The organism is Bacillus sp. LR_5 (genome assembly GCF_042709275.1).
On sequence record NZ_JAVAXX010000028.1, the window covers coordinates 1 to 42,503 of the forward strand.

Here is a 42,503-nt window from a genome sequence, read left to right on the forward strand (position 1 = left end):
TACATGAGGATGTAACGCGTAAAAAAGCTCTCCGGCCTCCCGGAGAGCTTTTTCTATTGCGCCTCTGTCTGCTCTTTTTCAATCGGTTCATGATTTATACGCTTTTTGATGCTTAGATGATAGTATGCATAACAGAAAATAATGATCGGCACACCGCAGTATAAGCCAATTCTTTGATCCGGAATGAAAATAAGGCTGATCAACACGCAGCCATATAAACAAAATCCGAGAATCGGGACTAGCGGATAAAGCGGCGTTCTGAACTCCAGATCATTCACATTTCCGCCTTCAGCAAGGAAACGTCTGCGAAAGAAAAATTGCGACGCACAAATGGACATCCACGCGACAACTGTCACCATGCCCGAGATTGAGATACACCATAAATACACTGTTTCTGCGGCCATGACACTTGTCAGCAGCGAACAGCCTGAAATGCCTAGCGTAATCAGCAGGGCATTCATCGGCACACCTTTTTTTGTCAGTCTGGTGAGAAAGGATGGACCCATTTGATTTGATGAAAGTGACCACATCATACGCGACGCCGCATACAATCCCGAATTAGCAACAGATAAAATGGCCGTTAAGATGACAAAGTTCATGATATCTGCCGAAAATGGGATGCCGATTTGATCGAGTACCGCTACAAACGGGCTTTCAATCACCCCCGCCGTTTTGTACGGAAGGATGGCAACCAAGACGAACATAGCGAGCACAAAGAAAAACAGCGTGCGCCAAATGACATTTCGAATGGATTTTGGCAGTGTTTTTTCCGGGCTTTCACTTTCCCCTGCCGCAATGCCGACAAGCTCCGTTCCCTGAAAGGAGAAGTTCACCATGACCAGCGTAAACATAACGGCCAGCACCCCATTAGGGAAAAGTCCCCTATCAGTCATAAAGTTAGACAAAAAGGGTGTCTCCTGTCCGCCTTTAAAGTCAATTAAGCCAAACACAGCGGCTCCGCCAATCACAATAAATAATATGATCGCCGCCACTTTGATGCTTGAAAACCAAAATTCCATTTCCGCAAAGCTTCTGACAGAGAGCGCATTAATCAAAAAGATGACGATGCCGAACACAAGGCACCATATCCAGATCGGAACGGAGGGCAGCCACCTTTGCATCAAAATGCCTGCTGACGTCAGCTCTAACCCCACTGTATTCGCCCAGCTGAACCAATACAGCCAGCCAATCATAAAGCCTGTCGACGGTCCCAGAAATTTAGTGGCGTAGGCCTGAAACGATCCGGCCACCGGCATGGCAACAGCCAATTCTCCTAAACAAAGCATGACGAGATACATTAAAAATCCGCCGATGATATACGCGGCAATGGCGCCGAGCGGTCCTGCCTGGCTAATGGTAAAGCCAGAGCCTAGAAACAGCCCAGTGCCAATCACCCCTCCCAAAGCAATCATAAACAAATGCCTGCTTTTCATGCTGCGCTGCAATTCATTTTTATGATTCTGCATCATCCTTCCCCCTTTGGTTCTTTTGCCGTGATGGTCATCCGGTAGCTTTGCAAAAGATGAACGGTGGTTTGCTGTATGAGGAGAGGCAATACATGAAATGTGTACGGTTTATAGACTCGTTCTGTCCATTTATGGCCGTCTTTTCCATACACACCCATATTAATGGATGGAATATTCAGCTTGCGTATGTCTTTGAACGGAATGGTTCCAATCATATTCCACCCAGGGAAGTTCCTGATAAAAGAATCAATTTCGCCATCGGTTTCGTGCAGTGATAAAAAACTGCCGTCTGCCAAGTAGGGGAAAAACTTTTTGAAGACAAATGTTTCGCCTGTCGATTCAGCGTTTTTGTCAGCCGCTTCTTTAATCACATGCTGCAAAAGCTGATCTCTTGCGCTATCTTCTTTCAAATAGTTATGCGGCAGGTAAGGAGGTGCGTAAAATAGAATGACTTTTGCGCCTTGATCGGGGTCAAGCTTTTGAAGCTCTTCGATTGCCTGAAAGCATCTCATGCGAAGTTCAAGGTGCTCGTTGGCTTTGAATGTCTGCTCGATACACTGCTCGGGATCTATCCCCCGGTTTCTCAGCTTTTCTAAGTATTGCTCCAGGCTATACACTTGAATGCCCCATGATAAATGTTTCTTTGGCAGGTTGGCTCTCTTTGCATACTCTTCATAATAATCTGATAATTTTTGTTCTGTCTCCCGGCATGCTTCCTCAGTGACTTCAATAAGCAAATCCATCATTTCTTTTGCTGTTCTTTCATAAATAAAACAATTGAAGTACAAGCTGGTGCTGACAGCCGTTTGCACATTATAGGATTCCTTGTTATCACGCTGATACAAACAGGATGGGGGCAGAACCAACTCCCCTTCAACCTTTTCTGCCAGATGGATGTTATTGTGGAGACGGCTTGTGATTTCAGATGAAATGAAATTTGGGTCAATTCCTGCCAGTGTATCGCCAACATGGACTTCACGCCCGTAAATGTAAAAGCAAGGCAGCAGTTTTCCCGCGGCTCCGGTATAGATATATCTTGTCTGATCACCATCGTAAAGCGGGGTAATAAAATCCGTATTAATAGCAGCCAAATAGTGAAGCTGTTTTTCTTTTTTTAGCCGGTTCAGCTCTGAAATGCTGGCGAGAATGCCCGAATGCTGGCTCTCCTCATCGGGATTGGCCATAAACAATACATTTCCCGGCAACGTCTCAAGGTTCTCCGAAAAATGCAGGAGATTGGCTAAATGCACGGCGATGCCGCTTTGCATATCGACAGATCCTCTTCCGAACATCCACTCGCCTGATTTGGCATCCCGCTGAACATCCTGATCGAACTCATAGCGGCTGAAATACTCGGCCAATTTCTCACAATCAAAAGCGATATCCTTTAAAGGGCCGAAATCTTCGATTCCAACTGTATCCAGATGGGCATGGTAAATGACTGTATTACGGCTTTCTCCATGTCCTTTAATAAACGCAAAAATATTTTTGCGATTGTATGGGTCATTGGGAATGGCCTGTTCCCACACATGACTGGGGTTTTCCTGAAAATAAGGATAGCTCGTGATCACTTCTTTGATGAAATCTGCTTTTGTCCCTTCTCCAACGGTGCCGTTCACGCTGCTGAGGCTGACCAGAGATGCTGTCAGCGCCTCCACTCTTTCAGCCGGATTCATGTGACTGATTTTTGTATACTGCATAAATTGTCCTCCTGATCAAAAAGTTGAAATCGTGCGATCCGCTAAAGAATCGCACGATTTTATTTCTCTCAAATCAAAAAGCTTCGGACGTTGTTTTGGCTTGCATATGAAGAATTAAGTAATCGGGACCGCCTGCTTTTGAGTCTGTTCCTGACATATTAAAACCGCCGAACGGCTGATAGCCGACAATTGCTCCGGTACATCCTCTGTTAAAATATAGGTTTCCGACATGGAAATCCTCGCGCGCCCGTTCAATGTGCGCACGATTTTTCGTCAGAAGCGCGCCTGTTAATCCGTATTCCGTGTTATTGGCAATCTCCAGCATATGATCGAAATCACGCGCTTTGCAAATCGCAACAACCGGTCCGAAAATTTCTTCCTGCATCAAGCGGGCGTTTTCATCAACATCTGCAAAGATCGTCGGCTGAATAAAGTAGCCTTTTGAATCATCGCCTTCTCCGCCGGCCAATAGCTTGCCTTCAGATTTGCCGATTTCAATGTATTTCATCACTTTGTTGTAGGATGCTTCATGAATCACGGGACCCATATACGTATCAGGATCTTCTGGATTGCCGACAGTCAGCGTTTTGGTCAGCGCCACAGCTTTTTCCACCACTTCATCATACACATCCTGATGAATGACCGCGCGGGAGCCCGCAGAACACTTCTGTCCTGAATATCCAAATGCTGAATACACGATAGAGGATGCAGCAAGGTCAAGATCGGCGTCCTTGTCAACAAGCACTGTGTCTTTTCCGCCCATCTCAGCAATTACCCGTTTGAGCCATTTTTGGCCCGGCTGCACTTTGGCGGCTCGCTCATAAATCCGGCAGCCGACTGCACGGGAACCTGTAAATGAGACAAACCGTGTCTTCGGATGCTCAACTAAGAAATCACCGATCTCCGCTCCATCTCCCGGAATGTAATTCAGAACGCCGTTTGGCAGACCCGCTTCCTCCATGACCTCGACAAATTTTGCTGCCACTACCGGGGCTGCGTCAGCCGGTTTTAAGAGAATCGTATTTCCTGTCACAATCGCTGCCGCCGCTGTTCCCGCCATAATCGCAAGCGGGAAGTTAAATGGAGAAATGACGATGCCGACGCCAAGCGCTTCGTAATGATATTGATTGAACTCGCCAGCACGGCTCTTCACCGGAGCCCCTTCCTTGAGCTTTAACATTTGGCGCGCGTAGAACTCTAAAAAGTCTATCGCTTCAGCCGTGTCCGCATCTGCTTCCTTCCATGGTTTTCCCGCTTCCTTCACAAGATAGCTTGAAAATTCATGCTTTCTTCTGCGCAAAATAGCCGCTGCCTTAAAGAGAATATTCGCGCGGTGCTCCGGTCTTTGTTTTTTCCAGGAATCAAATGCCTGCAATGCGGCTTGCATCGCTTTTTCAGCAAGCTCTTGATCCGCTGTAGACGCGTACCCAATGATCTCTTCTTTATTTGCCGGGTTAATAGAAATGATTTTGCGGTCCGTTTCAATTTTTTCTCCATTTATGACAAGCGGATAATGCTTGCCGAGCTGAGTGTTTACAAAGGCCAATGACTCCCCAAATGCAGTTTTATTCTTTGCTTCCGTAAAATCGGTAAATGGTTCGTGCGCGTATGTGACTGTCATATGTAGTCCCCCTCGTGTTATGAAATATATCTTCGCATATGAATAAAAATGCAAGAATCATGCCATTTTCTTGTCTTTTGCTGAAAAAACTTGTTGAAGCGAACAGAAATTTGTCTAACAGGTGATCATCTTTCACTATTTCCGATCTTGAACGCAAATTTATTTTGCGATTTTTGTTCTTTAGGCAAAAAACAAATGCAAAATTATTTTGCGGAGGCTTCTCAAATTAGACCCATCCGCGGAATCGCGATGCTTCTGCCGATTTTCTGATGCCCGTCATGTAAGCCGCCAAACGCATATCCACTTTATGTGTTGCCGCTGTCTGATAAATTGTTTCGAACGAGCTGACCATGACGCTTCTCAATTTTTCTGCAACCTCTTCTTCCGACCAATAATATCCTTGGTTGTTTTGCACCCATTCAAAATAAGAAACCGTGACGCCGCCGGCACTCGCCAGGATATCCGGCACAAGCAGCACGCCTCTTTCATTCAGGATCTTAGTGGCATCAATGGTTGTTGGGCCGTTCGCCGCTTCGACAACGATTGACGCCTGAATGTTATGTGCGTTTTTGGCTGTGATTTGATTGGAGATCGCGGCAGGCACTAAAATATCGCAATCCTTTTCAAGCAGCTCCTCATTTGTGATGACGTCAGTAAATAAATTGGTGACCATACCGAAGCTGTCCCGTTTATCGAGCAAATAAGGGATATCAAGGCCGTCCGGGTTGTAGAGCCCGCCATTGGCATCAGAAATCCCGATCACCTTCGCGCCCGCATCGTGCATGAATTTGGCCAGGAAGCTACCCGCGTTTCCAAAGCCCTGTATGATGATGCGCGCGTTTTGCAGCTTGATCCCTTTTTTCTTCACCGCCTCTTCAATACAAATCGTGACGCCCTGTGCCGTCGCTGTTTCCCGTCCTTGCGATCCTCCCAAAACAAGCGGTTTACCTGTAATAAAGCCCGGAGAATCGAATTCCCGCAGCCGGCTGTACTCATCCATCATCCACGCCATAATCTGCGAATTTGTGTATACATCTGGAGCTGGAATATCCTTTGTCGGACCGACGATCTGGCTGATGGCACGGACATACCCCCTGCTCAGCCTTTCCAGTTCTCCAAATGACATTGTCCGCGGATCACAAATAATACCGCCCTTCCCGCCGCCGTAAGGAAGATTGGCAATCCCGCATTTGAGCGTCATCCAAATGGATAATGCCTTTACTTCCTCTTCATTAACTTCTGGATGGAAGCGAACGCCCCCCTTTGTCGGACCGACAGCATCATTGTGCTGTGACCGGTAGCCTGTGAACACTTTGACGCTCCCATTGTCCATTTTGACCGGAATGCGGACAGTGAGCATTCTCTGCGGCTCTTTCATGAGTTCATACATATCTCCCGGATAACCCAGCTTCCGAAGGGCTTCCTTAATGATTGTTTGGGTAGACAGAAATAAGTTAAGAGCTTCTTTTTCTTCATCTTTCGAGACTTGCTTTGCTGACATCTTTTTCACCTCATTGTTTTTTTGGCCGGCTGTAATGTAAGCGCTTTAAAAAATCAGCCCGCCAATTCCTTTCTGCATTGGATTCACCCTTATCATCATGCAAGATCCGTACCAGCTTTTGAATCCACAAAAAAAGAGACTGAAAACATCTCAGTCTCTGACTACAAATCTATCGATTAACGGGGATCAATCACCAGCTGCGTTTCAGCATAAAAACTGCCGATTCCCAAACCGTTTACTACATCGCCTTTAATCGTGTAAGTGCCTGCGCGAGGAAGAGTTTTACGCACCATGACAAGGTCAAATTCGGATGCGCCTAACAAATCAAGCGTAAGCGGGAGTCTGACTGTTTTTCCATCGTTTAAAATCTGTGTTTCTTTCAGTGTTCTTCCATTCACTGAATCTCTTGTCGTAGCATGAAACCCGTCAGGAAATTGAAATTCTACCGCTCCGAGAGAAAGCACCGCATTTGGTTTATATGTCACTTCAATATCAGAAGTGGTCCACTCTTTCGTGCTGTTAACTGTTTTTGCCTCGATTGATGCAGACTGTGCATGAGCTTGGCCCGAAGGAAGTAAGATTGATAGTAAAACAGCTGAACTGATGAATAATGAAGATACGAATGAAGTTCTTTTTAGCATTACATTTCCCCCTAATTGATTGTTGAAATTTGGCCAGAGCGTCCTCTGCAGAAAAAGCGCTTTTTCATAATTCGCGAATTACCAGTTCTTTTTCTTAAAAATTAATCTATCATCATTTTCCATGGAAGTAAATGTTTTTTAAGGAATATTAACACTTGGAATTCAATGAGAATTCCTTCCTGTTTATACAAGGTTCAAATGGACGATTTCTCTCTCTTTTTCTAGTAACATCCGCCTGACATTTTCTATCTTTTATCCTATTTTAAAAAAGGGCAAAAAAAAGTCGAAGATGCCTCTGCTCTTCGATTGATCACGTTCCTATTTTTATCTGAATTCAGTGTTCCAGTTAAAACCGATCGTCTCATCATTCCACGGAATTCTTTTTTCATCAGGCTGATCCGGGTTATACGACATGGTGGTAAAATAGATAATTGTCAGCGGCGTCTCTCCCAGCACTCTATATCCGTGAGCCACCCCTTTTGGGATTAATAACAGCATCGGGTTGTCTTCGCCCATATAATAGACGTCCGTTTCTCCTTTTGTCTTTGAATCCTCTCGAAGATCGTATAGGACAACCTGAGCGTGGCCGGTTGGGAAGAACCAGAGATCATCCTGCTTCTCATGATAATGAAATGCCTTAATCACACCCGGATAGCTTTTCGACCAAGAGGCCTGCCCAAAATGCTCAAGGAGATTCTCATCGTCCCGGACCAGCTCAGCAAAAAAGCCTCTGTCATCGCTATGCTTCATCAATTTTTTCACCTTGACTCCATCAATCACACGCACTGCTCCTTTCCTGCAAATACTCTCGTAACGCTTCCCGCCAGTGGCGGGGGCGGATGCCGGCTTCTTCAATAGCCCGATGGCTCAGCACAGAGTATGCCGGGCGGGGCGTTTTGTTCCCGTATTCCTCTGTCGTTACAGGCAAAATGGCTGTTTCCAGCCCGCTTTCTTCCATAATTGCCGTCGCAAACTCATACCAGCTGCATATGCCTGAATTGCTGACATGATAGATGCCCGGCGGATGGCTGAACAGCTTGATGACCGCTTCTGCTAAATCCTTCGTATAAGTCGGCGAACCAATTTGATCGCTGACAACCCGAAGCTCTTGTTTCGTTTCAGCAAGCTTCAGCATGGTTTCAACGAAATTACTGCCGCCATGTCCGTACACCCACGATGTTCTGATGATCGTGCTGTCTTTTGTCGTTAATCGTATCAGTTCTTCTCCGAGCCTTTTGCTTTTGCCATAAATGGTTTTCGGATCGAGGGGATCGTCTTCCCTATATGGCTGGGTTCCTTTCCCATTGAATACATAGTCCGTGCTGATATGAACATATTGAGCTCCGATGCGGGTTGACTCAAGCGCTGTATAATAAGCGCCGATTCCGTTAATCAAGTACGCTTTATCAAGCTCTTTCTCGCATTGATCAACCGACGTAAACGCGGCGCTATTGACCACGATATCCGGCTGATAATGGCCAAACGAATGCCGTACTGAGCGCTGGTCAGCAATGTTCATCATCTTCTTTGTTAACGCAATGACCTCATATCCGGCTTGCTTCAGCTGGCGGCATAGTTCCAAGCCAAGCTGTCCTCCGGCCCCAGTTACCAATACCTTTGTCAATCAGATCACCTTCTCATCGGTCATTGTCTGTATACCACTGAATCGTACGCGCAATGCCTTCTTCAAACGTCACTTCCTGCCGCCAGCCCAGTTCGTTTTTCAGCTTTGATGCATTGATCGCATAGCGCCGGTCATGCCCTTTTCGGTCTTCCACGTGGGCGAACAATTCCTCACAGCCCAGATGCTTCAAAATGACACTCGCCAGCTCTTTATTCGTGCGTTCATTTCCGCCGCCGATGTTATACACCTCGCCGTCGGTCCCTTTTTCTAAAATCAGCTTGATCGCGCGGCAATGATCCTCCGCAAACAGCCAGTCTCGGATCTGGAGTCCATCGCCATACAGCGGAACAGGCAGGCCCTGCTTCGCATGACGGATAATCGTCGGAATCATTTTTTCGCTGTGCTGATAAGGTCCGTAATTGTTGCTGCATCGTGTAATGATGGCCGGAAGCTTGTGGGTTTTCACATAAGACAACACGAGCAAATCAGAGCTTGCTTTGCTGGCTGAGTATGGGTTATTAGGAGAAAGCGGCGTCGTTTCTGTAAACGCGGGATCATCCGCTTTTAAATCCCCGTATACCTCATCTGTTGAAATATGAATCAGCTTCTTGGCTTTTCCTTTCAAGACCGCTTCCGCCAATCGGTAAGTCCCCATGACATTTGTGGTGATAAACGGCTCCGCTTGGGAAATGCTTCTGTCCACATGCGATTCTGCTGCGAAGTGAATGACGCCGTCGTAGGTCTCGTCAAACGCCCGGTCGATATCCTCCTGAACGCTGATGTCCCCTTTTACAAAGCGAAAACGGCTGTTTTGCTGTAATTTTTCCATTTCCTCCGGGTGGCTGGCGTACGTCAGTTTATCTAAAACGGTAATGCGCGCTTCCGTTTCCCTCAGCATGAGCTTTGTAAACGTGAGCCCGATGAAGCCGGCCCCGCCTGTAATTAAATATGATTTTGCCATCACTTTTCGTCCTGTCCTTTCCGTAAAGCCTGGTGTACAAGCTGGGAAGCGAGATAAAGCGATTCGTGAGTTCCGGCATCTACCCACCAGCCTGATAACACATCATACGTAAGCTGGCTGTTTTCGATGTATAGATTATTCACATCGGTGATTTCCAGCTCGCCGCGCTTTGATGGTGATATTTGTTCAATATACGAAAACACCTCTGCATCATACATATAAATGCCGGTAACACAAAGGTTGGTCGGTGGCTGTTCGGGCTTTTCGATGATGGAACGAATCCGCTTGTTTTTCTCATCAATCTCAGCAATCCCGAAACGTTCCGGGTCATCAACTTCTTTCAGAAGCACTTTTGCTCCTTTCCCCTGCTGTTCAAAGCGTTCTGTATAAGGCTTTAATGAATCTTCAAAAATATTATCACCTAATAATAAAATGAAAGACTCTTTTTTCGTAAAGCGCTTTGCATAAGACAGCCCATCCGAAATGCCCGATGCTGCCGGCTGTACTTGATAAGTGATAGTAACGCCAAGCTCTTCCCCGTTCCCAAGCAGTTTGTAAAATTGCGGCATATGCTCTTTTTGACTGATGAGTAAAATGTCTTTTATTCCGGCTTCCTCCAGCTTCATAATCGACCAGTATATCATCGGATACGGGCCTACAGGAAGCAAATGCTTGTTGACGGCTTTCGTTAAGGGCATAAGGCGTGAGCCGTTTCCTCCGGCTAAAATAACACCTTTCACATTAACACTTCCTTACATGCATTTTTATATCTCTTGTTCATATAATTCTTGAAGAATAGCTGTTACCCGCATAATGCCTTTGCCATCCACGAGCGGCCTTCCTCCCTTGTGCAAAGAAAGGCGAAGAGGATAGCTGCTCATAATGCGCGACATCTGATAGATGAGTGTTTCATCCGGTACAAGCTCACCTAAGCCAAGATCAAGAGCGGCGCCTTGGTCAGCAAATGTTTTGGCTGTAGCCGTTTGATGCTCAACCTGAGAAAGAACAAGGCACGGCACGCCGATGCAAATGGCTTCATATAGAGAGATGCCGCCGGCGACAATGGCTGCGTCCGCTTGTTTCATCAAACCTGCCATATCATTTGTCTGTTCGATCATCTTGTACTGCGGCTTCTTTTCGATCCGCTTTCGGACTGCCTCTTGATGCGGTGAAGCGCTCCCCATTACAAACATTATGTTTTTGTCTTTTATGTCGGGGACTTGATCAGCGGCAGCCAGCACTTTAAAAATAAGCTGCTTCGGATCACTTCCTCCTAATGCAACAAGGATATTGCGGCAGTCTTTCTTAAGTGTGTAATCCTCTCTTGCGGCCTGAAAGGCGGGGTGAAGAATAAGATAGTCCGGACCTTCATAGATGCGTGTGTTTCCCTGAACGTACACCCTGCTTCTGATGTCACCGTAAATTCCGTTAATGACTGCGTCACTATATTGAATCGATTTACCGTTTTTCTCTTCAAAAAGAACAATTTTCGCATCTGTCTCCGTCTTTATTTTCTTTAACAGCTCTGCAGGCGCGCCTAGAATATCAAACAAAAGCAAATCAAGCTTCTTGCTTTTTATTTCCCGGAGAATAAATTCGTGCTGCTGCAGATCCGGCTTTACGATGACACGCCAATGCTCTTCATGAAGAAACGCTTCAGACTCCTGATTCGTATAAAACGTAATCAAGCATCGCTGTTTGAGCCCCTCCGCAAGCCTCTTCATGCGGACAACATGGCCCATTCCCTTTTCATAGCCGCCGTCTGCGAAGATCCCAACATGCATGGCTAGTCAGCCTCTCGTTCGGTTGCCGCATCGGGGTTCCGGTTCAGAAGGGTGATAAGCTCTGAGGCGGATACATCGGGGCGCTCGCCTGCTTTTTGATAGAGGGCCTTTATCGATTCATAGTCTTCCTTTGTATCAATGGTCAGCCGATATTGAGGGGCGCGGAATCGTTCCGGCGCCTCTAAAAACTGAACACGATAAAGAGCTGGATGATTCCTTATATATAACGTGACATGCTCCTGATATTGATCCTCCATATTCTGAATACGGCTGATGTCAATTAACAGGTTGGCGTTGACCACTTCGCCGCAAATCCCTAATGGGGCATTCAGGATATACGTATAATCCGAGCCTTGATCAAAATGCGCCTGAATCATTACATCGAGCAGCTCAGGATCGACAAACGGATTATCACCTGTTAACCGGATGATGACTGACGGTTTAACAGCTTCTATGACCTTCACAAACCTATCGAGGACACGTTCTTCGCTCCCGCGGAAAACACGAAAGCCTTGTTTGATACAGTGCGCCTCTAATATGTCGTCAGTTTCTTTGTCAGACGTGGCGATGACAAGATTATCCCGATCCTTTTGGTAAAACGCGCTTTGCCGGACACGGTGAACGAGAATATCAAGTAAACGATTCGATCCGAGCGGCCGAAGCACTTTTCCCGGAAGCCTTGTTGAACCCATTCTTGCTTGAATGATAAAGAGAATATCATTCATGAAACGGGCTGTCCTTCAGTAAAATGTCATCCCAGACAATGCCTGTGTCGGCCGGAATGTCTCTTACAGCCCGAACACCGCTGGTCAGCAGTTCAAAAAATCTCGGGTGCAGCCCCTGCGGCTTTTGTCCGGGCCGAAGCACTGCGATATTGTCTTCACTAAAGGCTTCACCTTTTTGAATCGGAGCTGTTGTAAAAATGCCTCTGTATGCAAAATTTCTGATTTCTCCTTCGATGGAGGTTGTTGTTTTGTATGAACTGCCAAGCAGTTTTTCAGAGACCGGCTTTGTGATCCCCTGTTTCAGCTCAGCTTCCGTTTTCCTGATGCCATCGACCATTTCTTTCAATTCATCCGGATTTAATGCAAACGAGTGGTCGGCACCCGGCAGATCTTTATCGATCGTAAAATGCTTTTCTATCAGTTTTGCTCCGAGCCGAACCGCGGCACACGGCGCTTCTGTCGGATGCTCGCTATGATCGGAGAAGCCGATGACCGCCTCAGGAAAAGCGGCGGCAAGCATCGGAATGACGCTGAGGTTGCTGTACTCCGGCGGTGCTGGGTATTTCGCCACACAATGCATTATGGCAATTTGATTGTTTCCCTCTGCCCTGATGGTGCGCCAAGCTTCGTGAACATCAGAGATTTCAGCTCCGGCTGTCGAGAAAATCATCGGCCTGTTCAGCCGGGCGACATATTTGAGCAGCGGGAGATGGTTAATTTCATAGGATGCGATTTTAAAAGCGCTCGGCGAGGTAGACTGAAGCAGATCAGCTGACCCCTCGTCACATACCGTACTTAAAAAGATCACCTGCTTTTCTCGGCAGTAATCCAATAGCGGTAAAATCCACTCAGCAGGCATTTCCATAGATTGAACCAAAGAAAAAATAGAGACGTCCTTGCCCGCTGCCGTCTTGTACAAACCAGGATCTTTCTGGTACATCCTATCAGCTTGGAACATTTGAAATTTCACGGCATCCGCTCCCGCTTCCGCCGCGGCGTCTATCAGCGCAAAAGCCTGATCAAGCTTCCCGTCATGATTAATCCCCGCCTCAGCAATAATAAAAACAGGAGCGTCTTTGCCTACAGTTTTATTCGCGATCTGAAACGCTGCCATTATTTCGCCTCCTTGCCCGGCCAAATATGATAATAGTAATACGATTGTTCAGCGGTGAAGCCCATTCGTTCATAAAGGCGGATCGCCCTTACATTGTGGAGCTGCGTCCCCGCTGTTACCGTTCTATGCTTCTGGGTCTCCGGTTGTTCTATGAGATTCGCCAATAAATGAAACGCAATACGTTTTCCTTCAAATCCCGGCTTTACAGCCATCAAATCGAGAATGCATTCATCATCTCTTGATAAGCCCTGAAGATAGCCGATGACCTCGCCATTGTGTTTAGCGACAATATTGACCGCCGCCCTTCCATTCAGATTGTTTCGTGTCCACTCCTGAAATATTTTGTTTGCTGCATCGCGGCTGAGATGAGGATCCTGAAAATATCTGCTTTTTGTAAACGAGTCTCGGGCCAGCTCACATATCGCTTCTGTGTCTCCGGGCTCAGGCGGGCCCAGTTCAAAAAATGGCGGTGTTTTGTCATAAAAAGACGGAGGCATCGCCAGCTTCAGCAAACTCCCGACAAAGTAAGAGGATGGCTGCTGCTGTATCACATGCGCGGCTCCGATATCTTCAGCCGGAACACGGACAAAGATAAAATCCGTTTCATCCATTTGGCGTACAGTATAAAAAGCTTCAAACAGCCTCTTTAGCTGCCCGGTACTATTTGCCGCAAGAAGTTTGACGTTGATGACTTTCTTCTGAAGCACCTTGCTTTCCCACAAAGAATCTTCGTAAAGCAATACGCCTTGGAGCCTGCTGTTTTCAAAAAGGCCGAGGGAAAATTGATACGGAACATCCAGTGTAAGCTTTCTGCTTTGGAGAAATTCCTCAATCGCCTCTTTGGAGACATTTTCTTTTACCGTATACACTTAATCAGCCCCTTTTACGATATCCCGCACAGCTTCAATGACATCATCTACATCGTCGTCAGACATTGATGGATAGAGCGGGAGAGAAAGGGTTCGTTTATAGTAATTCATGGCATTCGGAAAGTCCGCTTCCTTATATCCAAATTGCTTTTGATAATACGGATGAATGTGTACTGGAATAAAATGAACGCTAGTGCCGATATTGTATTTATCCTTTAAAGCCGTAATCATTTCGCTGCGCGTAACCCCGGCCTTTTTTTCATCAACTTGCAGAACATATAGATGCCAGGCGTGCCTGCCGTCATCATGGACAAACGGCGTGATCAGTCCCGGAATCTGCTGTAAAGCGGTTTGATAGCGGCCGGCAATCTCTTCTCTCCGTTTCTGCATATCATCCAGCCGTTTCAGCTGATGAAGTCCGAGGGCCGCCTGCAAATCAAACATATTCATCTTATAGCCGGGCGATTCGACTTCATAGTACCAGCTGCCATTTGAAGAATAACGGTTCCATGCGGCTTTACTCATGCCGTGAAGGCTTAGCACCCGGATCTTATCGGCAAGCTCCTCATCATCAGTCGTCAGCATGCCGCCTTCCCCTGTCGCGAGGTTTTTGGTGGCGTAAAAGCTGAATGCCGTTGCATCCCCGATAGAACCGATCATTCTTTGCTTATAAGTCGTATATATCGCATGTGCCGCATCCTCCAGCACGAATAAACCATGATTTTGGGCAATAGCCAATATTGCATCCATATCGCAGGACTGCCCGCCAAAGTGGACGGGCACAACTGCTTTCGTTCGCGGTGTGACGGCCGCCTCAAGCTTTACCGGGTCAATATTGAGCGTGTTTTCGTCAATATCCGCAAACACAGGCGTCGCTCCCGTATGAATAATCGTATTGGCAGTCGAGCTGAACGTAAGCGGAGAGGTAATGACCTCGTCCCCGGGCCCGATCCCTTTTGCTTTCAAAGCCAAAAATAAAGCTGCGGTACATGAATTCACCGCCACGGCGTGCTTCGCCCCGACAAACGCGGCAAACTCTTTTTCAAACTGCTGAACCTTCGGGCCTTTAGAAAGCCATCCCGATTCAAGCGTTTCTGTAACCTCCTGAATTTCTTCCTTACCGATTAACGGCAATGAGTAAGGGAGAAAATGATTTCTCTTTTGCACCATTTCTTTGCGCTCCTATCATTTTATTCAGTATCTTCCCGCCTGTAATCAACCCCTGTTTTGGCTTTCAGTTCCGCAAATAAAGCATTTGTTGATTCTGCCACCGGATAATTAGCCGCTATGAATGCCAGGCGCGCCTCTTCTGCTTTTTGATGCACGTCGGGACTTCGAAGAACTTCAACCAAGGTGTGCACCAGTTCATCCGGCTGGTCAAACATAAAATCGCCAAGAGACTCATAATACGGATACGAGCGATTTCCGGACGATTTTCCGATCAGCACAGGCTTTTGAAACAGCATGGCTTCAAGACCGACTGTCGAGGTCTGCGTCACTGCGGCATCAGCATACGGCAGCAAATCATAAAGCTCCAGCTCCTTTTTGATGACTCTGCATGCTTTATGTTTTTTCGCCGCCTCGTGATACAGATCAAGCTTGTTTTTTCCGATTTCCCACGGGTGGGGTTTGATAATGATCTGCAGCTGCTTCTGATCAGAAAGCCCCTGCAGCACACCGGAATAAAAGTCTTCTGAAAAGGGCTGAGTGGCAATGAGCACAATTTTTTTAGTCGGCTGAAAAGCAAGTTTTCGATAGAATATGGACATATCCATAGGCGTTCTGTTAAAAATCTGATCGAAGCGGGGATGTCCCGTTACGAGAATCTGCTCGGGTTTACAGCCTTTTCGTATGAACCACTCTGCTTCATACGCACCAAAAACAGCTTGATAGGTTGTAAAAACAGGAATGAAGGCTTCATCTCCCATCAATGCGCCATGCTGAAGACAAATGCTGACGGCCCCTTTTCTTTGACACATGAGAGCGAGCACCCTGCTGTAAATGTCTTCTGCCGTTCCGACAATAACAGCTGAAATCTTTTCCTGTTCAAACAGCGCATCAACTGTATCAATGGCCTCTATAAATAAAGGAATATCTTTGAAAAGCCGGTCGCGAAACGCTTGATCACCAAATGCCGGGTGATCATCATAAGGGGCGAGAAGCGAACAGGCTGTTTCGAGATACTGCTTCGAATCGCCTTTTTGGCATGAATCCGCAATCTCCCGCTTGCTAATTACAGGCAGATCACAATAATGCGGCAAACTCCATCTGGCCAAAACAGCCGTTTTTTCAGGATCAAATTGATAGTAATTTCCGTTTGAAAAACGCAGGTAATCAAAGTGCAAAATGACTTTCCCTTTAACAGGTTTGTCATTTGTTTTAACGATTTTTTGGATTCTTTCTTCAAAAAACGGCTGAATCTGTCCCTCATCGATATGCTGATCCACCGATCCGAATAATTCCGGTTCTTCTTCAATCATCACCCTCAGCTCAGGGCTGATGTATTGATAAAAATTACTGATAAGCCCAAGCGGAATCCCTTTGTAGCGAAGTTTGTCAAAAAGCTCCACGTACTTCCGGTACAGCACCCAATAATTGCTTAAATAGGCCGACAAGCTCTCACCCCATTCCAAGCTTTTTTAATGATTCACGCAGCTCTCGGCAATTTCGCTGCGGAGGAAGGTTCCTGACAAATTCATTTTTTTCTGATTCAAACAGCTGAAAGTGAATCGATTGGTCGGTAATATAATTCAGGTCCAGCTCCTCATCCAGTGGGTAAAACGGATAAAAATGATTGACTCTCCAAAAGAACCGGGCATCTCCTATACGGTAAAACGCCGGGCTTTCATCCCAATAGGAGCCAAACTTCTCCTTTACCTTCTCAAGCACCGAATACCTGTGCATCACCGAGCAATGATCAATTGCGCACGGTGCGTTCCATGTCACTTGAGCGGCAGGCCTGACAGTTTCTTTTACAATGTCGCGATTCTCGTTTAAATGATAGGTTTTGGAGGCTGAGTAAATCACAGCCTTTTCAGGATGGGTATCGAGCTCCCGCACCATTTTCAGGAGGCGGTCCGGCATATAGATGTTGTCATCCGTCGCATAGGTGATATATTCACCCTCCGCCATCTCAATCGCCTGATTGATCAGTGCCGCGTATCTCGTTTTTTCTGTTCTTTCCTTCACTCCAGATACATCGCTTTGATAAAAACGCACTCGGTTATCATTCAAAAAAGGACGGATTACATTCAGCGTCTCTTCATTGGAGTTGTCATCCATAATAAACAATTCAAAATCTGAAAATGTTTGTGAGAGTATGCTAGAAATAGACTTTGCCACATAATCGCTTTTGTTATAGCTCGTCATAATGACTGATACTTTCGGCAAATCCTACACCTCCTTCTTGGAACTTCACACCTGAAACTATCGTTATCTTATGTTGCTTATGCTCAAGTTGCGCTAGGGATACAAACCAATATGCAAAAAGTTTGTGTATGTCTATGAAAAACAGCGGCTGCCCAGAGCGAAATCTGATCGGTCCGCTGTTCTTTTTCAGCATAATCCAAGCATCAGCCTCATAAGGTGAAAGAGATAAAAATCGCACCAGCGACTAAGATCGTTTTCCATCGGAGGTGAGTCATCGCGGAGCGTTCACCTATACATCCAGAACACGTTTTGAATGGTTTTCATAAAAAGGAGGAACGATATGAAACCGAAAAAAAATCAATATCAGCAAATGCAGGCATTTGATAATATGCAGGGGTATCAGCCTCAGTTTGGCGCCAACCCGTACCCGCAGCAAGGCCAAGGCTCACAAATGCAGCCAATGGGGATGCAGCCAATGATGCCAATGCAGCAGGGACAGCAAGGACAACAAGGACAGCAGGGATTTGGATTCCCGGGCCAGCAGCAGGGCGGCGGTTTTCAAATTCCATCGGGGCCTACACCGTCAGGACCGGGCCAAAGCGTTCCCGGCATGCTGCCTGTTGAGGAATCTTACATCGAGAATATTTTGCGCCTGAATCGGGGAAAAACGGCCACCATTTATATGACATTTGAAAACAGCAAGGAATGGGGCTCGAAGATTTTTCGCGGCGTCATCGAAGCTGCGGGCCGGGATCACATTATTATCAGCGACCCGAAATCAGGAACACGCTACCTGCTCCTGACAATCTACCTCGATTACATTACATTTGATGAAGAAATTGCTTATACGTATCCATATTCCATGGCGTCCTATTCGCCAAGATAAGAAAAAAGCCAATCACTCATATGATGAGGATTGGCTTTTTTGTTTATAGATATTTGACGGCTGCGACAACGATCATAATCCAAGAAATAATAAACGCCACACCGCCGAGCGGGGTGATCGCTCCAAGAATGGAGATTTGCGTCACACTTAGAATATATAAGCTTCCGGAAAACAGCACAATTCCCGCAAACATCAGCCAGCCGGCTGTCGTGACACTGCCTATGCCGGATAATTTATCAGCCAGAAACGCGACAACGAATAACCCAAGGGCGTGATACATATGATACTGCACGCCTGTGTGCCAAACCTGAAGATATTTATCAGGTATTTTCCCTTCTAATCCGTGAGCGCCGAATGCTCCGAGTCCCACGGCAAGCAGGGCGTTAATGGCCCCTAATATGATAAAAACTTTCATCTATCTCTCCCGCCTTTTCGTTAAACTCATATCATTTATCTTATCGCACCTGCACCAAAATTCAATGTTTGTTCTCCGTTGACACGAGATTGTCGGATTTTCTCCTGCGCCAAAGCTGGAACTGGTCAGCAGCTATTGCAGCAAGCGTCCCTAATACGAGCCCGTTGCTTAATAGAGAAATAAATACCGGATGCAATCCCTTTAACGCAGTTTCAGGAACAAACATGATACCGACCCCTGTCAGCAGTGAGATACCGATGATAGACCTCACCCTTTTTGATTCTTCTTTCTCATATGAATCAAATTCGGCAAAGGCCAGACCGCCCATTGCGGAGAACACAACAAAATTCACCGCAAATCCAACGGGTGACGGCAGGCTCGCAAACGTATTCATAAAAAACGGGATTACGCTGATCACGATAACCAGAATACTGCCGAGCATAAACGGTTTTTTAGAAGGCATTTTGGTCGTTTCAATAAAACCTGCGGCTCCCGAAATCGGAACAGGCGCAATAGCTCCCGTCAAACCGCTAAGCAGATGGCTGAATGAAGCGGCAAAACCGGCATGGCGTTCATGATGCTTTCCATCAGGCTGTTTGCTGAATTTTTTCACGGCGATGTCCACAACCTTCATGCTCGCCAGCATATTCACAATCAGCAAGATGGTAATAAAAATAGAAGTGATGATCAGGCCGCTGTTAAATAACGGTGTCCCAAAAGGAAACAGGGAAGGCAGCTGAAACAGCCGGTCCGGCATTTCAATCGGCTTTGCCGCTCCGGCAGCCGCAAACAGCACCCACCCGCCGAACAAGGCTAATAAAATAGAATATTGCTTAAAAAACATGATGTTCGAATTTGTCATTATAAAAGCGGCAGCGATCACAACAAGCGCCAGGCCAAATACAAGACCGTCCACCCCGTCCTGTCGATAACCGATTCCGAGAATTCCTTTTATAATGGGCTGACTCAGCTGCATGACAAGAAGCAATAAATAGACGCCCGTTACAACCGGAGTAAACAATTTTGCAAGTCTGTCAATGACCTTGAAAACACTTAACAAAAAGAAACATACAGCGCTTACAAGAAGAGCTCCCTGCAACCCCCGCAGTGTGTCTCCATATGTCGCAAACACAGTTCCCGTCAGCCCTGCGTAGATCGTATACACTCCCCACCACAAGCCGGCTGGGCTTTCATTGATCGGCAGTCTGTGGCCTTTCAAACACTGAATGACGGCGGCAATTCCCAGTACAAAAAAAGTGCTTTGAATCAATCTTGCAGAATCTGAGTGATCCAGATGAAACGACTGGGCAACCGCCACCGGAACAACAATCGCCGCAGCAATAATAAACGCTGTCCATTGCAGCGCGCCAAGAACCAATTTCACGTAAGCTCAACCTCTCTCTTTAAAAATCAAATAAAGACTCTCCGTTTCCATCCTCTTCCTGCTTCTCTTTTTCTTGCTTTCGATATTTGTTTAATCCCGCGCTCCCCATCATTTTTTCCATCATCAGTTGGTCTGTCGATGGCGGCGCGGCGGGACTTGGCGTAACGCTCGGCTGTATGCGGGGCGCGCTCGCGTTCTCCGGCTGATCAAGCACGACATCACACAGAGAACGGACAACCGCTACATAACGCTTCAGCTCCTCATCCCGTTCAGCTGTTTTTGCTTTTTTCAGCTCCTCTTCCATCTTTTGAATTAATGCAGATATATGAATGTTCATGAAGCACCCTCCAAAAAAATAAATGTTGTCTTCCTGCATTTTATCAAATTCCTGCTGTAAACGCAGATATGAGTTTGTTATTTTTTCTGACAAACCTTGCGCGATTGACAAGCAGAAGAGATTTTTCACATAATAAATCACCATACATTACAAAAAGGAGAAACGGAATGAACAGCATCCCCTCTATCATCAGCAAGCATAAAGCCTATTTTGCGGCGGGACATACGAGACCGCTTGAATCGAGACTGAACATTTTGCGAAAGCTGAAACAAGCCGTCAGAACTCATGAAGCCGATCTCATAGCCGCTCACTACCAGGATCTCCACAAATCCGAGCAAGAAGCATACTCAACAGAAATCGGAATCGTCTTGGAGGAAATCAGCTTTGTCATGAAACGGCTGAAAAAATGGTCCAAGCCGAAACGAGTCAAAACGCCGCTGACTCATCTAGGCTCCAAAAGCATCATCATTCCTGAGCCGTATGGAACCGTTTTGGTGATTGCGCCTTGGAACTATCCCTTGCAGCTGGCGCTTTCTCCGTTGATTGGAGCCATTGCGGCGGGGAACACGGTCGTTCTCAAGCCATCAGAATATACGCCGGCTGTTTCTGCTATTCTTTCCAAACTCATCAGCAGCGTTTTTCCTACTGATTATGTCGCTATGGCAGAAGGCGGGCCCGATGTCAGCACAGCATTATTACAGCAGCCCTTTGACTACATTTTCTTTACAGGCAGTGTAGCTGTAGGAAAAATCGTCATGGAGGCCGCCGCCAAACAATTAATTCCCGTAACCTTGGAGCTCGGCGGCAAAAGCCCCTGCATCGTCCATAAAGATGCTGACATTCAGCTTGCCGCCAAACGCATCGTCTTCGGGAAATTTACAAATGCGGGACAAACCTGCATCGCACCGGATTATTTATTTGTCCACGAGGACATCAAAACGAAGCTGGCAGAAGAAATGAAGCGTGCGATCAGAGAATTTTACGGCCCTCAGCCGGAACGGAATCCACAGTACGGCAAAATCGTCAGTGAGCGCCACTATCAGCGGCTGCTCAGCTTTCTGAATGATGGCATCCCGCTCACAGGCGGACAATCTGATCCTGATCACCACAAAATTGCGCCGACCATTCTCGAACAAGTGAGAGATGACTCTCCAGTGATGCAGGAGGAAATTTTCGGGCCGATTCTTCCGCTCTTTACATACCGCGATATCGGGGAAGTCATTGAAAAAGTCCAATCGCGCCCTAAGCCGCTCGCCCTGTATCTCTTCACCACAAACAAAGAAACTGAGCGCGCTGTTTTAGGAAATCTGTCGTTTGGCGGGGGCTGTGTCAATGATACGTTAATGCATGTTGCGACGCCGTATTTGCCATTCGGCGGCGTCGGGGAAAGCGGCATCGGCAGCTATCACGGGTTTGACAGTTTTAACACATTCACGCACAAAAAAAGCGTCGTCAAACAAACGAACCGTTTCGACTTCGCATTTCGTTATCCTTCCTCCAAAAACGGGCTGCGAATGATTCGAAAAATACTCAAATAAAAAAGCGCAGATAACCTGCGCTTTTTACAAATCCTTAATACACCAATCAATCGGCGCCTCTCCCATTTTCTCCAAATAGGCATTCGCCCGGGAAAACGGTCTGCTCCCGAAAAATCCGTTTCTCGCAGAAAACGGGCTGGGATGCGTCGATTCAATGATAAAATGCTTGGAGGTGTCGATCCGTTCTTTTTTCATTTGAGCATGCCGTCCCCACAAAATAAAGATAACCGGCCGCTCTCTTTCACTCAGCACGTCAATAATTCGGTCCGTCAGTCGCTCCCAGCCTTTTCCCTTATGGGAATTCGCCTGTCCGCGCCTTACTGTCAGCACAGTATTCAGCAAAAGAACGCCTTGCTTTGCCCAGCTCACAAGCGACCCGTGATTCGGGATGCTGCACCCGATGTCCTGCTGCAGCTCAAGAAAGATATTTTTTAACGAAGGCGGCTGCTTTACACCGGGCTTGACAGAGAAGCTTAAACCTTGAGCCTGTCCCGGCCCGTGATACGGATCTTGACCCAAAATGACGACCTTGACATCATCATATGATGTATAATGCAGCGCGTTGAAAATATCCCGGCTGTCCGGATAAATCGTTTGCTCCGCGTATTCCCTCTTCAGCATCTCTCTGAGCTCTTGATAATACGGTTTCTCAAACTCTTCCTTTAGCTGATTCCACCAGCTGTCTTGTAAAAGCTGTTTCAAGATTCAGGCCTCCTTACGAACGATGAAGTCTGGAATAGACAGGCTCGCCATCCCAAACCATTTCACTTTTTGCTTCCCGCCTCTTCATCTCAGGCTCTTCAAGCAGGACGGCAAAGTTTTTCGTCGGCAGCTCCCCGAGTCCGTGCTTTTCACTTAAACGATCCAAATATTGCTTCCGCTTGGCGCCAAGGTCAGCAGACTGATTGTCTCCCGCGTCACTGAAGGCATAAATCACGCTGGCGCAAGGGACACGTTTCACCCGGTAATCCTTGGCCGCGCGCAAATAAAAATCCCAGTCCCAATAATTGTGCACATCAGCATCGAAATACCCGATTTCATCATGCAGAAAACGTCTGTACATGCTGCCCGACGGCACGTATGTAGAAAACACTCTCATATCCTCATAGTCAGCGGTATAAGCAAACAATTTCCGTGACACTGGATACCTTGTTCCGTTTTTCTCTTCAAACGAAACTATTTCCGCATCAGAATGAACGAAGTCTGCCGTTTCTATTTCCTTTGCCATTTTCTCGATATGCCCTGGCGTAAAGAAATCATCGTCATCACACAGCATAATGCAATCCCCAGACGCCTCTTTTACACCGGCATTTCTCGCAGCCACATGCCCCGAGTTCTTTTCTAAATTGATGACAGCAATCGGCAGCTCCGGATAAAGTGCTTTGACCGGCACGACCGATTCCCCGGCATCATTCACAATAATAATTTCATACGGCATCAAGGTCTGGCGGGAAATCGACTCCAAAAGCTCACACAAAGCCGGAATCCGATTATAGGTCACAATTACGATAGAAATCTTCATGATGCTCTCCTTCTCATTTTCATAGTCATGTACTATTAAAACATATATTGGACGGGAGATCAGTGGGAATATCCTACTGAAACGGCATACTACAATGATAGAAACAGCAAAGTGGCTCCGATCAGAAGCACCATGATCAGCATCAGATCTCCAAAGACATGAAAGATATCTTTCAGGCGGACGCCATTCGGAAGGATAAGACGCCACAGCTTAGATTGATAGACCGGCAGCAGCACCAGTGCATAAGAAAGACACAAAAATGTAAAAGCCGGCGGAACAAAAGCACAGCCTGTATCGTCCCAATTCATCATGATGTCTTTCATACTAGATCCATCCAATAAAAACAAAGATATCATGAGGGCCAGCACCACAAAGGACCCCAATTGAACCTCAAACAGGCGCATTTTCTGGTTATATGCAAATCGGACCGCCCAAAACCAGACATAAGCATATGAACATAACAGCGTAAGAATGGCACCTGCTGTAAAGACGACATCAGGCAGCCAATCAAGCAGAAAAACAAAAGGCAAGCTGGCTGCCATGGCCAAGAGCATGCAGCCACCAGTAAACAAAAATACTGCCCCATGAGCTACAAAACCATATAAACAAGAGCTAATCCTCACGAACTACACCTCCTTTACATAGAAATTCTATGTATATATCTAAAAAATCAGGCAAGCTGACGCCTGCCAATATAACAGCCCATTCGGCCAAATAACGGAAATAACAGCGTTGCAATAGCACAAGTTCCAACAAACCAAGGTGTCAACAAGGATTGAAACAGCGCAGCAGGAATTACATTGAATAGAAAAACAAGCATAAAAGTGACGTTTGGCACCATTGAGATCAGAATCGTATGTAGAACAAGCTTTTCTCCGCGTTTTCCAAACTCCTTCACGCCTTGATACCCAATCAGCACCCAGTAGATCATATATGCAGCTAAGATCAGCCAAACAGAAACAGAAATGCCTTTCCATACTGCTTGAACAAACGGTGATTCAAGCCATACATGCATTATTGTAATCGCAATGCCGACAGCGAATAGGGCACTGTTACAGAAAAGATGGAACATCAAAAACGCACGGAACGTTACTGGCTGTATTTTCTTAAACGAAGAAACAATGTCAGTTGGTGTTCCAAACGCCTGCAATAAAGTCTGCATAGCTTCCTCCTCACTCTTTCCTTCCTGAAAAGAGCGAAACAGATGATGTTCAATATGGCTCTCAATCTCTTCTATCATCGCCTCACCCTCAGGAAGCCCTTTAAGCCCGCTTTTGATTTCGGATACATATGTTTCTTTATCCATTTTGTCCGCTCCACTTCAGTATTCGGTCCATCATGGCTGAAAATACGCTCCATTCCTTCGTGCGTTCCGCCAGCGCTTCTTTGCCCTCGTCTGTAATCCGGTAATATTTGCGGTCCGGTCCTTTCTCCTGCTTCTCCCAGTAGGAAGAAATATACCCTTGGCGTTCAAGCTTGTGAAGAGAAGGATACAAGGTCCCTTCTTTCATCTGCAGTTCGTTTCCGCTGCGGCTTCCCATTTCTTTTACAAGCTCATAGCCGTACATCGGCCGCTCGTTCAGAAGCGTCAATACCAATATAACCGTGCTTCCCTTAACCAGCTCACGATTTAACATCTCAAAACCCCTACCTAGTTTTCTTATGTAGCATTTTACGAAAGCCCGTTGAGATTGTCAAATGATTCCTATAGATCTTCTATATTGTGATACAGAGAAAATCTAACTATAATGAAAGACAAAACATGATGGAGGTTCAAGACATGTCTATGCATAAAGCACTCACCATTGCCGGCTCAGATTCAAGCGGCGGTGCTGGGATTCAAGCTGATTTAAAAACATTTCAAGAAAAAAACGTATACGGGATGACCGCCTTAACGGTGATCGTTGCGATGGACCCAAACAACAGCTGGGACCATCAGGTATTCCCGATCGATACTGATACAATCCGCGCCCAGCTTGCAACAATTACGGACGGCATCGGCGTGGACGCCATGAAAACAGGAATGCTGCCAACCGTTGACATTATCGAGCTTGCGGCAAAAACGATCAAAGAAAAACAATTAAAAAATGTGGTAATTGACCCGGTTATGGTTTGCAAAGGTGCTAATGAAGTCCTTTATCCGGAGCACGCCCAAGCCCTGCGTGAGCAATTGGCTCCGCTAGCCACTGTCATTACGCCAAACTTGTTTGAAGCCAGCCAGCTCAGCGGCATGGATGAACTAAAAACAGTTGACGATATGATCGAAGCCGCGAAAAAAATTCACGCACTCGGCGCTCAATATGTCGTCATTACAGGCGGAGGCAAACTCAAACACGAGAAAGCCGTTGATGTTCTCTATGACGGAGAAACAGCGGAAGTCCTTGAAAGCGAAATGATCGATACGCCTTATACACATGGCGCAGGCTGTACATTCTCAGCAGCCGTGACAGCGGAGCTTGCCAAAGGTGCGGAAGTCAAAGAAGCCATTTACGCAGCGAAAGAATTCATCACAGCGGTCATTAAAGAATCCTTCCCGCTAAACCAGTATGTTGGTCCTACGAAGCATTCTGCACTGCGCCTGAATCAACAATCATAAACAAAAGGGGCTGCCTTACAGAGAGGCAGCCCTTTTTATCACCGAAGACTTTTCACAGAAAAAACTGCCGATCCCATCGGCAGCCCGTTTATTTGATTTTTAAATTGTTTGCAGATTTCCTCAAAAATGTTTCTATCGACTGAACAAAAAGTGCATATTCCTTCATTTGTTCATATGCCCGCGTGAGAATTTCCGCCGTTTCACTGTGCGGCGTTGTTCCGCCAAGCATTTTTTTCAGCTGAAGCAGCACATCCTTATATTCTTCCCGCTTATCTTCAACTTGGTTAGCAGCCTTTTCCAAACATTCCGGTGTTATCTTCTGTTCATGTATATTCAAGAAAACAACTCCTTTTACAGAAAAAAATAGTAGGTTATCGTTGAAGAATAGCACAGATGGCTCAGATTTCACATAAGAAAATAGAAGGATTTTCTACATAAGTGTCCAAATTCTGACATTCATTTCAGATTTCCCGGTCGAACTGGCTGTTACTTCATGATTTCCCGGGAAAGGAAAATATCTCGCACTAAAGACCTCTTCTCCGTTATTGATAAAGATTTCAACAGAGGATGCGTCGATAAACATGTGCACGGTATGCAAATCCTTGATGCGGCAATGTCTCGCTTCTGTTCTTTTTCCGTCAAAGCCCTTTCGTTCCAGCGTAACAATCCCCTTGTCTTTATGGAAGGAAAACGTAGCCGTTCCGCGGATACTGATTGAAAAGCCTGACTCTGTATGAATGTCTTCCAGCAGAATCTCAGTTCTTTCAGGTTTTTCCACTGGAAGCGTACCAGATGATCCATGCATGTTGATGTGTATTTTTTTCTCATTTCTGCGCATGGCTTTTAGCTCAGGCAGCGGCTGCTGAATCAGCTTCTCGCCTGATATTGTCAGCTGTCTCGGCAGCGTCATGCAGTGAATCCAGTGATAGTCAATCGTCGGATGAGATCCTTCATCCTGGTCAGGCACAGCCATCCATGCAAACAAAATTCGTCTGCCCTGATTATCTTCAAGTGTTTGCGGCGCGTAAAAATCAAAACCTTGATCAAGTTCCCTAAAATCACCATGCTTCAGTTCAGGCTTGTTATAATCGAGACACCCGACAAAATAACCTGACTGGTATACGTTCTGATAAAGGAAACCGTCAGCCTCAAGCCCTTGAGGCGAAACAATCAGCACGTCCAATCCTTGAAGGGAAAACAAATCAGGGCATTCCCACATGTATCCAAAATCGTCCAGCCCGTTGAAGCCCGCGCCGGTTATCGGGCCAAGAAATCTCCACTCACTCAGGTTATCAGAAGCAAACAATACAGCCTGCCCTTTCAAATTCTCTGTTTGCGCACCAATCACCATATACCATGTGCCTTCATGCTCCCATACCTTCGGATCGCGAAAATGCGCCGTATATCCTTCCGGAAGGCGGGCGACAACACCCTTTTTCTCAAAGGACAGCCCGTCGTCAGAAACAGCAAGGCATTGATACGTTTCCCGATTTCCATCCTGATCCCTGACATTTCCTGTGTAAAACAGATAGAGCCGATCGTCTTTCGTGACAGCGCTGCCCGAGTAGCAGCCGTTTTTATCAAACCAATCACTCGGAGCCAGCGCAATCTCTTCCCGCTTCCAATTCACAACATCCTGTGTCGTATAATGCCCCCAAAATTTTGCGCCGTGCCCCGTCTGAAACGGCTGCCACTGAAAGAATACATGATAGCTGCCCTTCCAATAAATCACGCCATTCGGGTCATTCAGCAGCCCAACCGGCGGCATGATATGAAAATGCTGGCGGTGCTGATCGCTGTTAGCGATGGGCTCTTTTTTCTCCACTTCTTCATAAGCCCGGCGACGAAGATCCTGGTCATGTGCTGTCATTTTTTCCTCTCCTCATCCTCATTAATCTTCATGACAAATGCTGCAATGAACGCTGACACTGCCGCAATCGCCATGCCAATCAGATAGTGAATCAAGTTGCTGACGCCAAACGGAGCCGCAATGGCGATCATCGGAATTCCCGTTAACCCGTAAGCGTTTGCAGCTACATGTGTAAAGACGACATATGCCCCACCCAATGCGCCTCCAATCATCGCGGCGATAAACGGTTTTCGGTAGCGAAGATTGACTCCGAATATGACGGGCTCAGTAATGCCGAGAAAAGCGGAAAATGCTGCCGGAAGCGCGATTTCTTTTGTCTTTGCCTTTTTCGCCATAAAGAAGACGGCAAGACCTGCCCCGCCTTGTGCGACATTCGCCATTGACCAGATTGGCAGCAAGTAGTTTTTGCCTATATCTGCAATAAGCCCAGCCTCAATCGCATGGAAGCTGTGATGAACGCCTGTCAGCACGATGAGTGAATACGTGCCCCCGAAAATCAAACCTGCCACAAAACCGGCATGGTCATATACATAAGTTAAAGCAACCGTAATGCCGGAGCCAAGCGCTCTGCCCAGAGGGCCAATCGCGATAAAAGCAACAAACCCGGTGACAATTACAGTAACAAAAGGTGTAACAAGCAAATCTACCGCATGTGGAACCACTTTTCTCGTCCATTTCTCTACCTTGCTCATCACATACACCGCAAGCAGGACAGGTATGACAGTTCCCTGGTAGCCGAGAAGCGCGATATCAAATCCGAAAAGATGCATATAATCAGGTGTCGCTTCCGCCAATCCCCAAGGATTTAAAAGAGACGGGTGAATCATGATTCCGCCGATGACCGCTCCCAAGTATGGATTGCTGCCAAACTCTTTTGAAGCGCTGACCCCGATTAGAATCGGCAAGAAAATGAATGCTGCACTTGAAAACATATCAAGCAGCTGCAAAAGCGCAGAATCCTTGCTCATCCAATGAAACGCATTGATCATACCCAGCAATCCCATTAATAGGCCGCTGGCTACAATAGCCGGGATGATTGGAACAAAAATATTAGAAAGCGTTTTCGCAAATCTCGCAGCGGGATTCAGCTTTTCTTTTGCCGCATCCTGATGATTTACGTGTTCTTCACGCTCGATATCAGCTTCTTTAGAAAAGGCATCGAATACTTTATTCACAAGGCCTGTTCCGAAAATGATCTGGTACTGGCCAGAGCTGCTGAAAGCCCCTTTGACGCCATCAAGCTCTTCTACTTGTGCTTGATCTATCTTTGATTCATCTTTCATCACTAAACGCAGTCTTGTTGCACAATGAGCCGCGCTGATAATATTTTCTTTCCCTCCGAGAAGCTCAATAAGGCGTTTTGCAGTCTCTTTGTAATCCATCTATTTCTCCCCCTTTTATTTAAACAAAAAAGACCTAAAATTCGCCAACGAATAAAGGATACAGCGATCCTTTTTCATTTACGCAAATTTTAGGTCTTGCCTGCTTTACCAGTCACAATCCCGCTTATTCAGATTAAGAATACGCTTTCATCATAAATCATGCCAGCGTTTTCGTCAACTATTTTTTTAGTTAAATAGTTTGATAAAACATGTAGACAAAAATTCGTAAAAATTAATTGTGAAATACTTCACAATATCATGCTATACTATGCTCAATCATGAAAGAAAGCAGGAAAAGACAATGGAAACTCAAGCATTGCAAAAGGTTGAACAGTATGCTTTGAAAAAACAAAACATATTCGCTTCAAGCAAAATCCGTTATGTGCTTCGGTCCATTTTGGCCAGTATGTTTATTGGTTTTGGCATTACAGCCGCAAGCAAAACAGGAAGCTATTTCTTTATGGCTGATTCTCCGTTTGCCTTTCCGGCAGCCGCTGTCACTTTCGGGGCCGCTATTCTGCTGATTGCTTACGGAGGCGGAGATTTATTTACCGGCAACACCTTTTATTTCACCTATACCGCGCTCCGGAAAAAACTCAGCTGGCGCGACACCCTGTACTTGTGGATGTCAAGCTATGCCGGCAATTTAATCGGCGCCATTCTGTTTGCCATCCTGATCAGCGCGACGGGACTTTTTGAGGAGCCTTCTGTTCATTCTTTTTTGATTCATTTGTCAGAGCACAAAATGGAGCCGCCGGCTTCCGAATTGTTTTTCAGAGGAATGCTGTGCAATTGGCTTGTGTGCCTCGCCTTTTTCATTCCAATGTCTCTCAAAGGGGAAGGAGCAAAGCTTTTTACCATGATGCTATTCGTTTTCTGCTTCTTTATTTCCGGCTTTGAACACAGCATTGCCAATATGTGCACATTCGCCATCTCGCTTTTGATCGAGCACCCTGATACAGTGACACTGATGGGAGCAGTCAGAAACTTAATTCCCGTTACGCTCGGCAATCTGACCGCGGGAATAGTCATGATGGGCTGGATGTACTACACACTGAATCCTGATCAATAAAAAAACTTCCAGAGATCACTCCCTGCAAGTCAAATCGGTTATTCCGAGAGATCTTGAAGACGCTGGACATGCAGCGTGATATAGCCGGCCTCGGTTTCCGGCAAATGTAATTGATATTCATTTTTCAAAAACTCCGCCAGCTCCAGCGCACATTGATAGGCGAATGAATACTTTTTTTGGATGAAATAAAGCATCTCCTCGTCCATACGATGGAGCGCTTCATTTGATTCCAACCGGCTGACCGCGTATCGCAAATGCGTGACAAGGCGTTGATAGGAAATGCTGTTTTCATCCACCTTTCGATTAAAGTATTGTTCTATTTTCTCTATCATTTCTTTGATCATGGTCGTATGCTTCAGCGCTGAATACATGCTCTCCGCATCCATCTTCGCCGTATGGATGTGAAGGGCAATATAACCCGCTTCATCTTCAGGCAGAGACACGCCCAATGTCTCTTTTACATGTCCGATCGCCCACAGGCCGATCTCATATTCTTTTTTATAGAGCGCCTTTATCTCATGCAGCAATTTATTCTGCACAAGCAGCCCATTTTGAATCCTTTCGATCGCAAAGGACAAATGGTCGGAAAGCGCGATATGAATGTGATCGCTCAGCGGCGCCGCGAGCTCTCCTTCCGCATAGCTGATGATATCCTCAGCTATTTCTATATGCTCCTCCGGCAGTGTTTGCAGGATTTGTTTGAACTTTTCATTCTCGTCGCGCACGACAAAGATTTTTTCCACTTTATTCATAGGGATGAGATCATTTTTCTTTTTTTGAAAAGCGATTCCCGGCCCCATCACGATTTTTTCCTGATCATCCTCTTTTATTAAAGCCGCATTGTTGTTTAATACTTTATAGATTTTCAAGAGGTTATCTCTCCCGCCAATTTGCTTTTGACTGGGATTTTACCTCCTTTTGACCGCCATGTAAAGATGCGGGCCCGCTCTCTCCTGCTTTGGCGATTCCTTGAAGGCTTGCAAACATCTTCTTTTATAAAGCGCGGCGGCTTTCGCTTTCTGCTTTTCTTCCTCATTCACAGCCATCCGCCACTCATAAAACGAAACGAGTCCTGCGGCCTGCACAGCCGCCTTTCTTTGGTATGTACGCTGAGCCGAATAGACCGCGGCAGCCGCAGTTTTTCTGTCCGGCGTCACCCAGTTCATCAAAAAGACCATCCACACCCGTAAAGATACAAGCAAACGTTTCATAGAAAAACATCCCTCCGCTTCTTTTTGGCAGGCAGCCTTTTTAGCAGCCCGTTTTCTCAGCCGCAGCCCGCAAGAAAAGACGGCCGATTTCTTTTCTCGCAAACTAGCGGCTCTAGCAAAACTCATGACTCTATGATAGACCGTGGAAAGAGAATTCTTTGTCACAATATGAGTGAAAAAACCAACTAGTTTTTAGAAGTTTTGTTGAAAGCTGAAAGAATTGAAATGAAAATTGGAGAACCGCTTTGAAAACTTTATACACAAGTTATCCCAAAGATAAGAACAACTTAATCACAAGAGATATCCACATGTCCACAAACTCTATCTATATTTTGTATGCGAACGTATATTCCTAACTATATATATACACAGGTTTATTCACTTATACACAGGGTTCTGTGTATAACTCCTTCGTTATACACAAACAAACTCCAATAAATGGTCCAAATGACACAAGGATTTTTTTGAATTTTCAAGAAATATATACTAGACCTTTCACATTTTTTCTAAATACAAAGGGGGAAACACATTGAAAAAGGGGATCATTCGCTTTCTGCTTGTAAGTTTCGTCTTATTTTTTGCGTTATCCACAGGTATTACGGGCGTCCAGGCAGCTCCGGCTTCTTCAAAAACGTCGGCTGATCTGGAAAAAGCCGAGGTATTCGGTGATATCGACATGACGACAAGCAAAAAAACAACCGTTATAGTGGAATTAAAAGAAAAATCCTTGGCAGAAGCGAAGGAAGCGGGAGAAAGCCAATCGAAAAGCAAGCTGAAAACCGCTCGCACAAAAGCAAAAAACAAAGCAATCAAAGCGGTGAAAAACGGAAAAGTAAACCGGGAATATGAGCAGGTATTCTCAGGCTTCTCTATGAAGCTTCCAGCTAATGAGATTCCAAAACTTCTCGCGGTAAAAGACGTTAAGGCGGTGTACCCGAACGTCACATATAAAACAGACAATATGAAGGATAAAGACGTCACAATCTCCGAAGACGCCGTATCTCCGCAAATGGATGACAGTGCGCCTTATATCGGAGCAAACGATGCATGGGATTTAGGCTACACAGGAAAAGGCATTAAGGTGGCGATTATTGACACTGGGGTTGAATACAATCACCCAGATCTGAAGAAAAACTTTGGACAATATAAAGGATACGATTTTGTGGACAATGATTACGATCCAAAAGAAACACCAACAGGCGATCCGAGGGGCGGAGCGACTGACCACGGCACACACGTAGCCGGAACTGTGGCTGCAAACGGAACAATTAAAGGCGTAGCGCCTGATGCCACACTTCTTGCTTATCGTGTGTTAGGGCCTGGCGGAAGCGGCACATCGGAAAACGTCATCGCCGGTGTGGAACGTGCAGTGCAGGACGGGGCAGATGTGATGAACCTGTCTCTCGGAAACTCTTTAAACAACCCGGACTGGGCGACAAGCACAGCGCTTGACTGGGCCATGTCAGAAGGCGTTGTCGCTGTTACCTCAAACGGCAACAGCGGACCGAACGGCTGGACAGTCGGATCGCCGGGCACATCCAGAGAAGCGATTTCTGTCGGTGCGACTCAGCTGCCGCTCAATGAATACGCCGTCACTTTCGGCTCCTATTCTTCAGCAAAAGTGATGGGCTATAACAAAGAGGACGACGTCAAAGCGCTCAATAACAAAGAAGTTGAGCTTGTCGAAGCGGGAATCGGCGAAGAAAAGGATTTTGAAGGGAAAGACCTGACAGGCAAAGTCGCCGTTGTCAAACGAGGCAGCATTGCATTTGTGGATAAAGCGGATAACGCTAAAAAAGCCGGTGCCATCGGCATGGTTGTGTATAACAATCTCTCTGGAGAAATTGAAGCCAATGTGCCAGGCATGTCTGTCCCAACGATTAAGCTTTCATTAGAAGACGGCGAAAAACTCGTCAGCGCCCTGAAAGCTGGTGAGACAAAAACAACATTCAAGTTGACGGTCTCAAAAGCGCTCGGTGAACAAGTCGCTGATTTCTCATCACGCGGCCCTGTTATGGATACGTGGATGATTAAGCCTGATATTTCCGCGCCAGGGGTCAATATCGTGAGCACGATCCCAACACACGATCCTGACCATCCATACGGCTACGGATCAAAACAAGGAACAAGCATGGCATCGCCTCATATTGCCGGAGCGGTTGCCGTTATTAAACAAGCCAAACCAAAGTGGAGCGTTGAACAGATTAAAACCGCCATCATGAATACCGCTGTCACTTTAAAGGATAGCGATGGGGAAGTATATCCGCATAACGCTCAAGGCGCAGGCAGCGCAAGAATCATGAACGCAATCAAAGCCGATTCGCTCGTCTCACCTGGAAGCTATTCATACGGCACGTTCTTGAAGGAAAACGGAAACGAAACAAAAAATGAAACGTTTACGATTGAAAATCAATCTTCCATTAGAAAGTCATACACACTTGAATACTCATTTAATGGCAGCGGCATTTCCACATCCGGCACAAGCCGTGTTGTGATTCCGGCACATCAAACCGGGAAAGCCACTGCAAAAGTAAAGGTCAATACGAAGAAAACAAAAGCTGGCACCTATGAAGGAACGGTTATCGTCAGAGAAGGCGGAAAAACAGTCGCTAAGGTACCTACATTGCTGATTGTGAAAGAGCCCGATTATCCGAGAGTCACATCTGTCTCTGTCAGCGAAGGGACTGTACAAGGTACCTATCAAATTGAAACCTACCTTCCTGCGGGAGCGGAAGAGCTGGCGTTCCTCGTCTATGACAGCAACCTTGATTTCGCCGGCCAAGCCGGCATTTATAAAAACCAAGATAAAGGTTACCAGTACTTTGACTGGGATGGCACGATTAATGGCGGAACCAAACTTCCGGCCGGAGAGTATTACTTGCTCGCATATGCCGCGAACAAAGGCAAGTCAAGCCAGGTTTTGACCGAAGAACCTTTCACTGTTGAATAAGAAAAAGCCCTGCCGAATCGGCAGGGCTTTTTAAAGATCAGTCAGCAAACGCCTCCTGCAATAATCGATACGATCGGAGCTTATCTTCAAAATGATGTGTGATGGTCACCACCATGATTTCCTCTGTTTCATACGCTTTACTCAAAGCTAGCAGCCGCTCCTTAACCTGTTCTTTCGTACCGACAATCATTCGATTTCGATTATCAGCAATTCGTCTCTGTTCATAAGGAGAATACGTATTTTTCCGAACAGCTTTATACGAAGGAACTCCCTCTAAAGGAATACCCTGCTCTCCCGCCAAAAGTGTAAAATCAAGCACAGCCCCAAGCTCCTCTGCCTTCTCCTCCGTGTCAGCACAAAGAACAAAAACAGCAACTGCCGCTCGAGGCGTATCTCCTAACACAGATGGTTTGAATCGCCTCTTATACTGTCTGACAGTACCCTCTCCGCCCTCTCCATTGATAAAATGGGCAAACATATAGCCAGCGCCAGATTCAGCTGCGAGCAGCGCGCTTTCTCCAGATGAGCCGAGCAGCCACACATCCGGAGCCGTTGAAATATGCGGCGCAGCCGTCAGATTTGGAAAACGGTGTTTATCATCCGCCAAATCATGCAAATACATGGTCAGCTCCTTGATTTGCTGCGGATATTGATCAGCATTGCGCTTACCGCCGTCATTCAGCGCCCATGATGCAATCGGCATTCCCCCCGGTGCTCTGCCAAGCCCCAGGTCAATTCTTCCTGGTGTCAGCCCCTCCAGAACACGAAAGTTTTCAGCTACTTTATAAGCACTGTAATGCGGCAGCATGACTCCTCCTGATCCAACACGGATTCGCTTTGTTTTCGCCGCTATATGACTGATTAGCACCTCAGGACTGGACCCTGCCAGCCGTTTTGAAAAGTGATGCTCAGAAACCCAAAATCTCTTATATCCAAGGTCCTCAGCAGCTTGGGCAAGCGCAACGGTTTGCTGTAAGGCCGTTTCTGCATTGCTGCCCTCTGATACTGGAGATTGATCTAATATACTTAATGAAACCATCCCTACCACCTCATCCTCATCGTATCACTGATCCCCTATTTTTTCTCCAAAGCCGCTCACACTGCTTATCAGTGTCCCCTATCATTCGCCATTTATTTGTGAAAGCCTGTCCCTATTTGTCGGAATATGTTACACGTGAAACATAAAAACCCCTCCAGACGGAGAGGTTTGCTTTAGTTTTTATTAAAGCCCTTTTCTTTCACGTAGTCATTTAAATACGTACGCGGCTTTTGCTTCATAAAGTTCAGTATTTGATCGGACCACGTTTCTTCCCGCTGCCCGTTTGTTCTTTCTCTATAGTAATCAGAAATGGTTTTGTCATACGTATTCATAGTATGACGGAAATCGTCTGTGTTCACATTATACGTATTCTCATGATAAACGGCCTGCTTTGGCAATCTCGGTTTTTTGCCGGAAAGGTTCGCAGGATGGCCTACTGCCAGTCCGAAAAGCGGGAGCACATGGTCAGGCGTTTGCAGCACCTCTGTCACCTTGTCCAGTTCATTCCGAATGCCGCCGATATAGCAAATGCCAAGCCCCATGGATTCAGCGGCAATGCTCATATTTTGCGCTGCCAGCGCCGCATCAATTAAGCTAACCATAAACATTTCTGTATTCTCGAGCAGCTCAGAAATATGTTCACCTTTTTCCTCAGCCAGTTTTTGATGGCGGTACAAATCCGCACAAAATACAAAAAAGTGTCCGTTCTTCTCAACGTAAGGCTGATTCCCAGCAAGCACGGACAGCTCACGTTTTTTCTCAGGATCAGAAACCCCGATAATCGAATATGCCTGCACATAGCTGGATGTAGACGCAGCCTGCGCACTTTTCACTAATGTATCAATTTCTTCAGCTGTCAAAAGCTGATCAGTAAAAGACCGGATTGACCGATGATTCAAAATGGTTTCGATTGTGTTATTCATCACAAAAACCTCCTTATCACTTTTTATCATATCCGAAAAAAAGTGATCTCAAAAGCGAAATGCTCTGAACAAAAAAAGACAGCCTCTGTAAAGGCTGTCTGCATATTAAGAATTAAAAAGATAACTTCTGTATTTCGTCAGCTGCACACTTGCATTATATACAATCCCAAATCCGATTAACGTGGAAAGTGTCGAGCTTCCCCCATAGCTGACAAACAGCAGCGGAATCCCGGTAACAGGCATAATGCCGATGTTCATTCCGATATTCTGGAATGTGTGGATCACAATTAACGCCGTATAGCCAACGCAAAAGAAAGAAGCGAAACGGTTAAACGGATGTATTTTGTCTATCAGAACAACAAGCCTGTAGATTAAAAAGAAGAACATGATGACAACAATTGCACAGCCTATAAAGCCAAATGACTCACCTATTATAGAAAAGATAAAGTCAGTCGTACTCTCTGGAACATAAACCTTCAAATTAGAAATACCATTACCTAAAATACCACCAGATCCTATTGCCATGATGGCCTGGTCAACTTGCCAGCTGTCATTTGAATCTTCCTGTGTCTCATTTGAAGCAGACACCCAAGAAGTGACCCGCTTAATTTGATAATCCTGTATTCCAACTGATTTAGCAACGTCAGGAAAGTTTATCATTACTAATAAAATTAATGAAATGAGTAAGATACCTGAACCAGCTATGATCGCAATCAATTTCCAGTTTATCCCTGACATAAAAACCATTACAAGAACGATAAACATACATATTCCCGCAGTCCCAGCATCCTGCATCAGGATAAGACCTACAGGAATAACTGCGACACCCGCAATCTTTAATAACAAGTGGATATCATCCCTAAGCGTCCGAACTCCTTTAGGATTAGCTTTTCCAATAACTGAAGCAAGCATCATAATCAAACCAACCTTCATAAACTCTGACGGCTGTATTGTTATTCTACCGATCCTAAACCAACTTTTTGCCCCTTTAATAACAGGTGCAATAGACTCGGGACTGATTTTGAGAATAATCAAAGATAAAATACCAATGATAAAAATATATAAACTTAACTTTTCAAGCTGTTCTAAATCAAAGTACAAAAGAACTGTAATGGCAACAGCCCCCAAAAGATAAAACACAATTTGCTGAATCCAATCCGTGTTCCCATACTGCCCAAACTGACCGGCAGCATAAATTGATACTACGCTTATAATAAAAAACACACCAAATATAAAAATCAAATCCCCCTGATAAAAGGGGCTTTGCTGTTTCTTATATCGACTCATTCTATCCCGCCTTACATTTTCATCGGAAAATCACTAATGTTTATTATACATGAACCACGTTCAAGATGACACGTGAAGCTCGCTTCCTTTTATGTTTTTTCAGCATTTGCGGCACTTTTTCAGCTACACGAAATATGACGTATCATAAACCGAAATGTTTCGATTGACACAAAACTTTTCAAATGAAAAAAACGCCATACCAAAAGAACTTGTTAAAAAACGAATGCGATAATGCGTTATGTTCCCAAATAATGTGATACCTCATATAGAAATAGCTAAAAATTCAGAGCCCCATGCCCATACATTCTCCTAGCACATTAAACAAAAAAATAAGACGATAGATCCAGTCCATTTCTGCAAAAACACGTATCAATTTCTGGAAAACATGGTATAATAATTGTAACAGAATGTTCAAAAAACAATCGCAAAACAGACACAACTCAGTTCCTCTATTTCATTTTTGTAAACGTTATCACAAAATGAAAGGAGACGGGTATGATGGACATGTTTTTTGCTTACTTATTGGTTGCCAGCGCAACGCCTCTCTTTATTTGGCTTGATAACAAAAAAGTCGCACTCTCAGCTATTCCGCCAATCATTTTAATGTGGGTATTCTTCTTCTTTTACGCAACAGAAAGCCTTTCTCCACTTGGACACACTCTCATGATTATCTTGTTTGCCGTTAACGTCATTGTCGCTCATATCGCCGCATTTATCATTTACGGCCTTCCGTATCTTCGCAGAAAGCGAAGCAGCTGAAGACAGCAAAAAACCCTCTTCCAATGAAGAGGGTTTTTTGTATTATTCGTTATGGCCAGAATGCTCTGAGTGTTCAGCGCCTCCAGGAGGATTTCCGTCCATATGGTCACCATGGTGATAGTGAGCCGCGAAAATCCAGATGGATCCAAGTACGATAACGATCGCGCCAAAGAATCCGAACAGTGTGTTTCCGACTTGGATCGTGCCGTTTTCGCTCTCTGTCATATGCATGAACATGAGAAGCTGCAGCGCCGCCTGAATGAAGGCGAAGCCGAAGATAATCCAAAGTTTTGCTGATGAGCTCAGGTCAGTATACACTGCAACCCATAGAGCCAGCAGGGTCAAAACGATAGACAGGATAAAACCTACAATGTGTTTCCATGGAAAGTGACTGTGTTCAGCAGATTTGTTTGCCATTTTACAGACCCCCCAATCCCATGAGATAGACACCTGTAAAGATGAAAATCCATACAACATCTAAGAAGTGCCAGTACAAGCTTGAGATAAAGATTTTAGATGAAGTTTGCGGAGTTAAGCCGCGTTTCTTCAACTGAATCAGAATTCCTGTGATCCAGAAAATCCCGATTGTTACGTGAGTTCCGTGAGTTCCAAGTAAAACAAAGAATCCAGACCAGAACGCACTTGTACTGAGAGCCGCTCCTTCATGTACATAGTGAACAAACTCGTTGATCTCGCATCCGACGAAGCCGGCACCGAGAAGAAGAGTGATAATTGTCCAAATGACTACGCCTTTTAAACTTCCGCGGCGCATTTCATGAACAGCGATCCCGCAGGTAAAGCTGCTGATCAGCAGCAAGAACGTCATAATCATTACCAGATTGACTTCAAATAGTTCGTCTGGCAAGACACCTCCAGCTGTTCTGTTTTTAAGAACGAAGAAGGTTGCAAATAGTGTTGAGAACAACACAATTTCTGCCCCTAAAAAGATCCAAAACCCGAGAATATTAAGTCTGCCGGTTTCAGATTGATATTCCATAGGCGCGTTAGAATTGCCGTGTTCTGCATGTTCCATAACTCACGCCTCCTTATTCGGAAATCTTTCTTTCCGTCTCTTTTATTTCATCAACACTAATGTAGTAGCCGTTGTCGTATTCGAATGAACGCAGAACCATGCAGAGCAGGACTCCGATCAATCCGACTACGCCCATCCAGTACCATTCAAAGACAAGTCCAAAGCCAGCGAGACCGAAGGCAACAGACATAAAGAACGGTCTGCCTGAGTTGCTTGGCATATGGATTTTCTTGAATTTGCTTTCAGGGTATAATTCAGTTTTTTCTTCTTTCATATGCAGGAATGCATCTTGAGATTTGACTTCAGGAAGCACCGCAAAGTTGTAATGCGGCGGAATCGCAGAAGAAGTCGCCCAATCAAGCGTACGTCCCACACCCCATGAATCTCCGCTGATTTCACGAGTAGAGTAACGGAAGCTGTAGTAGATGTTATAGCAAAGGATTAAGAATCCTACACCCATCATGAAAGCTCCGACAGTTGAGATAAAGTTCAATGTTGTCCAGCCGTCATTCGGTCCGTATGTGTAAATACGGCGAGGCATGCCTTGAAGCCCCAAGAAATATTGCGGGAAGAAACAAATATTGAACCCGATCATAAAGATCCAGAAGAACCATTTTCCGATTCTTTCGTTCAGCTTGTGGCCGAACATTTTTGGATACCAGAAAATAAATCCGGCGAAACAAGCAAATACAGTACCCGCGATCAGCACATAGTGGAAGTGAGATACAAGGAAGTACGTATTATGGTATTGATAATCCGCTGCTGCCATCGCAAGCATAACCCCTGTAACCCCGCCGATAACGAAGTTAGGAATGAACGCAAGCGCCCACAGCATAGGTGTTGTAAAGCTGATTCGGCCTTTATACATTGTAAAGAGCCAGTTAAAGATTTTAACCCCGGTTGGGATTGAGATTGCCATTGTCGTAATTGAGAAGAATGAGTTAACGGACGCACTGTTCCCCATTGTGAAGAAGTGGTGAGTCCAAACTAAGAAACTCAATACAGAGATGGCGATAATAGAACCAACCATCGCTTTGTAACCAAACAATTGTTTTCTTGCAAAGCTTGAGATGATTTCTGAGAAAATACCAAACGCCGGAAGAATAACGATATATACTTCAGGATGTCCCCAAATCCAGAACAAGTTAGCCCAAAGCATCGGCATACCGCCTGCTTCCAATGTGAAAAAGTGAGCGCCGAACAAACGATCAAATGATAAAAGTGCTAATGCTACTGTAAGTACAGGGAACGCAAACACGATAATAACCATTGTGATCAGTGTTGTCCATGTGAACATTGGCATACGCATTAAAGTCATGCCTTTTGTTCTCATTTTTAAGATTGTTACCATAAAGTTAATCCCTGTCATCAGGGTACCGATACCGGCAATCTGAAGTCCGAGGAGGTAGTAGTTCTCACCCGGCCCAGGGCTCATGTCGTTACTTGCAAGCGGCATATAACTCGTCCAGCCTGCGTTCGGAGAACCTCCGATAACGAAAGAAATATTGAAAAGCATCGCCCCTACAAAGAACGTCCAGAAGCTCAGGTTGTTCAAGTAAGGGAACGCAACGTCGCGGGCACCGATTTGAAGAGGCACAACAACGTTGATAAGACCGATTAAGAACGGCATCGCCATGAAGATGATCATGATTGTACCGTGAGTTGTAAAAATTTCATTATAGTGGTTTGAGTCTAAAAAACTGTTATTCGGAAGCGCTAGCTGGGCACGCATCATCAGACCGTCGACACCGCCGCGGAATAACATAATTACAGCAGATATAATGTACATGATTCCGAGTTTTTTATGGTCAACAGTAGTTATCCATTCAGACCACAGCCATTTCCACTTTTTGAAGTAAGTCAGTACAAAAATAATGGCAATGGTTGAAAGCGCAATGGAAACTTGTGCGCCCAGAATTAATGGGTCACCAGTTACGAAAAATTCGTCCCATTTGAATTTCATGCAGGCTTCCTCCTTTCCTGATCAATATCATTCTTCTGTATCATCAGACTTCTTAAATTCGTTTTTCTTTACGTTTTCAAACGGATCTGTTTTAGAGTGCGGTGAAACGGCTTGATAGCCAAGGCGTTTGCGCGCCTCCATCGCGTACTCAGCGTCTTGTCCGTGATCAACGTATTTCAAGTGAGTAGAAGAGAACGTTAATTCGTCCACATTTTCAGGAAGCATCAATTCATCATACTTCTCTTTTGTCAGCTTAGGAGCCTCGTTCTGAGTCTTTTTCACCCAGCTGTTAAAGTCTTTTTCTGTGACTGCATTCACATCAAACTCTTGGTCTGCAAAATGTTCACCTGTGAAGTTCGCGTTGCGGCCTTCGTAAGTACCCACTTTGTCAGCCTGTAAGTATTGATCCATCAGCATTCCTGCCATCGCATATTTTTGCCCTCCAAGCTGAGGAATCCATAGCGAAGCCATTGAATCTGCAGATGAGATTTTGAACAAGATCGGGCGGTCGACAGGAATGTTTAAGTAGTTGACCGTTTCAATATCCTGTTCAGGGTAGCTAAATACCCATTTCCAGTCTACCGAAGTAGCATAAACAACAAGAGGCTCTTTGTCTTTTGTTGCTTCAGGAGCTTTTTCTAACGAATATATCGTCTGTACTGTTGGCACAGAAAGTGCAATGACGATTAAAATTGGGATCACTGTCCAGACTACTTCTAAAAACGTGTTACCGTGAATTTCTGGGTTATAAGATCCATTATCTTTGCCTTTACGGTCGCGGTATTTTACTAAAATAATGGTAAATAGAACAAAGACGACCCCGACGATAAACAGCATAAATCCGATAGATAACAGGATTAAATCACTTTGCTGTTCAGCTACAGGTCCTTTCGGATCTAGTACTGAAGCATTGCTGCATCCCCCAAGGACGAAAACCACAGTTAACAGCGCTAATACAAGC

The 42,503-nt window shown here is 45.6% G+C and carries 42 protein-coding genes; 6 read left to right on the top strand and 36 right to left on the bottom strand.

All coding sequences use genetic code 11. From position 1 onward, the window contains the following. Positions 1 to 53: 53 nt before the first annotated feature. The 16 genes from RAC86_RS08765 to spsA form a co-directional block, all read right to left on the bottom strand. Positions 54 to 1,466 (bottom strand): amino acid permease, encoded by a 1,413-nt coding sequence (locus RAC86_RS08765; RefSeq protein WP_029318679.1) that lies wholly within the window; start codon positions 1,464 to 1,466, stop codon positions 54 to 56. Beyond that, entirely contained in the window at positions 1,466 to 3,166 is a 1,701-nt protein-coding gene (locus RAC86_RS08770) for a M20 family metallopeptidase (protein WP_377885498.1), read from the bottom strand. The genes RAC86_RS08765 and RAC86_RS08770 overlap by 1 nt, the downstream gene beginning before the upstream one ends. A 73-nt stretch (positions 3,167 to 3,239) precedes the next feature. Beyond that, positions 3,240 to 4,787 (bottom strand): L-glutamate gamma-semialdehyde dehydrogenase, encoded by a 1,548-nt coding sequence (pruA, locus tag RAC86_RS08775; protein WP_014478322.1) that lies wholly within the window; start codon positions 4,785 to 4,787, stop codon positions 3,240 to 3,242. A gap of 226 nt (positions 4,788 to 5,013) precedes the next feature. Beyond that, on the bottom strand, positions 5,014 to 6,288 hold the full coding sequence (rocG, locus tag RAC86_RS08780; protein ID WP_003227482.1) for a glutamate dehydrogenase: 1,275 nt from the start codon (positions 6,286 to 6,288) through the stop codon (positions 5,014 to 5,016). 176 nt (positions 6,289 to 6,464) lie between these two features. Next, a complete protein-coding gene (gene bslB / locus RAC86_RS08785) occupies positions 6,465 to 6,929 on the bottom strand; it encodes a biofilm surface layer hydrophobin BslB (protein WP_101172258.1) in 465 nt (154 codons plus the stop codon). A 324-nt stretch (positions 6,930 to 7,253) separates the two neighbouring features. Beyond that, on the bottom strand, positions 7,254 to 7,709 hold the full coding sequence (locus RAC86_RS08790) for a dTDP-4-dehydrorhamnose 3,5-epimerase family protein (protein WP_014481242.1): 456 nt from the start codon (positions 7,707 to 7,709) through the stop codon (positions 7,254 to 7,256). Next, complete coding sequence (gene rfbD / locus RAC86_RS08795) at positions 7,702 to 8,553, bottom strand: dTDP-4-dehydrorhamnose reductase (protein WP_015250965.1); 852 nt, start codon at positions 8,551 to 8,553, stop codon at positions 7,702 to 7,704. Before rfbD ends, RAC86_RS08790 begins: the two co-directional genes overlap by 8 nt. A 13-nt stretch (positions 8,554 to 8,566) precedes the next feature. After that, positions 8,567 to 9,514, bottom strand: coding sequence for a dTDP-glucose 4,6-dehydratase (gene rfbB / locus RAC86_RS08800; protein ID WP_086344448.1), 948 nt, complete (start codon positions 9,512 to 9,514; stop codon positions 8,567 to 8,569). Further along, the gene (locus RAC86_RS08805) at positions 9,514 to 10,254 is read right to left on the bottom strand and encodes a sugar phosphate nucleotidyltransferase (protein WP_014478328.1); all 741 of its coding nucleotides are present in this window, start codon (positions 10,252 to 10,254) and stop codon (positions 9,514 to 9,516) included. The genes rfbB and RAC86_RS08805 overlap by 1 nt, the downstream gene beginning before the upstream one ends. Positions 10,255 to 10,278: 24 nt before the next feature. Beyond that, positions 10,279 to 11,298: a PseG/SpsG family protein gene (locus RAC86_RS08810; protein WP_377885500.1), complete on the bottom strand. Its 1,020-nt coding sequence runs from the start codon at positions 11,296 to 11,298 to the stop codon at positions 10,279 to 10,281. Positions 11,299 to 11,300: 2 nt separating this feature from the next. After that, the gene (locus RAC86_RS08815) at positions 11,301 to 12,023 is read right to left on the bottom strand and encodes a glycosyltransferase family protein (protein WP_151262464.1); all 723 of its coding nucleotides are present in this window, start codon (positions 12,021 to 12,023) and stop codon (positions 11,301 to 11,303) included. Continuing rightward, a complete protein-coding gene (locus RAC86_RS08820; protein ID WP_031601100.1) occupies positions 12,016 to 13,137 on the bottom strand; it encodes an N-acetylneuraminate synthase family protein in 1,122 nt (373 codons plus the stop codon). The genes RAC86_RS08815 and RAC86_RS08820 overlap by 8 nt, the downstream gene beginning before the upstream one ends. Beyond that, the gene (locus RAC86_RS08825; RefSeq protein ID WP_080529938.1) at positions 13,137 to 14,006 is read right to left on the bottom strand and encodes a GNAT family N-acetyltransferase; all 870 of its coding nucleotides are present in this window, start codon (positions 14,004 to 14,006) and stop codon (positions 13,137 to 13,139) included. Before RAC86_RS08825 ends, RAC86_RS08820 begins: the two co-directional genes overlap by 1 nt. After that, on the bottom strand, positions 14,007 to 15,176 hold the full coding sequence (locus RAC86_RS08830; RefSeq protein ID WP_326144555.1) for a DegT/DnrJ/EryC1/StrS family aminotransferase: 1,170 nt from the start codon (positions 15,174 to 15,176) through the stop codon (positions 14,007 to 14,009). A gap of 20 nt (positions 15,177 to 15,196) precedes the next feature. Beyond that, a complete protein-coding gene (locus RAC86_RS08835; protein WP_377885501.1) occupies positions 15,197 to 16,621 on the bottom strand; it encodes a CDP-glycerol glycerophosphotransferase family protein in 1,425 nt (474 codons plus the stop codon). Positions 16,622 to 16,625: 4 nt separating this feature from the next. Beyond that, positions 16,626 to 17,396 carry a spore coat dTDP-glycosyltransferase SpsA gene (spsA, locus tag RAC86_RS08840; RefSeq protein ID WP_029946239.1) on the bottom strand — a complete coding sequence of 257 codons (771 nt, stop codon included), beginning with the start codon at positions 17,394 to 17,396 and terminating at the stop codon, positions 16,626 to 16,628. Between the two features lie 319 nt (positions 17,397 to 17,715). On the opposite strand from spsA, the gene gerQ reads away from it, so the two are divergent. Next, positions 17,716 to 18,261, top strand: a complete 546-nt coding sequence (gene gerQ / locus RAC86_RS08845) for a spore coat protein GerQ (RefSeq protein WP_014481253.1) — start codon at positions 17,716 to 17,718, stop codon at positions 18,259 to 18,261. A 43-nt stretch (positions 18,262 to 18,304) separates the two neighbouring features. On the opposite strand, the gene RAC86_RS08850 is transcribed toward gerQ, so the two are convergent. The 3 genes from RAC86_RS08850 to RAC86_RS08860 all read right to left on the bottom strand — a co-directional run bounded on the left by RAC86_RS08850 (position 18,305) and on the right by RAC86_RS08860 (position 20,397). Then, the gene (locus RAC86_RS08850; RefSeq protein WP_003227446.1) at positions 18,305 to 18,676 is read right to left on the bottom strand and encodes a DUF423 domain-containing protein; all 372 of its coding nucleotides are present in this window, start codon (positions 18,674 to 18,676) and stop codon (positions 18,305 to 18,307) included. A 61-nt stretch (positions 18,677 to 18,737) separates the two neighbouring features. Further along, a complete protein-coding gene (locus RAC86_RS08855) occupies positions 18,738 to 20,060 on the bottom strand; it encodes a purine/pyrimidine permease (protein WP_015384975.1) in 1,323 nt (440 codons plus the stop codon). 19 nt (positions 20,061 to 20,079) lie between these two features. Beyond that, positions 20,080 to 20,397 (bottom strand): YwdI family protein, encoded by a 318-nt coding sequence (locus RAC86_RS08860; RefSeq protein WP_003243806.1) that lies wholly within the window; start codon positions 20,395 to 20,397, stop codon positions 20,080 to 20,082. Between the two features lie 167 nt (positions 20,398 to 20,564). Between RAC86_RS08860 and RAC86_RS08865 the strand changes: the two genes are divergently transcribed. Then, positions 20,565 to 21,935: an aldehyde dehydrogenase gene (locus RAC86_RS08865; protein ID WP_377885504.1), complete on the top strand. Its 1,371-nt coding sequence runs from the start codon at positions 20,565 to 20,567 to the stop codon at positions 21,933 to 21,935. A gap of 24 nt (positions 21,936 to 21,959) precedes the next feature. Here the strand turns inward: RAC86_RS08865 and RAC86_RS08870 are convergent, their stop codons facing one another. The 5 genes from RAC86_RS08870 to RAC86_RS08890 all read right to left on the bottom strand — a co-directional run bounded on the left by RAC86_RS08870 (position 21,960) and on the right by RAC86_RS08890 (position 25,094). Further along, a complete protein-coding gene (locus tag RAC86_RS08870; RefSeq protein ID WP_003242965.1) occupies positions 21,960 to 22,637 on the bottom strand; it encodes a uracil-DNA glycosylase in 678 nt (225 codons plus the stop codon). A gap of 13 nt (positions 22,638 to 22,650) precedes the next feature. Next, the gene (locus tag RAC86_RS08875) at positions 22,651 to 23,457 is read right to left on the bottom strand and encodes a glycosyltransferase family 2 protein (RefSeq protein ID WP_003242519.1); all 807 of its coding nucleotides are present in this window, start codon (positions 23,455 to 23,457) and stop codon (positions 22,651 to 22,653) included. Between the two features lie 89 nt (positions 23,458 to 23,546). After that, complete coding sequence (locus RAC86_RS08880; RefSeq protein WP_377885505.1) at positions 23,547 to 24,080, bottom strand: hypothetical protein; 534 nt, start codon at positions 24,078 to 24,080, stop codon at positions 23,547 to 23,549. A 47-nt stretch (positions 24,081 to 24,127) separates the two neighbouring features. Then, positions 24,128 to 24,763 carry a permease prefix domain 1-containing protein gene (locus tag RAC86_RS08885; RefSeq protein WP_377885506.1) on the bottom strand — a complete coding sequence of 212 codons (636 nt, stop codon included), beginning with the start codon at positions 24,761 to 24,763 and terminating at the stop codon, positions 24,128 to 24,130. Further along, entirely contained in the window at positions 24,756 to 25,094 is a 339-nt protein-coding gene (locus tag RAC86_RS08890) for a PadR family transcriptional regulator (RefSeq protein ID WP_095844047.1), read from the bottom strand. The genes RAC86_RS08885 and RAC86_RS08890 overlap by 8 nt, the downstream gene beginning before the upstream one ends. A gap of 143 nt (positions 25,095 to 25,237) precedes the next feature. Between RAC86_RS08890 and RAC86_RS08895 the strand changes: the two genes are divergently transcribed. Then, positions 25,238 to 26,053, top strand: a complete 816-nt coding sequence (locus tag RAC86_RS08895; RefSeq protein WP_377885507.1) for a bifunctional hydroxymethylpyrimidine kinase/phosphomethylpyrimidine kinase — start codon at positions 25,238 to 25,240, stop codon at positions 26,051 to 26,053. 88 nt (positions 26,054 to 26,141) lie between these two features. Here the strand turns inward: RAC86_RS08895 and RAC86_RS08900 are convergent, their stop codons facing one another. The 3 genes from RAC86_RS08900 to scrA form a co-directional block, all read right to left on the bottom strand. Continuing rightward, positions 26,142 to 26,390 (bottom strand): hypothetical protein, encoded by a 249-nt coding sequence (locus RAC86_RS08900; protein WP_003243437.1) that lies wholly within the window; start codon positions 26,388 to 26,390, stop codon positions 26,142 to 26,144. Between the two features lie 93 nt (positions 26,391 to 26,483). Continuing rightward, entirely contained in the window at positions 26,484 to 27,923 is a 1,440-nt protein-coding gene (sacA, locus tag RAC86_RS08905; RefSeq protein WP_377885508.1) for a sucrose-6-phosphate hydrolase, read from the bottom strand. Continuing rightward, positions 27,920 to 29,305, bottom strand: coding sequence for a PTS system sucrose transporter subunit IIBC (gene scrA / locus RAC86_RS08910; RefSeq protein WP_072175358.1), 1,386 nt, complete (start codon positions 29,303 to 29,305; stop codon positions 27,920 to 27,922). Before scrA ends, sacA begins: the two co-directional genes overlap by 4 nt. Positions 29,306 to 29,606: 301 nt before the next feature. Between scrA and RAC86_RS08915 the strand changes: the two genes are divergently transcribed. Next, complete coding sequence (locus RAC86_RS08915) at positions 29,607 to 30,377, top strand: formate/nitrite transporter family protein (protein WP_088327219.1); 771 nt, start codon at positions 29,607 to 29,609, stop codon at positions 30,375 to 30,377. Between the two features lie 38 nt (positions 30,378 to 30,415). On the opposite strand, the gene sacT is transcribed toward RAC86_RS08915, so the two are convergent. After that, complete coding sequence (gene sacT, locus RAC86_RS08920) at positions 30,416 to 31,246, bottom strand: sac operon transcriptional antiterminator SacT (protein ID WP_033883423.1); 831 nt, start codon at positions 31,244 to 31,246, stop codon at positions 30,416 to 30,418. 39 nt (positions 31,247 to 31,285) lie between these two features. Next, complete coding sequence (locus tag RAC86_RS08925; RefSeq protein ID WP_003222155.1) at positions 31,286 to 31,588, bottom strand: hypothetical protein; 303 nt, start codon at positions 31,586 to 31,588, stop codon at positions 31,286 to 31,288. 529 nt (positions 31,589 to 32,117) lie between these two features. Here RAC86_RS08925 and vpr point away from each other — a divergent pair. Beyond that, a complete protein-coding gene (gene vpr / locus RAC86_RS08930) occupies positions 32,118 to 34,538 on the top strand; it encodes a serine protease Vpr (protein WP_197196301.1) in 2,421 nt (806 codons plus the stop codon). 37 nt (positions 34,539 to 34,575) lie between these two features. Here the strand turns inward: vpr and RAC86_RS08935 are convergent, their stop codons facing one another. The 3 genes from RAC86_RS08935 to rodA all read right to left on the bottom strand — a co-directional run bounded on the left by RAC86_RS08935 (position 34,576) and on the right by rodA (position 37,787). Continuing rightward, complete coding sequence (locus RAC86_RS08935) at positions 34,576 to 35,577, bottom strand: LLM class flavin-dependent oxidoreductase (RefSeq protein ID WP_377885509.1); 1,002 nt, start codon at positions 35,575 to 35,577, stop codon at positions 34,576 to 34,578. 173 nt (positions 35,578 to 35,750) lie between these two features. Then, positions 35,751 to 36,500, bottom strand: a complete 750-nt coding sequence (gene nfsA, locus RAC86_RS08940; RefSeq protein WP_017696211.1) for an oxygen-insensitive NADPH nitroreductase — start codon at positions 36,498 to 36,500, stop codon at positions 35,751 to 35,753. Positions 36,501 to 36,605: 105 nt separating this feature from the next. Continuing rightward, complete coding sequence (rodA, locus tag RAC86_RS08945) at positions 36,606 to 37,787, bottom strand: cell shape-determining peptidoglycan glycosyltransferase RodA (protein ID WP_003227413.1); 1,182 nt, start codon at positions 37,785 to 37,787, stop codon at positions 36,606 to 36,608. A 495-nt stretch (positions 37,788 to 38,282) separates the two neighbouring features. On the opposite strand from rodA, the gene ywcE reads away from it, so the two are divergent. Next, complete coding sequence (gene ywcE, locus RAC86_RS08950; protein WP_003227411.1) at positions 38,283 to 38,546, top strand: spore morphogenesis/germination protein YwcE; 264 nt, start codon at positions 38,283 to 38,285, stop codon at positions 38,544 to 38,546. 42 nt (positions 38,547 to 38,588) lie between these two features. Here the strand turns inward: ywcE and qoxD are convergent, their stop codons facing one another. The 4 genes from qoxD to qoxA all read right to left on the bottom strand — a co-directional run. Beyond that, on the bottom strand, positions 38,589 to 38,963 hold the full coding sequence (gene qoxD, locus RAC86_RS08955) for a cytochrome aa3 quinol oxidase subunit IV (RefSeq protein ID WP_003227410.1): 375 nt from the start codon (positions 38,961 to 38,963) through the stop codon (positions 38,589 to 38,591). 1 nt (position 38,964) lies between these two features. Beyond that, the gene (gene qoxC, locus RAC86_RS08960; protein WP_003227409.1) at positions 38,965 to 39,579 is read right to left on the bottom strand and encodes a cytochrome aa3 quinol oxidase subunit III; all 615 of its coding nucleotides are present in this window, start codon (positions 39,577 to 39,579) and stop codon (positions 38,965 to 38,967) included. A gap of 13 nt (positions 39,580 to 39,592) precedes the next feature. After that, complete coding sequence (gene qoxB / locus RAC86_RS08965) at positions 39,593 to 41,542, bottom strand: cytochrome aa3 quinol oxidase subunit I (RefSeq protein ID WP_003227407.1); 1,950 nt, start codon at positions 41,540 to 41,542, stop codon at positions 39,593 to 39,595. Positions 41,543 to 41,569: 27 nt separating this feature from the next. Further along, a partial coding sequence (qoxA, locus tag RAC86_RS08970) for a cytochrome aa3 quinol oxidase subunit II (protein WP_377885510.1) occupies positions 41,570 to 42,503 on the bottom strand: 934 nt, incomplete at its 5' end.

Coding starts and splice junctions, on each gene's coding strand:
- RAC86_RS08885 (WP_377885506.1), bottom strand. CDS start 24,763: ATGGATAAAGAAACATATGTATCCGAAATCAAAAGCGGGCTTAAAGGG.
- rodA (WP_003227413.1), bottom strand. CDS start 37,787: ATGAGTCGATATAAGAAACAGCAAAGCCCCTTTTATCAGGGGGATTTG.
- rfbB (WP_086344448.1), bottom strand. CDS start 9,514: ATGGCAAAATCATATTTAATTACAGGCGGGGCCGGCTTCATCGGGCTC.
- RAC86_RS08850 (WP_003227446.1), bottom strand. CDS start 18,676: ATGAAAGTTTTTATCATATTAGGGGCCATTAACGCCCTGCTTGCCGTG.
- RAC86_RS08815 (WP_151262464.1), bottom strand. CDS start 12,023: ATGAATGATATTCTCTTTATCATTCAAGCAAGAATGGGTTCAACAAGG.
- nfsA (WP_017696211.1), bottom strand. CDS start 36,500: ATGAATAACACAATCGAAACCATTTTGAATCATCGGTCAATCCGGTCT.
- rocG (WP_003227482.1), bottom strand. CDS start 6,288: ATGTCAGCAAAGCAAGTCTCGAAAGATGAAGAAAAAGAAGCTCTTAAC.
- scrA (WP_072175358.1), bottom strand. CDS start 29,305: ATGGATTACAAAGAGACTGCAAAACGCCTTATTGAGCTTCTCGGAGGG.
- RAC86_RS08895 (WP_377885507.1), top strand. CDS start 25,238: ATGTCTATGCATAAAGCACTCACCATTGCCGGCTCAGATTCAAGCGGC.
- RAC86_RS08770 (WP_377885498.1), bottom strand. CDS start 3,166: ATGCAGTATACAAAAATCAGTCACATGAATCCGGCTGAAAGAGTGGAG.
- RAC86_RS08890 (WP_095844047.1), bottom strand. CDS start 25,094: ATGTTAAATCGTGAGCTGGTTAAGGGAAGCACGGTTATATTGGTATTG.
- qoxB (WP_003227407.1), bottom strand. CDS start 41,542: ATGAAATTCAAATGGGACGAATTTTTCGTAACTGGTGACCCATTAATT.
- RAC86_RS08935 (WP_377885509.1), bottom strand. CDS start 35,577: ATGGTTTCATTAAGTATATTAGATCAATCTCCAGTATCAGAGGGCAGC.
- RAC86_RS08875 (WP_003242519.1), bottom strand. CDS start 23,457: ATGAAGATTTCTATCGTAATTGTGACCTATAATCGGATTCCGGCTTTG.
- qoxC (WP_003227409.1), bottom strand. CDS start 39,579: ATGGAACATGCAGAACACGGCAATTCTAACGCGCCTATGGAATATCAA.
- gerQ (WP_014481253.1), top strand. CDS start 17,716: ATGAAACCGAAAAAAAATCAATATCAGCAAATGCAGGCATTTGATAAT.
- RAC86_RS08865 (WP_377885504.1), top strand. CDS start 20,565: ATGAACAGCATCCCCTCTATCATCAGCAAGCATAAAGCCTATTTTGCG.
- qoxD (WP_003227410.1), bottom strand. CDS start 38,963: ATGGCAAACAAATCTGCTGAACACAGTCACTTTCCATGGAAACACATT.
- RAC86_RS08915 (WP_088327219.1), top strand. CDS start 29,607: ATGGAAACTCAAGCATTGCAAAAGGTTGAACAGTATGCTTTGAAAAAA.
- RAC86_RS08810 (WP_377885500.1), bottom strand. CDS start 11,298: ATGCATGTTGGGATCTTCGCAGACGGCGGCTATGAAAAGGGAATGGGC.
- pruA (WP_014478322.1), bottom strand. CDS start 4,787: ATGACAGTCACATACGCGCACGAACCATTTACCGATTTTACGGAAGCA.
- bslB (WP_101172258.1), bottom strand. CDS start 6,929: ATGCTAAAAAGAACTTCATTCGTATCTTCATTATTCATCAGTTCAGCT.
- RAC86_RS08830 (WP_326144555.1), bottom strand. CDS start 15,176: ATGGTGCAAAAGAGAAATCATTTTCTCCCTTACTCATTGCCGTTAATC.
- ywcE (WP_003227411.1), top strand. CDS start 38,283: ATGATGGACATGTTTTTTGCTTACTTATTGGTTGCCAGCGCAACGCCT.
- RAC86_RS08860 (WP_003243806.1), bottom strand. CDS start 20,397: ATGAACATTCATATATCTGCATTAATTCAAAAGATGGAAGAGGAGCTG.
- sacA (WP_377885508.1), bottom strand. CDS start 27,923: ATGACAGCACATGACCAGGATCTTCGTCGCCGGGCTTATGAAGAAGTG.
- RAC86_RS08820 (WP_031601100.1), bottom strand. CDS start 13,137: ATGGCAGCGTTTCAGATCGCGAATAAAACTGTAGGCAAAGACGCTCCT.
- RAC86_RS08925 (WP_003222155.1), bottom strand. CDS start 31,588: ATGAAACGTTTGCTTGTATCTTTACGGGTGTGGATGGTCTTTTTGATG.
- RAC86_RS08765 (WP_029318679.1), bottom strand. CDS start 1,466: ATGCAGAATCATAAAAATGAATTGCAGCGCAGCATGAAAAGCAGGCAT.